The 57,671-nt window shown below is 32.3% G+C and carries 57 protein-coding genes, 1 pseudogene and 1 riboswitch (2 of these 59 cut by a window edge); of the genes and pseudogenes, 20 read left to right on the forward strand and 38 right to left on the reverse strand.

Annotation, left to right across the window (positions count from 1 at the left end):
- Both L987_RS06775 and L987_RS06780 read left to right on the forward strand, forming a co-directional pair.
- Positions 1 to 277, forward strand: partial view of an aminoacyltransferase gene (locus L987_RS06775; protein WP_002483340.1) — the final stretch only. The gene continues 986 nt to the left of window position 1, outside the view; 277 of the gene's 1,263 nt are visible here — the last part of the coding sequence; the start codon falls outside the window, past its left edge; it ends in the stop codon at positions 275 to 277.
- A gap of 27 nt (positions 278 to 304) precedes the next feature.
- A complete protein-coding gene (locus L987_RS06780; protein ID WP_011303147.1) occupies positions 305 to 1,564 on the forward strand; it encodes an aminoacyltransferase in 1,260 nt (419 codons plus the stop codon).
- Between the two features lie 367 nt (positions 1,565 to 1,931).
- Here L987_RS06780 and L987_RS06785 read toward each other — a convergent pair whose 3' ends face one another.
- Complete coding sequence (locus L987_RS06785) at positions 1,932 to 2,453, reverse strand: HdeD family acid-resistance protein (protein WP_041080531.1); 522 nt, start codon at positions 2,451 to 2,453, stop codon at positions 1,932 to 1,934.
- Positions 2,454 to 3,363: 910 nt separating this feature from the next.
- On the opposite strand from L987_RS06785, the gene L987_RS06790 reads away from it, so the two are divergent.
- Entirely contained in the window at positions 3,364 to 4,371 is a 1,008-nt protein-coding gene (locus tag L987_RS06790; RefSeq protein WP_047503737.1) for a siderophore ABC transporter substrate-binding protein, read from the forward strand.
- 76 nt (positions 4,372 to 4,447) lie between these two features.
- On the opposite strand, the gene L987_RS06795 is transcribed toward L987_RS06790, so the two are convergent.
- Positions 4,448 to 4,798 (reverse strand): membrane protein, encoded by a 351-nt coding sequence (locus tag L987_RS06795; protein ID WP_011303144.1) that lies wholly within the window; start codon positions 4,796 to 4,798, stop codon positions 4,448 to 4,450.
- A 254-nt stretch (positions 4,799 to 5,052) separates the two neighbouring features.
- Here L987_RS06795 and pepF point away from each other — a divergent pair, with 254 nt between their 5' ends.
- Positions 5,053 to 6,864: an oligoendopeptidase F gene (gene pepF / locus L987_RS06800; RefSeq protein WP_047503740.1), complete on the forward strand. Its 1,812-nt coding sequence runs from the start codon at positions 5,053 to 5,055 to the stop codon at positions 6,862 to 6,864.
- 54 nt (positions 6,865 to 6,918) lie between these two features.
- Here the strand turns inward: pepF and phoU are convergent, their stop codons facing one another.
- From phoU to cvfB, 6 genes are all read right to left on the reverse strand, one after another.
- Positions 6,919 to 7,569 carry a phosphate signaling complex protein PhoU gene (gene phoU, locus L987_RS06805; RefSeq protein WP_011303142.1) on the reverse strand — a complete coding sequence of 217 codons (651 nt, stop codon included), beginning with the start codon at positions 7,567 to 7,569 and terminating at the stop codon, positions 6,919 to 6,921.
- 7 nt (positions 7,570 to 7,576) lie between these two features.
- Complete coding sequence (pstB, locus tag L987_RS06810) at positions 7,577 to 8,452, reverse strand: phosphate ABC transporter ATP-binding protein PstB (RefSeq protein WP_011303141.1); 876 nt, start codon at positions 8,450 to 8,452, stop codon at positions 7,577 to 7,579.
- A gap of 108 nt (positions 8,453 to 8,560) precedes the next feature.
- Positions 8,561 to 9,478, reverse strand: a complete 918-nt coding sequence (gene pstA / locus L987_RS06815; protein WP_011303140.1) for a phosphate ABC transporter permease PstA — start codon at positions 9,476 to 9,478, stop codon at positions 8,561 to 8,563.
- Position 9,479: 1 nt separating this feature from the next.
- Positions 9,480 to 10,409 carry a phosphate ABC transporter permease subunit PstC gene (gene pstC, locus L987_RS06820; RefSeq protein ID WP_011303139.1) on the reverse strand — a complete coding sequence of 310 codons (930 nt, stop codon included), beginning with the start codon at positions 10,407 to 10,409 and terminating at the stop codon, positions 9,480 to 9,482.
- A 127-nt stretch (positions 10,410 to 10,536) separates the two neighbouring features.
- On the reverse strand, positions 10,537 to 11,496 hold the full coding sequence (locus L987_RS06825) for a PstS family phosphate ABC transporter substrate-binding protein (RefSeq protein ID WP_002483330.1): 960 nt from the start codon (positions 11,494 to 11,496) through the stop codon (positions 10,537 to 10,539).
- Between the two features lie 417 nt (positions 11,497 to 11,913).
- Complete coding sequence (gene cvfB / locus L987_RS06830; protein WP_002483329.1) at positions 11,914 to 12,813, reverse strand: RNA-binding virulence regulatory protein CvfB; 900 nt, start codon at positions 12,811 to 12,813, stop codon at positions 11,914 to 11,916.
- 144 nt (positions 12,814 to 12,957) lie between these two features.
- Here cvfB and L987_RS06835 point away from each other — a divergent pair, with 144 nt between their 5' ends.
- The 10 genes from L987_RS06835 to lysA all read left to right on the forward strand — a co-directional run bounded on the left by L987_RS06835 (position 12,958) and on the right by lysA (position 24,434).
- The gene (locus L987_RS06835) at positions 12,958 to 14,562 is read left to right on the forward strand and encodes an ABC-F family ATP-binding cassette domain-containing protein (protein WP_002483328.1); all 1,605 of its coding nucleotides are present in this window, start codon (positions 12,958 to 12,960) and stop codon (positions 14,560 to 14,562) included.
- Between the two features lie 216 nt (positions 14,563 to 14,778).
- Positions 14,779 to 15,609, forward strand: coding sequence for an aldo/keto reductase (locus L987_RS06840; RefSeq protein WP_011303137.1), 831 nt, complete (start codon positions 14,779 to 14,781; stop codon positions 15,607 to 15,609).
- A gap of 179 nt (positions 15,610 to 15,788) precedes the next feature.
- Positions 15,789 to 15,967: riboswitch (Lysine riboswitch) on the forward strand.
- A gap of 82 nt (positions 15,968 to 16,049) precedes the next feature.
- Positions 16,050 to 17,258, forward strand: coding sequence for an aspartate kinase (locus tag L987_RS06845; protein WP_011303136.1), 1,209 nt, complete (start codon positions 16,050 to 16,052; stop codon positions 17,256 to 17,258).
- 50 nt (positions 17,259 to 17,308) lie between these two features.
- Positions 17,309 to 18,298, forward strand: coding sequence for an aspartate-semialdehyde dehydrogenase (locus tag L987_RS06850; RefSeq protein WP_011303135.1), 990 nt, complete (start codon positions 17,309 to 17,311; stop codon positions 18,296 to 18,298).
- A gap of 1 nt (position 18,299) precedes the next feature.
- Complete coding sequence (dapA, locus tag L987_RS06855; protein ID WP_011303134.1) at positions 18,300 to 19,187, forward strand: 4-hydroxy-tetrahydrodipicolinate synthase; 888 nt, start codon at positions 18,300 to 18,302, stop codon at positions 19,185 to 19,187.
- Positions 19,184 to 19,906: a 4-hydroxy-tetrahydrodipicolinate reductase gene (dapB, locus tag L987_RS06860; protein WP_002483323.1), complete on the forward strand. Its 723-nt coding sequence runs from the start codon at positions 19,184 to 19,186 to the stop codon at positions 19,904 to 19,906. Before dapA ends, dapB begins: the two co-directional genes overlap by 4 nt.
- Positions 19,907 to 19,928: 22 nt before the next feature.
- The gene (dapD, locus tag L987_RS06865; RefSeq protein ID WP_047503746.1) at positions 19,929 to 20,648 is read left to right on the forward strand and encodes a 2,3,4,5-tetrahydropyridine-2,6-dicarboxylate N-acetyltransferase; all 720 of its coding nucleotides are present in this window, start codon (positions 19,929 to 19,931) and stop codon (positions 20,646 to 20,648) included.
- 289 nt (positions 20,649 to 20,937) lie between these two features.
- Positions 20,938 to 22,095, forward strand: a complete 1,158-nt coding sequence (locus L987_RS06870) for a M20 metallopeptidase family protein (protein WP_047503749.1) — start codon at positions 20,938 to 20,940, stop codon at positions 22,093 to 22,095.
- A complete protein-coding gene (locus L987_RS06875; protein ID WP_011303130.1) occupies positions 22,092 to 23,165 on the forward strand; it encodes an alanine racemase in 1,074 nt (357 codons plus the stop codon). Before L987_RS06870 ends, L987_RS06875 begins: the two co-directional genes overlap by 4 nt.
- A gap of 3 nt (positions 23,166 to 23,168) precedes the next feature.
- Positions 23,169 to 24,434, forward strand: coding sequence for a diaminopimelate decarboxylase (gene lysA / locus L987_RS06880; RefSeq protein WP_047503752.1), 1,266 nt, complete (start codon positions 23,169 to 23,171; stop codon positions 24,432 to 24,434).
- A 275-nt stretch (positions 24,435 to 24,709) separates the two neighbouring features.
- Here lysA and cspA read toward each other — a convergent pair whose 3' ends face one another.
- Complete coding sequence (gene cspA, locus L987_RS06885) at positions 24,710 to 24,910, reverse strand: cold shock protein CspA (RefSeq protein ID WP_001831260.1); 201 nt, start codon at positions 24,908 to 24,910, stop codon at positions 24,710 to 24,712.
- Between the two features lie 187 nt (positions 24,911 to 25,097).
- On the reverse strand, positions 25,098 to 25,406 hold the full coding sequence (gene msaA / locus L987_RS06890) for a regulatory protein MsaA (RefSeq protein ID WP_011303128.1): 309 nt from the start codon (positions 25,404 to 25,406) through the stop codon (positions 25,098 to 25,100).
- A 346-nt stretch (positions 25,407 to 25,752) separates the two neighbouring features.
- On the opposite strand from msaA, the gene L987_RS06895 reads away from it, so the two are divergent.
- The 3 genes from L987_RS06895 to L987_RS06905 are packed head-to-tail and all read left to right on the forward strand — an operon-like array spanning position 25,753 to position 27,824.
- The gene (locus L987_RS06895; protein WP_011303127.1) at positions 25,753 to 26,022 is read left to right on the forward strand and encodes an acylphosphatase; all 270 of its coding nucleotides are present in this window, start codon (positions 25,753 to 25,755) and stop codon (positions 26,020 to 26,022) included.
- Positions 26,023 to 26,035: 13 nt separating this feature from the next.
- Positions 26,036 to 26,656, forward strand: coding sequence for a 5-bromo-4-chloroindolyl phosphate hydrolysis family protein (locus L987_RS06900; RefSeq protein ID WP_047503755.1), 621 nt, complete (start codon positions 26,036 to 26,038; stop codon positions 26,654 to 26,656).
- A 34-nt stretch (positions 26,657 to 26,690) separates the two neighbouring features.
- Entirely contained in the window at positions 26,691 to 27,824 is a 1,134-nt protein-coding gene (locus L987_RS06905) for a toxic anion resistance protein (RefSeq protein ID WP_047503758.1), read from the forward strand.
- Between the two features lie 49 nt (positions 27,825 to 27,873).
- On the opposite strand, the gene L987_RS06910 is transcribed toward L987_RS06905, so the two are convergent.
- The 6 genes from L987_RS06910 to L987_RS06935 form a co-directional block, all read right to left on the reverse strand.
- Entirely contained in the window at positions 27,874 to 29,505 is a 1,632-nt protein-coding gene (locus L987_RS06910) for a BCCT family transporter (RefSeq protein ID WP_011303124.1), read from the reverse strand.
- A gap of 228 nt (positions 29,506 to 29,733) precedes the next feature.
- Positions 29,734 to 31,077, reverse strand: a complete 1,344-nt coding sequence (gene brnQ3 / locus L987_RS06915) for a branched-chain amino acid-like transporter carrier protein BrnQ3 (RefSeq protein WP_047503762.1) — start codon at positions 31,075 to 31,077, stop codon at positions 29,734 to 29,736.
- 122 nt (positions 31,078 to 31,199) lie between these two features.
- Positions 31,200 to 33,092: a vWA domain-containing protein gene (locus L987_RS06920; protein ID WP_047503765.1), complete on the reverse strand. Its 1,893-nt coding sequence runs from the start codon at positions 33,090 to 33,092 to the stop codon at positions 31,200 to 31,202.
- A gap of 12 nt (positions 33,093 to 33,104) precedes the next feature.
- On the reverse strand, positions 33,105 to 33,896 hold the full coding sequence (locus L987_RS06925; protein WP_002483311.1) for an ATP-binding protein: 792 nt from the start codon (positions 33,894 to 33,896) through the stop codon (positions 33,105 to 33,107).
- Positions 33,897 to 34,049: 153 nt separating this feature from the next.
- Positions 34,050 to 34,253, reverse strand: coding sequence for a DUF6501 family protein (locus tag L987_RS06930; RefSeq protein WP_047503768.1), 204 nt, complete (start codon positions 34,251 to 34,253; stop codon positions 34,050 to 34,052).
- A gap of 14 nt (positions 34,254 to 34,267) precedes the next feature.
- Positions 34,268 to 35,080, reverse strand: coding sequence for a lactoylglutathione lyase (locus tag L987_RS06935; RefSeq protein ID WP_047503771.1), 813 nt, complete (start codon positions 35,078 to 35,080; stop codon positions 34,268 to 34,270).
- A gap of 217 nt (positions 35,081 to 35,297) precedes the next feature.
- On the opposite strand from L987_RS06935, the gene L987_RS06940 reads away from it, so the two are divergent.
- Positions 35,298 to 35,498 carry a hypothetical protein gene (locus L987_RS06940; RefSeq protein WP_047503774.1) on the forward strand — a complete coding sequence of 67 codons (201 nt, stop codon included), beginning with the start codon at positions 35,298 to 35,300 and terminating at the stop codon, positions 35,496 to 35,498.
- Positions 35,499 to 36,312: 814 nt separating this feature from the next.
- On the opposite strand, the gene L987_RS06950 is transcribed toward L987_RS06940, so the two are convergent.
- The 7 genes and pseudogenes from L987_RS06950 to L987_RS06975 all read right to left on the reverse strand — a co-directional run bounded on the left by L987_RS06950 (position 36,313) and on the right by L987_RS06975 (position 41,902).
- On the reverse strand, positions 36,313 to 37,128 hold the full coding sequence (locus L987_RS06950) for an ATP-binding cassette domain-containing protein (RefSeq protein WP_048787360.1): 816 nt from the start codon (positions 37,126 to 37,128) through the stop codon (positions 36,313 to 36,315).
- A gap of 11 nt (positions 37,129 to 37,139) precedes the next feature.
- Positions 37,140 to 37,697: a dihydrofolate reductase family protein gene (locus L987_RS06955; RefSeq protein WP_047503777.1), complete on the reverse strand. Its 558-nt coding sequence runs from the start codon at positions 37,695 to 37,697 to the stop codon at positions 37,140 to 37,142.
- A gap of 176 nt (positions 37,698 to 37,873) precedes the next feature.
- Positions 37,874 to 38,059 carry a Gfo/Idh/MocA family oxidoreductase gene (locus L987_RS14350; RefSeq protein ID WP_312573205.1) on the reverse strand — a complete coding sequence of 62 codons (186 nt, stop codon included), beginning with the start codon at positions 38,057 to 38,059 and terminating at the stop codon, positions 37,874 to 37,876.
- Positions 38,056 to 38,880 (reverse strand): Gfo/Idh/MocA family protein, encoded by an 825-nt coding sequence (locus L987_RS06960; protein ID WP_331454256.1) that lies wholly within the window; start codon positions 38,878 to 38,880, stop codon positions 38,056 to 38,058. Before L987_RS06960 ends, L987_RS14350 begins: the two co-directional genes overlap by 4 nt.
- A gap of 34 nt (positions 38,881 to 38,914) precedes the next feature.
- A pseudogene (locus L987_RS06965) lies at positions 38,915 to 40,056 on the reverse strand (Gfo/Idh/MocA family protein).
- Positions 40,057 to 40,187: 131 nt separating this feature from the next.
- A complete protein-coding gene (locus L987_RS06970; RefSeq protein WP_231558585.1) occupies positions 40,188 to 40,946 on the reverse strand; it encodes a sugar phosphate isomerase/epimerase family protein in 759 nt (252 codons plus the stop codon).
- 89 nt (positions 40,947 to 41,035) lie between these two features.
- A complete protein-coding gene (locus tag L987_RS06975) occupies positions 41,036 to 41,902 on the reverse strand; it encodes a sugar phosphate isomerase/epimerase family protein (RefSeq protein ID WP_047503780.1) in 867 nt (288 codons plus the stop codon).
- Positions 41,903 to 42,177: 275 nt separating this feature from the next.
- On the opposite strand from L987_RS06975, the gene L987_RS06980 reads away from it, so the two are divergent.
- Complete coding sequence (locus L987_RS06980; protein WP_225791492.1) at positions 42,178 to 42,897, forward strand: AraC family transcriptional regulator; 720 nt, start codon at positions 42,178 to 42,180, stop codon at positions 42,895 to 42,897.
- A 159-nt stretch (positions 42,898 to 43,056) separates the two neighbouring features.
- Here the strand turns inward: L987_RS06980 and L987_RS06985 are convergent, their stop codons facing one another.
- Entirely contained in the window at positions 43,057 to 43,572 is a 516-nt protein-coding gene (locus L987_RS06985) for a LysE family translocator (RefSeq protein ID WP_225310427.1), read from the reverse strand.
- Between the two features lie 183 nt (positions 43,573 to 43,755).
- On the opposite strand from L987_RS06985, the gene L987_RS06990 reads away from it, so the two are divergent.
- Positions 43,756 to 44,304 carry a helix-turn-helix domain-containing protein gene (locus tag L987_RS06990; RefSeq protein ID WP_011303108.1) on the forward strand — a complete coding sequence of 183 codons (549 nt, stop codon included), beginning with the start codon at positions 43,756 to 43,758 and terminating at the stop codon, positions 44,302 to 44,304.
- A 149-nt stretch (positions 44,305 to 44,453) separates the two neighbouring features.
- Here L987_RS06990 and L987_RS06995 read toward each other — a convergent pair whose 3' ends face one another.
- The 14 genes from L987_RS06995 to L987_RS07060 all read right to left on the reverse strand — a co-directional run.
- Positions 44,454 to 44,615, reverse strand: a complete 162-nt coding sequence (locus L987_RS06995) for a hypothetical protein (protein ID WP_231097695.1) — start codon at positions 44,613 to 44,615, stop codon at positions 44,454 to 44,456.
- Between the two features lie 294 nt (positions 44,616 to 44,909).
- Complete coding sequence (gene sucB / locus L987_RS07000; protein WP_011303107.1) at positions 44,910 to 46,184, reverse strand: dihydrolipoyllysine-residue succinyltransferase; 1,275 nt, start codon at positions 46,182 to 46,184, stop codon at positions 44,910 to 44,912.
- A gap of 13 nt (positions 46,185 to 46,197) precedes the next feature.
- A complete protein-coding gene (locus tag L987_RS07005) occupies positions 46,198 to 48,999 on the reverse strand; it encodes a 2-oxoglutarate dehydrogenase E1 component (RefSeq protein WP_047503787.1) in 2,802 nt (933 codons plus the stop codon).
- Between the two features lie 200 nt (positions 49,000 to 49,199).
- A complete protein-coding gene (locus L987_RS07010) occupies positions 49,200 to 50,555 on the reverse strand; it encodes a HAMP domain-containing sensor histidine kinase (RefSeq protein WP_011303105.1) in 1,356 nt (451 codons plus the stop codon).
- Positions 50,552 to 51,214 (reverse strand): response regulator transcription factor, encoded by a 663-nt coding sequence (locus L987_RS07015; protein ID WP_002483297.1) that lies wholly within the window; start codon positions 51,212 to 51,214, stop codon positions 50,552 to 50,554. Before L987_RS07015 ends, L987_RS07010 begins: the two co-directional genes overlap by 4 nt.
- Positions 51,215 to 51,699: 485 nt before the next feature.
- Positions 51,700 to 52,314, reverse strand: a complete 615-nt coding sequence (locus L987_RS07020) for a phosphatase PAP2 family protein (RefSeq protein WP_041080675.1) — start codon at positions 52,312 to 52,314, stop codon at positions 51,700 to 51,702.
- A 12-nt stretch (positions 52,315 to 52,326) separates the two neighbouring features.
- Positions 52,327 to 53,403 (reverse strand): undecaprenyldiphospho-muramoylpentapeptide beta-N-acetylglucosaminyltransferase, encoded by a 1,077-nt coding sequence (locus L987_RS07025; protein ID WP_011303102.1) that lies wholly within the window; start codon positions 53,401 to 53,403, stop codon positions 52,327 to 52,329.
- A 10-nt stretch (positions 53,404 to 53,413) separates the two neighbouring features.
- Positions 53,414 to 53,941, reverse strand: a complete 528-nt coding sequence (locus L987_RS07030; RefSeq protein ID WP_047503792.1) for a GNAT family N-acetyltransferase — start codon at positions 53,939 to 53,941, stop codon at positions 53,414 to 53,416.
- Between the two features lie 21 nt (positions 53,942 to 53,962).
- On the reverse strand, positions 53,963 to 55,438 hold the full coding sequence (locus L987_RS07035) for a S41 family peptidase (protein WP_047503795.1): 1,476 nt from the start codon (positions 55,436 to 55,438) through the stop codon (positions 53,963 to 53,965).
- A gap of 139 nt (positions 55,439 to 55,577) precedes the next feature.
- Positions 55,578 to 55,799: a YozE family protein gene (locus L987_RS07040; protein WP_002483292.1), complete on the reverse strand. Its 222-nt coding sequence runs from the start codon at positions 55,797 to 55,799 to the stop codon at positions 55,578 to 55,580.
- Positions 55,799 to 56,299, reverse strand: a complete 501-nt coding sequence (locus L987_RS07045) for a PTS sugar transporter subunit IIA (protein WP_047503798.1) — start codon at positions 56,297 to 56,299, stop codon at positions 55,799 to 55,801. Before L987_RS07045 ends, L987_RS07040 begins: the two co-directional genes overlap by 1 nt.
- 14 nt (positions 56,300 to 56,313) lie before the next feature.
- Complete coding sequence (msrB, locus tag L987_RS07050) at positions 56,314 to 56,742, reverse strand: peptide-methionine (R)-S-oxide reductase MsrB (RefSeq protein WP_002483290.1); 429 nt, start codon at positions 56,740 to 56,742, stop codon at positions 56,314 to 56,316.
- Positions 56,735 to 57,262 carry a peptide-methionine (S)-S-oxide reductase MsrA gene (gene msrA, locus L987_RS07055; RefSeq protein WP_002483289.1) on the reverse strand — a complete coding sequence of 176 codons (528 nt, stop codon included), beginning with the start codon at positions 57,260 to 57,262 and terminating at the stop codon, positions 56,735 to 56,737. The genes msrB and msrA overlap by 8 nt, the downstream gene beginning before the upstream one ends.
- Before the next feature lie 130 nt (positions 57,263 to 57,392).
- Positions 57,393 to 57,671, reverse strand: partial view of a DegV family protein gene (locus L987_RS07060; RefSeq protein WP_047503801.1) — the 3' end only. The gene runs 561 nt beyond the window's last position; the window shows 279 of its 840 coding nt (coding positions 562-840); the start codon falls outside the window, past its right edge; the stop codon is at positions 57,393 to 57,395.

The raw sequence follows: 57,671 nt of genomic DNA on the forward strand, positions 1-57,671 counted from the left end.
AGGTGGTACATCTAATGAATTTAGACATTTTGCTGGTAGTTATGCAATACAATGGAAGATGATTAATTATGCTATAGATCATAATATAGATAGATATAATTTTTATGGTATTAGTGGTCATTTTACTGAAGATGCAGAAGATGCAGGTGTTGTTAAATTTAAAAAAGGTTTTAATGCAGATGTAGTAGAATATGTTGGTGATTTTATTAAACCGATTAATAAGCCAATGTACAAAATTTATACGACATTGAAAAAAATTAAGGATAAAAAGAAATAAACATAAATAGAAGGGAACTAAGCTAGAATGAAATTTACAGAGTTAACTGTCAAAGAATATGACAATTTTGTACAGAATCCAGCATTAGAGAGTCATTATTTTCAAGTGAAAGAAAATATTGCGACAAGGGAAGAAGATGGATTTCAAGTTGTATTATTAGGCTTAAAAGATGACGATAATCAAGTTATTGCTGCTAGTCTTTTCTCTAAAATTCCTACAATGGGAAGCTATGTTTATTATTCAAATCGCGGTCCAGTTATGGATTATAATGATTTGGGGTTAGTAGATTTCTATTTACGTGAGTTAGACACTTATTTGCAACAGCATAATTGTTTATATGTCAAAATGGATCCATATTGGATTTATCAAATATATGATAAGGATATTAATCCATTACCTAATCATGATAAGAATGATGCACTCGTTAATTTATTCAAATCTCATCGTTATATACATCACGGATTTACAACATCGTATGATACATCTAGTCAAGTTAGATGGATGGGCGTATTAAACCTTGATGGTGAAACACCAGCTTCATTAAAAAAACAATTTGATAGCCAAAGAAAACGTAATATTAACAAGGCAATTAATTTTGGCGTGAAGGTAAGGTTACTAACAAGAGATGAATTTGATATATTCTTAGAATTGTATCGTGAAACAGAAGAACGTACAGGTTTTGTTTCTAAAACGGATGAATACTTTTATAACTTTATAGATAATTACGGTGATAAAGCATTAATCCCATTGGCCTACATTGATTTGGATGAATATATTAATCATACTCAAGAAAGCATTAATGAAAAAGAATCACGCCGCGATCAAATGATGCAAAATGAGAATAAATCTGATAAGCAGTTGAAGAAAATTGCAGAGCTAGACAAACAGATTGAACATGATAAAAAAGAATTACTTCATGCGAGTGAGTTAAGATTAACTGACGGTGCTATTTTAAACTTAGCCGCGGGTGTTTATTTTGCAAATGCATATGAAGTGAATTATTTCTCAGGTGGTTCATCAGAAAAATATAATCAATATATGGGACCCTATATGATGCACTGGTATATGATGAATTATTGCTTTGATCATGGCTATGGTCGTTATAATTTCTATGGTCTATCAGGTGACTTTACTGAAAATAGCGAAGATTACGGTGTATATCGCTTTAAACGAGGCTTTAACGTACAAATTGAGGAATTGATTGGTGATTTCTATAAACCAATTAAGAAATCGAAATATTGGTTATTTAATACGTTGAATAATGTTAGAAAGAAAATTAAAAAATAATATTAAAAAGAAAGCATACTGGTTGTAAGCGTATATCAGTATGCTTTCTTTTGTTTAGGACTCGTTATAAAAGGATGGCTTTCCAATATAACGGTAATCTAGTATGTGGCATATTCTATGAGGTTGATTCTAGTTGTTAGCCACATTTTTTATTATAGCATAAAATTATATAATATCAATATAACAATAGCATAATGATTCAAAAAAAGTAAATATAAAAAATGTATATATTTACTCGGTGTAAGTAATAGAATAGGTTAAAAAAACCATGTTGTAATTCGACAAATCACAACATGGTTTTTATGGTTTTTGATTTTTATTATTAAGCGCCCTAGTTAAAATATAAAATTTAATTTGCTATATTAAATTAATTCAAAGCATCAATAATATATGTGATACCTATGATAAAGAATACAATACACATAAATATAGCAATAATTACCGCAGCGATTAACGGGTTGAATAATAAAATAATACCAAAAACAATTTCAATTACATTTAGTAAAATTGAAAAAGTATGGAAAGCTTTATTCGACTTTTCAGCTGGTGTTACGGTGAATATATTGAAAATAGCATTAATAATAAACCAAATAGCAAATAAATAAATAATAAAGGTTGTACTCGTTACGACATTAAATAGGATTAACAAACCGATGATTATATTAATTATACCAAGTATAATCAGTAATTTGGAGCCCCTTTGTGTCGCTTTTTTCATTATACGACGGATGAAAATTTCTATAAAACCATTAATAATAAATAAAAGACCAATTAACCAAGTTATAGCAAATAAGTTTTCTTCTGGAAAACTAACGATAAATACGCCAATAACTAAGAAAATAACACCAATGATCAAACTTGACCATTTAATACCTGAAGATCGTTGCATAAATTTCACTCCTAAAATATTCTCTAAACAGTATATACCCAAAAAAAGAAAAGGAACACTAAAAGATTTTAAGATTATCATATTTATATTATGTAAACCTATAATGTAGTTTGAACTTAATAAAAACCATTTTTTAAGGATTACTGAGATTGTGATAGCGATTGGATATCTTATTTAGTAATTATTTTAGTAAGCGTTAAACATAGGCGCTGAGATTTGCATTTCTGAGCATTTTAAAATGATATTGTGGGTACTTGTTCATGTGATTGCAAATAAGTATCTTAAAATGAAATGGCCATTTGTAGTCATAACAATAAGTGTTGAAATTATCTATAACAAAGAAATGATTTACAAATAGATAACTTAAGTGAGAATCAAATTTAAAATCATGTGTATTATACGTAACATTAAACAGAACAATTAAGTATAAAAATCAGGTAATTCATTATAGTTACTAAGTTAAGGTTAAATGCTATGAAAGCATAATAATTTTCCAGTAAAAATATTATGCTGTATTTTAGTTTACATAATATATATTATAGGAAGTTATGTATATCGAGATATTTTCCAATTTCGGAACCCTTTTTCTTAGTACATGCTTGTACTATCTATATAATTTCTATGCTAATATGAATACATTACATATGCTTCACATTGTTTTAGCTTGATTATAATTTGCTAAATCATTATTGCTCGTTGACTTTCTTTAATATGATAATTATACGTATATTGATAACCTCATATGTGTTATTTCCTGTAGACTTAATCATTAGACTTAATCATTGCATTGGTATGTTAATTCGAAATTGCTATGAACTTCACACAATCATTTAGTATTTCTAAAATCTCTAATTGATAATGATTTTCAATTAATATATAATTAACTTTTATATTAAAGGAGAGATTGTATATGAATAAGTTTATATGTATTGCATTAACCGCCCTTTGCTTTTTATTTTTAGGTGCTTGTAGTCATACCCAAAGTAATAAAGCATCTAAAGAAACAATTAAAATTGAAACTTCTTATGAGTTTAAAGATAAAAATCAAGATCATAATAAAGGCGAAATTAAGCATGAAGTTGTAGAGGTTCCGGTTAATCCTAAACGCGTTGCAGTAATGGATTACGGTGTGTTAGATGTGATGCAACAATTAAAATTGCAAGACCATATCGTTGCTATTGCTAAGGGCCAAGGTGCTCCATTTTTACCAGACAGCCTAAAAGCATTTAAAAGCAGCCAATACAACAATATTGGCAACCCCGGTCAACCTAATTACGATGAATTAGCAAAATCTAAACCAGATGTTGTTGTTGCTTCTTTCAGGCAAGCACATACTAAAACTTTAGAAGAAATGAAAAAAGCTGTACCAAATGCTAAAATTGTTTTTATTAGTCCTCAAAACGATGATTACATAGCTTCAATTAAGAAAAATACTGAAAATATAGGTAAAATTTTTGAAAAACAAAAAGAAACAAAGGCATTAATTACAGAACTGGATAATAAGGTTGCTGAAACTAAAAAAAGAATTGAAAATGAATCTGTATTATTTCTAAATGTAGATGATAAAGGTATAAAAACCTATGGTGCTACTGGTAGATTCGGTGGTTTTTTAAATGAAGATTTAGGCATTAAACATGCTGATAAAAAAATGAAACCGAACTCAAGTGGTATACTTATTTCAAATGAATATTTAAATGAAATGAATCCAGACAAATTATTTGTTATTGATCGAACTAAACATGGAAATGTAAAAAGTGAAAGTATGCCGCAAGCGTTACAGAATGATGTTATAAAAAATTCAAAGGCAATTAAAAATAATGGCGTTACATTATTTGAAGCAAACAGTTGGTTTTTCGGTGAAGGTGGTATCAAATTAACCATCGACCAACTTGAACAAATACAGAAAGCATTTAAATAATCTTCCCCACTAACCTATTTAGTGGCAATAATAAAAGGCATTGTAATGTAACCCACTACAATGGCTTTTATTATATCTATCTTTTTTCTCGATAGTTCTCAATTTCATCTTTAGGAATACCGCCACGTTTACGAATTTCTTTTTTCGCTTTTTTCTCGCGACGGCTTCGTCTCCAATTGCGTGTGAAATACCAAATTAAGAAACTAATAATTAAACTGATTACAGCCATAAATGCCGCAAATCCTAATAATGGTTCATATGTAATATCTTCAAAATTAGGAATCAAGAAAGCAGCTATTCCTAATACGACGATTGTTAATACAGCTGGGACAAACCATTTATTTAAAGCTAGATTACAGAAAATAGTTACTAATATCACAGCAACTACTGAAATCCATAAATAATTAGGCATATCAAATATTGTCATGTGTTGCACTCCTTACATATCTTTTGTTTATAATTTTAACTTAATGATTAAGATTATACTACAATTTACCACAATCTTATTCGGACTATAGTAGTATGTAGTAATCTTTTGTTTTAAAGACAAAAGATTCCATACATTACATTTCATCTAATTATCTTCCCTGCTTCAATGATAATTAAACTTGCAATTGTGCTTTGTTATCGTCTTTCATGTATAATCAATATGAAACCTAAATTACGTGAAGGAGTGATTAAATGACTGGAACATTACCGTTTAGAAGTGATGTCCCTAAAGACGAAACTTGGGATATTACTGAATTATTTAGTTCTGATGAAGCATTTTATCAAGTGTTAGATGAAACTTTAGAAGCAGCCAAAGCATTTAATAAACAATATACAGAACGTTTGAATCATGCTGAAATGATTGAAGTTGCACTCAATGCATATTCTGATATATTAATTCAATTGGATAGAATGGCAAATTATGCCGAATTGAATTTAAGTGTCGATACGGCTAATGAACAAGCACAAACATTGAGCGCTAAATTTTCAACTTCCTATGGAAAGATAGCAAGTGAATTATCATTTGTTGTTTCAGAGATTATCGAACTTTCAGATACGACATTAGATGAATTAATTAAAACATCACAATATCCACATTTTTTAACAAAAATTAAAGCTAAAAAAGCATATAAATTATCTCCAGAAGTTGAAAAAGTTTTAGCTAGTTTATCCCCTACTTTTGACGGTGCTTTTGATTTATATGGAACAACTAAAATGCTAGATATTGACTTTGAATCATTTGAGCACAATAATCAAAATTATCCTTTAGATTATGCAACATTTGAAAATGAATATGAAGATAATCCGGATAGAGGTTTTAGAGAAACAAGCTTTAAATATTTTAGTGATGCGCTACGTAAATATCAGCATACAACAGCAGCAACTTATAATTTACAAGTTCAACAAGAAAAAATTGAAGCTGATTTAAGGGGCTACGAGTCGGTTATTGATTACTTATTACAAGACCAAGAAGTTACACGTGATATGTTTGATCGACAAATTGATGTAATTATGAGTGATTTAGCGCCTATTATGCAAAAATATGCTAAGTTAATCAAACGCGTGCACGGTCTTGATGTTATGGGCTTTGAAGATTTAAAAGTATCTATTGATCCAAATTATGAACCAGAGATTTCTATAGAGGACTCAAAACAATATATCTATGGTGCATTAGATGTACTTGGACAAGATTATTTGAAGATGGTCGAAGCTGCATATGAAGAAAGATGGATTGATTTTGCACAAAACAAAGGTAAAGATACAGGCGCTTATTGTGCAAGTCCTTATGCTTCTCATTCTTATGTATTTATTTCTTGGACAGGTAAAATGACTGAAACATTTGTCTTAGCGCATGAGTTGGGTCATGCTGGCCATTTTACATTAGCGCAAAAACACCAAAATTATTTGGAATCAGAAGCGTCAATGTATTTTGTTGAAGCACCTTCTACAATGAATGAGATGTTGATGTCTAACTATTTATTTAAAAATAGTGATGATCCGAAGTTTAAACGTTGGGTAATTGGTTCAATTATTTCTAGAACGTATTATCATAATATGGTTACACATTTACTAGAAGCAGCTTATCAAAGAGAAGTTTACACAAAAGTCGACAATGGTGAGTCGTTAACAGCACCTGTGTTAAATCAAATTATGTTAGATGTTTATAGTCAGTTTTTTGGAGATAGTGTGAAATTAACTGAAGGTACAGAATTGACTTGGATGAGACAACCACACTATTATATGGGGTTATATTCTTATACTTATTCTGCAGGATTAACTATTGGTACAGTTATGTCACAACGTATTCAAACTGAAGGTCAACCTGCCGTCGATGCATGGTTAGAAACATTAAAAGCTGGTGGCAGTAAATCACCAGTTGAATTAGCTGACATTGCAGGTATTGATATTCGAACAGATGCGCCATTGAAATCAACCATTGGTTATATTGGCAAGCTTGTTGACGAATTAGAAATGCTGACAGACGAAATTGAAGCAGAACAATAAAAGAAAAGCGCAGTGAGTAGAAAATCAATTTCACACTCACTGCGCTTTTCTTTGTTATTTATTGTAAGATTCGTAACGATTACCAGTAATAAAGAAATATATATTTTCAGCAATATTCGTAATGTGATCTCCGATGCGTTCTAAATGACGTGCTGCTAGATGCGCTTGTCCGGCAACAAAAGGATCATTATCAATGAGATAGGTAGTGTTAACAATATTTTTATATAGATCATCAATATCCTTATCGCGTTCAATGATTTCTTTAATAAGTGTGATATCATTGTTTCTAACCGCATCATTTAAATCTTTTAACATTAACAATGCTAATTTACCCATTGTGTTGAGCCTTGTTAGCACATATTTATCTATAATCTTTGCTCTTAATCTAATTTCAGCAATATTAGCAGCGTTATCTCCTATACGTTCAAAATCAGAAGCAATTTTTAATGCTGCCATCATCAATCTTAAATCAGTAGCAATTGGTTGCTGTTTAGTAATCAGCATAATAACTTTTTCATTAATTTCAGTTTCAAGTTCATTAATATTTTTATCTTTTGCAATAGATTCTCTTGCATAGTTTCTATCTTCTTCACTTAACGACATTAATGCAAATTCAATATTATGATATACATGAAGACCAAGCCGACGCAGATCTTTCATTAAATCATCGAGTTGGCCTTCGTATTTTTGTCTGATTATAGCCATAGATTAATCAACCGAAACGACCTGAGATATAATCTTCAGTTTGTTTATCAGAAGGATTAGAGAAGATTTTATCTGTATCATCGTATTCGTTTACATAGCCGTTAAGGAAGAATGCTGTTTTATCTGATACACGTGCTGCTTGTTGCATGTTATGTGTAACGATAATAATTGAATATTTTTCTTTTAATTCTTGTACTAATTCTTCAACTTTTAATGTTGAAATTGGATCTAATGCAGATGTTGGCTCATCCATTAAAATAACATCTGGTTCAATTGCTAATGTACGTGCAATACATACACGTTGTTGTTGACCACCTGATAAGCTATAGGCATTTGTATCTAAGCGGTCTTTTAACTCATCCCAAATTGCAGCGCCACGTAAAGATTTTTCAACAATTTCATCTAAAACTTTTTTGTTTTTAATGCCATGGATTTTTGGACCATACGTAATATTATCGTAAATTGATTTAGGGAATGGATTTGGTTGTTGGAATACCATACCTACATTTGTTCTTAATTTTTCTACTGAATGTTTGTCGTCAAAAATATTTTTATCACGATATAAAATTTTACCTGCAGTTTTAACAGATGGTACAAGTTCTACCATACGGTTTAAAGCCTTGATATATGTTGATTTACCACAACCTGATGGTCCTATAATAGCAGTGACATTATTTTCTAGAATGTCTAGGTTAATATTTTTAAGTGCGTGATTCTCGCCATACCATAAGTCTAAATTTTTTGTAGAATAGACAATTTTCTTTTCACTATCTGGAATTTTGTTCTCTTTATGATTCGATTCAATTGTTGCAATAGGTTTATCATTGCGATCTGTATGTGCTTGTAAGTCATCATTTTTATCAATTATTTGTTTATTAGCCATAATTAAAACTCCTTTTTTATATAAGGCTAGCCAGACTATAGATTTAATATCCATAGTATATTCCCAGTAGACTAGCCTTGGTTAAATACACTTTATATTTGAGTACGATTAGAATTTTTTACTGTATTTGTTTCTTAAGAAAATAGCAATTGCGTTCATCAATAATAAGATGACGAGCAATACGATAATGCCTGCTGAAGCGACGTTTTGGAATTCTGCTTGTGGTAATTTCGCCCAGTTGTATATAGCCATTGGTAAAGCTTGGAACTGATCAAAGATACTTGATGGTAATTGTAATAATACTGTCGGGATACCAATTAGAATCAAAGGTGCCGTTTCACCTAACGCACGTGATAGTGCCAAGATAAATCCAGTTAAAATACCAGGGATTGCAGCTGGTAAGACTACACGGCGTATTGTTTGCCATTTATTACCGCCTAATCCATATGATGCTTCTCTTACTGAATTAGGTACTGCTCTGATTGCTTCCTGACTCGCAACAATAATTACTGGTAAGATAAGCAGTGACATCGTGAGTGCGGCAGCTAATATGGAATTACCTAGTGCTAATGATTCGATACCCATACCTCTTACAAAAATTGTTAAGCCTAGTAAACCGAATACGACTGATGGTACACCAGCTAAATTCGAGATACTTACTTTTATGAAACTTGTGAATGCATTATCTTTTGCATATTCTTCCAAATAAATTGCTGTACCTACGCCTAAAATAATAGAAATAGGAATAATTGTAATCATCAACCATACAGTACCAATCAAGGCGCCTTTGATGCCGGCCATTGACGGTGTTGAAGATGAGAAGCTCGTAAAGAATGAAGGAGTTAAATGTCCAACACCTTTAATTAAAGTATCAATAATTAATGCCGCTAAGACGAGTAAGCCGATCATTGTACATGCAAAGAATGCCCACTTATTAAGTTTATTTATCGACAATCTCCCAGAGAGTTTCTTTTCAACGGTGTTTTGATCGACAAGTGCTTTACTATTGTTGTTAACTTCAGCCATTTTAATACTCCTCTCTGAAACGTTTCGTAATCCAATGTGAAATTAAGTTCATAATTAATGTGAATAAGAATAATGTAAAACCTACTGCATAAATACTGTAATAAATATCTGAACCGAATGTCGCATCACCTGTTGCTACTTGCACGATATAACCAGTCATTGTTTGAATAGATCCTGTTAAATCTAATGATGCAGACGGTGTACTACCTGCAGCTAATGATACAATCATCGTTTCACCGATTGCACGAGAAATTGCTAATACAATTGAAGCCATGATACCTGATGTTGCAGCAGGTAAAACAACCTTAGTTGCAACTTCAAATTTAGTAGCGCCTAAGCCTAAAGCACCCTCGCGCATTTTATTTGGTACAGATGACATAGCATCCTCACTCATACTTGAAATTAAAGGTATAATCATGACACCTACTACAATTCCGGGACTGATAGAGTTGAAACTACCTAGTTCTGGAAAGACAGAACGTAGTATAGGCGTTACGAATGTAAGTGCAAAGAAACCAAATACAATTGTTGGAATACCTGATAAGATTTCTAGTATAGGTTTGATAATGCTTCTTGCTCTACTTGAAGCATATTCACTTAAGTAAAGTGCAGCACCTAAACCAATTGGTACAGCTACAATAGTCGCGATAACTGTAATTTTCAATGTACCTAGAATCAATGCCCAAATACCATATTTAGGTGTTGATGAAAATGGATTCCAGTCCATTGTTAGGAAAAAGTCTGCAAATGAAACTCGTGTAAAGAATGTAATTGTTTCAGTTAAAAGTGTCACGATAATTCCGATAGTTGCTAAAATAGAAAAAACTGCAATGATTCCTAAAATGATCGGTGCAATTTTATCGCTTGTACCATTCTTTTTAGCGTTGTTTTTTTCAATCATTTCACTTACGGAGAGATTATTATTCGCCATGTGAATTCCTTCCTTCTTGTAAACTCCCAATTATTTAAAAAAGTTGGGTCTGGAAAAATGACAAAGTAGCGTACGAATCTAACTTTGCCCCATTCCAGAATCCCAACCCTAAACGATCTTACTATAATTATTTACTGTCTTTGTCGTCGTCTTTTTTACTATCTTTACCAATGATGTCATCTAATTTAGATTGTTGTTCTGTGTAGTCTTTCTTAGGTAATGCAACAAATCCTGCATCTTCAGCTGATTTACCTTTGTCTTCAAGAACAAATTTCATGAAGTCTTGGAATCCTTTGTTATCTTTTAATTTTTTCTCGTTAGTGTAGATATACAATGGTCTACTCAATGCATATGAACCATCTTGGATAGTTTTCTTAGTTGGTTCAGTTGTTTTACCTGAATCATCTTTAACTTTAACTTCTTTTAATTTATCTTTATTTTGTTCATAGAAGTTATAACCGAAGTAACCAATACCTTGTTCATTTTTTTGAACAGATTGTACAATTACATTTGTATCAGCATTTTTCTCTGCTTTGATATCCCCTTTGTCCATAACTTCTTCAGTGAAGAAATCGTAAGTACCATGTGATTGGTCAGGTGAGTAAGCTTTGATCTCTTTAGATGGCCATTTTGGATTTACATCTTTCCAAGTTTTAGCTTTACCTGAGTAAATTTCTTTAAGTTGTTCTTTAGTAAGTTCGTCAACGAAATCATTATCTTTATTGACTGTGATTGTTACACCGTCTTGAGCAATTTTGAATTCATCGTATTTAATACCTTTGTCATCCAATTTTTTCTTTTCTTCATCTTTTATTGGTCTAGATGCATTTGAAAAATCAGTGCTACCTGAGATGAATTTTTCAAATCCCCCACCTGTACCTGAAGTACCTGATGATACTGTTACATCTTTATTATCTTTAGCAAATTTTTCGTTAAGTTTTTCAATGATTGGACCTACTGTTGATGAGCCATCGCCTTTAACTTCTCCTTCGCCTTTACCTGAATCAGCGTTACCTCCGCCGCCACAAGCACCTAATAAAAGTGAAGCACCGATTGCTGTAGTACCAAATAATTGCCATTTTTTCATTGAAACATCCTCCTAATAAGTGAATAACCCAAAAGTTATATGTATTTCTTACATTCTCTATACTACACACCTTTTATTAAATACAAATATAGATAATGTAAATGTTTTGTTAAGGAATTATTGTTGTTGTTTACAATATTTATATTTGTAATGTGAGGTGATCACTTTGGTTCAAAAATCGCTTTAAATCAACGTTCTACTCCTCTTTTAATATTACAGAAGTTTTGAATTTGTAATATTAAAATACAAAAAAACCTAAAAATAACTACAAAAAAGTAGTATTTTTAGGTTTTAATATTGATTACTGTATGATGTTTTACTGAATCAATGAATAGCAATTGTAATAAAGTGCTTAAATAATGAAGTGTGATTTAAATATCATTAATTCAATCGTTCACTGCTTTATAATAGAAGAAACTATTTTTCGATTCTTCCCCAACCTTTTTGGGTTAAGGCAATTTTACCACTTTCGATCGTGATAATTTTATTTTTATAAAGATGGCCTATTGCTCTCTTGAATGAGCCTTTACTCATATTAAATATTTCTTTGATTGCTTCTGGACTAGATTTGTCTGAAAAAGGTAACTCCCCATCATATTCAACTAATAAGTCAAATATATGTTGGCCATCATCATCTAATCGCTCATGTGCTAAGGGTAAGAATGAGCCATTTAGTTCCCCTTTTTCATTATGACCAATGATACGAACGCTAACATTTTCACCTAATCGAGGTTCTTCTTTACGTTCTGTTTCATGAACGAATATTTTATAACCATCTTTAGATAGTAAGAAACTGCCAATTCTTAGTAAACGATAAGGTCTTGCTTCTATCACTTGGTTTTGCTTCTCGTCATCGAACACAGGTGTATACATTTGTTCAACGATTGTTTCTGTCGCTAATCGAGCAAACATGTTGTTATCTCTGTCGATACGTAAAGTAACAAATAGTTCATCACCTTGTACTGGCCAAACATCTTTAACTTTCGGAAGATCTTCCCAAGGAATCAGTACTTCTCGTGGTAACCCAACATCTACGTGTGCACCATCTCTATCAGTTTTTAAAACTTTTACAAAATCATATTTATTCGTAGTAATGTCAGGCATATTTTGAGTAGCGAATAATGCACCTGATCTATTAGGATATACAAAAAAGCTATATTCTTCACCTATTTGTAGTTCATCTTCATCATTAATTTCAGATTGGTTTAATTTAACTTCTTCACCATTGGGTCCTTTTAATTTGTAAGTGGAACCTTCTAAACCTACAACTTCAAGGAATTCTATTGAACCTACAATATCTTTTTCATCTTGGGCCATACTTTTCTCCTTCGTTCATAAAATTTATTCTTCTATATTATAACATGCTATAGGAAAACAAGCATTAGTCTAGCGCGAAAGGTCGAAAGTGCAAGATAAGTGTGTTATAATTTGTGCGGTAGATTAACGAAAAGGAGTAAATGCATGTTACAAGTTACTGATGTAAGTTTACGATTTGGCGATCGTAAGCTATTTGAAGATGTAAATATTAAATTTACAGATGGCAATTGCTATGGTTTGATAGGTGCAAATGGTGCAGGTAAATCAACGTTCTTGAAAATTTTATCTGGAGAATTAGATGCACAAACTGGTCATGTTTCAATGGGGAAAAATGAACGTTTAGCAGTATTAAAACAAGATCATTTTGCATTTGAAGATGAACGTGTTATAGATGTTGTTATTAAAGGTCACGAACGTTTGTATGCTGTTATGAAAGAAAAAGATGAGATCTATATGAAACCTGATTTCAGCGATGAAGATGGTATTAGAGCAGCAGAATTAGAAGGCGAATTTGCAGAAATGGATGGATGGAATGCAGAAGCAGATGCTGGTTCCCTACTATCTGGTCTTGGTATAAAAGCAGATTTACAAGATAAAACAATGTCAGAATTAGAAAATAATCAAAAAGTTAAAGTCTTATTGGCTCAAAGTCTTTTTGGTAAACCAGACGTATTGCTACTAGATGAGCCTACCAATGGTTTAGATATCCCTGCAATTAGTTGGTTAGAAGATTTCTTAATTAATTTTGAAAATACAGTTATTGTAGTTTCTCATGACAGACACTTTTTAAATAACGTATGTACTCACATTGCCGATTTAGATTATGGGAAAATTAAAGTTTACGTTGGTAACTATGATTTTTGGTATCAATCTAGTGAATTAGCAATGAAAATGGCACAAGATCAAAATAAGAAAAAAGAAGAAAAAATCAAAGAATTACAAGATTTCGTTGCGCGTTTCTCTGCAAATGCTTCAAAATCAAAACAAGCAACAAGTCGTAAGAAACAACTTGAAAAAATCGAACTCGATGATATTCAACCTTCATCGCGTCGTTACCCATTTGTTAAATTCACTCCAGAACGTGAAATTGGGAATGACTTATTGTTTGTAGAAAACCTTTCAAAAACAATTGATGGTGTTAAAGTTCTAGACAATATTTCATTTACAATGGATCCTAATGATAAAGCTGTATTAATTGGAGATAGTGAATTTGCTAAATCAACATTATTGAAAATCTTAGCTGGTGAGATGGAACCAGATGAAGGTTCAGTAAGATGGGGTGTCACAACTTCACGTAGTTACTTCCCTAAAGATAACTCTGACTACTTTGAAGGTGTAGACATGAATCTAGTAGATTGGTTACGTCAGTATGCACCGGAAGACGAACAAACTGAAACATTCTTACGTGGCTTCTTAGGACGTATGCTATTTAGTGGTGAAGAAGTTAAGAAAAAAGCAAGTGTGCTTTCAGGTGGAGAAAAAGTACGTTGTATGCTAAGTAAAATGATGCTATCAAGTGCAAACGTGCTATTGTTAGACGAACCGACAAACCATTTAGATTTAGAAAGTATTACTGCGGTAAATGATGGATTAAAGAACTTCAAAGGTTCAATCATCTTTACGTCATATGATTTTGAATTTATTAACACAATCGCGAACCGTGTTATTGATTTAAATCCTGCTGGTGCAGTTTCAAAAGAGATTTCTTATGAAGCCTATTTAGAAGAAACTGGTGTATTAGCTAAATAATTGTAATCATATTTAAGCGTCTAAGACATAAATGTTTTAGACGCTTTTTTCATATCATCACCTAATTATTGTAGTTATGACATCACATTTTTGAAAATAGACTTGTGTCACGTTTTTTCATTCCCCTACTTTAAAAAGAGGTATAGGCCGATTGCTTTAAAAAGCATTTTCACAATTATATAATCATAATTAATTAACTGTAGGAGGAATGTTTAAATGAAAAATTTAAATATGATTGACGGTCAAGTATTACCTCAAATTGGATTTGGTACATATAAGCTTAATGGTGCGCATGGTGCACACGCAATAACGAATGCATTAAATCAAGGATATCGCTTGTTAGATACAGCATATAATTATGAAAACGAAGGTACTGTGGGCAAAGCGATTGACAATAGTCATGTGACAAGAGATCAAGTTATCATTACTTCAAAATTACCAGGTCGTTATCAAGATTATGATGCAGCTATGGTTGCAATCCAAGAATCAATCTACCGTCTAGGTGTTGAGTATTTAGATTTATACTTAATCCACTGGCCTAATCCTAAACAAGGCAAGTATGTAGAAGCATGGCAAGCAATGATAGATGCACAAAAAGCTGGCTTGATAAAATCTATTGGTGTTTGTAATTTCTTACCAGAACATATTGAAACTTTAGAAAAAGAAACAGGCGTGTTGCCTGTAGTAAATCAAATTGAACTGCACCCCTATTTTAATCAGCAGGACATGATTGAATATCATAATCAAAAAGGCATCATTACACAAGCCTGGAGTCCTTTAGGTCGTGCATCTGAGGTGATTAAGGATAAAGATGTTGCTGTTATAGCAGAAAAATATAATAAAACAATCCCTCAAATCATTTTAAAATGGCATGTACAAAATGGTGTTGTCCCTATTCCTAAATCAACATCGATTGCGCGACAAATTCAAAATAAAGATATATTTGATTTTACTTTAGAACAACAAGATATTGATAAAATTAATAGTCTGACACAGCAAGATGGCCGACTAAAAGGTCAAGATCCGGCATCGTACGAGGAATTTTAAAAGAATCATCATTTTGTGTTTTAAAAAAGCAATACCTCGAAAAGATATCATTTTACACTCTTGAGGTAAAAAACACTCCTTAAATGTCATATTTTTCAGTAAATTTAAAAAATTAAAGAAAAGCGGTTTACAGTACATGTAAGCCTATGTATAATGTAAAACATAAACAAAATTTAATAAGGTTTTGATGAGGCGCATCAATCATTAGTAAAGATTAGAAGAATCTGACTGCTAGCAGCTAATTTTGAAAGGGTGAGATGCCGAAACGGTTATAATAGCAGCTTATAACATGTTGGACTTTATGGTTAAGAGCTAAGAGTCTGTCATTATTTTAAGATAATGGAGTGCATCACTTGTATATATAATATAGAACAGGTTCGCATTTCGGACTTGTTCTTTTTTTATATAACTGTGATTCTCCCCTATTCAACGAGGAGGATATGAATTTGGAAAGAAGTGTTTTGAAATTTGGTGGTTCTTCAGTTAGTGATTTTACTAAAATTAAAAATATAGCTGAGATGTTAAGTTTGAGAATTGCACAAGGAGAACAACTTATTGTCGTAGTAAGTGCTATGGGTAAAACGACCGATGAGTTAATGGCAAATGTATCTACATTAACCACTAGTCCAAAGGATCAAGAATTAGCGCTATTACTCACAACTGGTGAACAACAAACCGTTTCATACTTATCGATGGTTTTGAATGACATTGGCGTTCGAGCTAAAGCTATGACAGGTTATCAAGCTGGTATCAAAACGGTTGGGCACCATTTGAAAAGTCGTATAGCTGAAATTAATCCTGAAACATTTGAACAAGCATTTGAAGAAAATGACGTGCTTGTTGTGGCTGGTTTCCAAGGTATTAATGATGATTTAGAAGTAACGACTTTAGGACGTGGAGGTTCTGATACGACTGCTGTTGCATTAGCTGCGAGTAATCATACGCCTTGTGAAATTTATACAGATGTGGATGGTGTTTATGCTACAGATCCTCGCCTATATAAAGATGCGAAGCGACTCGATTATGTATCGTATGAAGAAATGATGGAAATGAGTGCTTTAGGTGCAGGCGTATTAGAAACAAGAAGTGTTGAATTAGCAAATAATTATAACATTCCCCTATATTTAGGTAGAACTTTATCAAATGTGAAAGGAACATGGATTATGCCACAAACAGAAATTTTAGAAAAGAAAGCCGTCACAGGCGTTGCATTAGATACACATATGATGCATGTTACAATTAGTTACCCCTTACCAGATAATAAATTACTCACAAAATTATTCAGTCAATTAGAAGATGGTTCTGTAAATGTAGATATGATATCTCAAATTGTTAATTTAGAAGGCTTACAAATGTCTTTTACAATTAAAGATACGGATGTTGCACAAATTTCATCTATACTGGAAACTTTAAAAGAAGACTTTAGTGCCTTGGACTTCAGAATTAATGAAGAATACGTTAAAATTTCTTTAATAGGTTCAGGTATGAGAGATATGTCTGGTGTAGCTTCAAAAGCATTTATTACTTTAATTGAAAATGATATCTCATTTTATCAAACGACAACATCGGAAATTAGTATTTCATGTGTCATCGATGCTGAAAACGGTGAACGTGCTGTACAGACTTTATATCAAGCTTTTGATATCTGAATTTTCAAAACTTTTTAAAATCAACTAATAAAAAATGGAGTGTTTTGTATATGACTAGATTAGCTATTGCAGGTGCAACAGGATTAGTAGGAAGAAAAATGTTAGAAACAGTAGATAGAAAAGGCATTGTCTTTGATGAATTAGTATTATTCTCTTCAGCGCGATCAGCGGGAGAACAAATTGAATTTCAAGGTAAAACATACACAGTACGTGAATTGACTGATGAAGCAGCTAGTGAACCTTTTGATTATGTATTAATGAGTGCGGGTGGTAGTACAAGTGAACATTATTCTCCTATTTTCGAACAAGCAGGAGCTATCGTGATTGACAACTCTAGTCAATGGAGAATGACTGAAGGTATTGATTTAATAGTACCAGAAGTGAATGAACCTAAATTAGATAGAAAAATCATTGCCAATCCAAACTGTTCTACGATTCAATCTGTCGTGCCACTTAAACCATTACAAGAAGCATTTGGATTAAAACGTGTTGCATATACAACTTATCAAGCAGTATCTGGTTCAGGAGTGAAAGGTAAACAAGATTTAGCTGAAGGAGCAAATGGTAAAGCGCCAGAGGCATACCCTCACTCTATTTATAATAATGTGTTACCACATATAGATACTTTTCTCGAAGATGGGTATACAAAAGAAGAACAAAAAATGATTGATGAAACACGTAAAATTTTACAAGATGATCATTTAAAAGTAACAGCTACTTGCGTCCGTGTACCTGTACAAGACAGTCATAGTGTACACATGAGTGTAACATTAGAAAAAGAAGCAACAGTTTCAGCCATTCAAGAGTTATTTGAAAAAGATGATCGTGTTGTACTTGTAGATAATCCTCAAAACAATGAATATCCATTAGCAATTCATTCAACTGGTAGAGATGAAATCTTTGTTGGACGCATTCGTCGTGACGATAGCTTAGACAATACTTTCCATGTATGGTGTACTTCTGACAACTTATTAAAAGGTGCAGCATTAAATGCAGTACAAATACTTGAACAAGTTATGAGCTTGAAAGGAGTAAAATAATATGGGACATATATTTGAAGGTGTAGGTGTTGCACTAGCAACGCCATTTACACACAATGAAGTTGACTTTGATGCATTGAGAAGACATGTGAAATATTTACTAGATAATAATGCAAAATCAATCGTAGTCAATGGAACTACAGCTGAGAATCCAACATTAACTGATGAAGAGAAGGATCAAATTTTAGAAGTCGTTGTCAATGTTGTGGATGGTCGTGTGCCTGTCATTGCAGGTACTGGTACGAATAATACTCAAAAGTCTATTCAAGCTTCTGTGCGTGCAAGAGAAATTGGTGCTGATGCGATTATGCTTATTACACCATACTATAACAAGACAAATCAAAGAGGTTTAATTGCCCACTTTACAACAATTGCAGATGCAGTGAAATTGCCGGTTGTATTATATAATGTACCGTCACGTACTAATATGACAATCGATGCAGAAACAGTGGAAACTTTAAGTGAAAATGAGTATATCGTTGCATTAAAAGATGCGACAAATGATTTTGATTACTTAGAAGACTTAAAACAACGCCTTAATTTAGATGAGTTTGCTTTATATAGTGGCAACGACGATAATATTGTTGATTATTTCAATCAAGGTGGTCACGGTGTTATCTCGGTGGTTGCCAATGTTATTCCAAATGCTTTCCAATCTTTATATGATGCAAAACAAAATGACGAAAACATACAGTCTCAATTCCAGCCTATTCAAACGTTATTAGATGCGTTAGCAGTAGATGTTAACCCTATTCCTGTAAAAGCATTAACAGCAGTTGAAGGATTTGGTAACTATGAAGTACGCTTACCACTTGTTACACTTGAAGACAGTGATCGCCAAAAATTAGAACAAGCTTACGAACAATTTAAAGTAGGTGGAAATTCATGAAGATTTTATTAATTGGATATGGTGCTATGAATCAACGCGTAGCAAGGTTAGCAGAAGAGAAAAATCACGAAATCGTTGGGGTTATTGTGAGAAACAGTGAAAAGCACTATCCCTACCCTACTTTTGAACATATTTCAGAGGCTACAGAAGCGGATGTTGCTATTGACTTTTCAAATCCTGAACTACTCTTACCATTATTAGAAGAAGACTTTAATTTACCAGTTGTCATTGCTACAACGGGTGAGAAAGAACAAATCATAGATAAATTAAAAGCGTTGAGTACAGATATGCCAGTGTTTTTCAGTGCGAATATGAGTTATGGTGTACATGCACTTACAAAAATCTTAGAAGCAGCTGTACCGCTCTTGCAAGATTTTGATATTGAACTTACAGAAGCACATCATAATAAAAAAGTTGATGCACCGAGTGGTACATTAGTGAAATTATATGATGTTATTGAGTCTTTACGTGAGACTACAACGCCTGTATATGATAGACATGAAACGACTGAAAAACGTACCCAAGATGAAATAGGTATTCATTCTATTCGTGGCGGCACGATTGTTGGAGAACATGATGTGCTTTTTGCAGGTACGGATGAAACAATTGAAATTACACACCGCGCACAATCTAAAGATATATTTGCCAACGGTGCGATTGGCGCAGCAGAAAAACTAGTTCAAAATAAAAATGGTTATTATACATTTGATAACTTATAAACCCTAAGGAGCGAATTTAATTATGGTACAACATTTAACGGCAGAAGAAATTATTCAATATATAAGTGATGCAAAAAAATCTACACCATTAAAAGTCTACATCAATGGTGATTTTGAAAACATTACTTTCCCAAGTGATTTTAAAGTATTTGGTTCATCTGATTCCAAAGTTATTTTTTGTGAAGCAGATGATTGGAAACCATTTTATGAGTCTAATCAATCAGTTATTGATGAAATTGAAGTTGAAATGGATCGACGCAACTCAGCTATTCCATTGAAAGATTTAACAAATACGAATGCACGTATTGAACCTGGTGCATTTATTCGTGAACAAGCCATTATTGAAGATGGTGCTGTAATCATGATGGGCGCAACAATTAATATCGGTGCTGTTGTTGGAGAAGGCACAATGGTTGATATGAATGCTACATTAGGCGGACGTGCTACAACAGGTAAAAATGTACATGTCGGTGCTGGTTCAGTTTTAGCTGGTGTTATCGAACCACCAAGTGCTTCACCTGTTGTTATTGAAGATGACGTACTTATTGGTGCTAATGCAGTCATTCTTGAAGGTGTGTGTGTCGGTGCCGGTGCCATTGTCGCTGCTGGTGCCATTGTTACTCAAGATGTACCCGCAGGCGCAGTTGTAGCTGGTACGCCAGCAAAAGTGATTAAACAAACAACTGAAGTCGAAGATTCAAAACGTGAAATCGTTTCGGCACTAAGAAAATTAAACGACTAGAGTACTAAGTATATAAACTTATACAAGTTATATATTACCGTATGTATTTTACACAAAATGATACGGAATTATTTTGTTGAATATAGGAGGTTTAGACGAGACAATATCTATTTTACTATGATGTCTCCCCTTATCTATTGCTAAGTGTTAAACTACGCTTTGTTTCGATAAGTTTGTCTATCCTCCTATTTTTATAAATTCAAAACAAACTTTATACATAATACATAGCAAACTAGCAATTATGCTTATTTAGTGTAATTAATATAATAATTTAAAGGATTTGATATCGATGACTGAGTTGGAATTTGTAACAGAACATAGACGTTATTTACATAAGCATCCAGAATTAAGTTTACATGAATATGAAACAACAAAGTATATTGCGCATTTTTTAGATGATTTAGGTGTGCCATATGAACGTCCCTTAGATACAGGCGTTATCGCCTATTTATCTGGAAATAGTACACATACGATTGCATATCGTGCTGATATAGATGCATTACCGATTTACGAAGAAAATAACGTATCCTACCGAAGTGAAGTAGATCATGTTATGCATGCTTGTGGACATGATGGCCATACAACTGCCCTTATGCTATTTGTTAAACGATGTAAAAATTTAGCTGATAAGGGCGAACTTCCTCAAAATATCGTCTTCATATTTCAACCTGCAGAAGAAACTGGAGGTGGCGCGAATCGTTTAATACGTGCTGGTGCATTTGAAAAATATCCTATTGAAGCAGTTTTTGGTATACATGTCATGCCATTTGAAAATGAAGGCCGTGTTGTGATTAGAGATGAAGAAATTACAGCAAGTGCTACAGAGTATAGATTCTATTTGCATGGTCTTTCAAGTCATGTTGCTGATAAAGAGCAAGGGCATTCATGCGGTGAGGCATTACAACATGTATTGACTCAAGTAGGACAGATACAGCAATATCATTTAAATGGATTGAAACGAAACATTGTCCATGTGGGACATTTTGAAGCTGGTGAAGCCATAAATACGGTTCCAAGTAACGGCTATTTAGAAGGTACTATTAGAACATATGATGTGAAAGATTTAGAGATTGTAAAACAGCAAATGACGAAAATTAGCGAAAGCGTTAAATTATTATTTAATGTCGAGTGTGAAGTGAAATTTGAAGAAGGTTACCCTCCTACTTTTAATGATCCTCAATTACGCAAACATGTTGAAAATGGATTAGTAAATGCTGAGTTTGAAGTGATTGATAAACCTACGCCTTACTTATTTGGTGAAGACTTTAGTTTCTATAGTCAAATTGCACCAAGCTATTTTGTATTTGTTGGAGTTCGAGATGAACCAAAAGGATACGTGACTGGTTTACACACTTCTCATTTAAACTTTAATGAATCTATATTAATACGTATTGCAGATTACTATGAACAAATACTCAAATCTTATAGTGAGGTGCAATCGCAATGACAGCCACATGGTCAGTAAACCGACAATTATTTAAAGAAAACGCTAAAAATGTTAAACAAGATAACCAAATAATGGCAGTAGTAAAAAATAATGCGTACCATTATGGACTTGAATTTGCAGTAGAACAGTTTTTAGATATAGGGATAAATACATTTAGTACCACATCACTTAAAGAAGCAATTCGAATTCGCAAATTAGCGCCAAATGCTACTATATTTTTGATGAATGCAGTTTATGAATTTGATAAGATACGTGAGAATCAGATTCAAATGACTTTGCCTTCCCTTTCTTTTTATTATGAAAATATTAACGACTTATATGACATACAAGTTCACTTGGAATATGAAAATTTATTACATCGTTCAGGTTTAAAGACACTTGATGAAATTAAAGAAGTCATTCACCATCATAATCAGAATAAAAATGAACATAAAATGCACATTAGTGGTTTGTGGACGCATTTTGGATACGCAGATGAATTTGATGTTCCAGATTATAATATAGAGCGCGCCGCGTGGTTAGAGATTGTAGATACGCTACTTGATGAAGGATATGAATTTGAGATGATACATGCACAGAATAGTGCAAGCTACTATCGTGAGCAAGGTGTATTACCTAACCATACGCATGCGCGTATTGGTATTGCATTGTATGGTTCTAGACCCTATAGTACAATCAATGAATCGGACATACAGCAATCGCTAACAGTTAAAGGTAATGTCATACAAGTGCGTGAAGTCAATGCGGGAGAATTTTGTGGTTACAGTTTTGCTTTTGAAGCGACAAAAAATAACACAAAATTGGCAGTCGTTGATGTTGGTTATGGTGATGGTATACTCAAAGCAAGAGCACAACATGAGGCTTTGATAAATCATAAGCGCTACCCTATTCGTGCGCTTATGATGAGTCATATGTTTGTAGAAGTTGATGACAGTGTCAATGCACAAGATGAAGTGATACTATATAATAACCATATACGTGTCGATGAATTTACTTTTAAAGGCGTTGGCGCTAATTCAGAACAATTAAGTGCAATGAATCATGACTCATTAATAAAGGAGTATAGATAAATTATGGTAGTAGAATATAATAGCAATGGCGAACTTACAATGGGAGGCACAAGTCTAAAAACGATAGCGCAAAGTTTTGGGACCCCTACTTTTGTATATGATGAAGTACAAATTAGAAACCAAATGAGACGTTATCATGAAGCGTTCAAACAAAGTGGATTAGCATACAATATTTCATATGCATCAAAAGCATTCACATGTTTACAAATGGTTAAATTAGTACAAGAAGAAGGACTTGAATTAGATGTAGTGTCTGAAGGAGAATTATATACAGCATTAGAAGCTGGTTTCGATCCAAAACATATTCATTTTCACGGTAACAACAAAACAAAACATGAAATTCAATATGCTTTAGAAAGCAAAGTTGGTTACATTGTTATTGATTCATTAGAGGAAATCGATCTGATTGAGCGATATGCAAGTGAAGAAATTGATGTTGTTTTAAGATTGAATCCTGGCGTTGAAGCCCATACGCATGAATTTATACAAACAGGCCAAGAAGATAGTAAATTTGGCTTATCAATTAAGCACGGCTTAGCTATTCAAGGTATTGAAAAAGTGCGAGATACTCAAAAATTAAACCTCAAAGGTGTTCATTTCCATGTTGGATCTCAAATTGAAGGCACAGAGGCTATGATTGAAACTGCTAATATTGTGATTAATTGGTTGAAAGCAAATGATATCAAAGTTGATTTAATTAACTTAGGCGGTGGCTTTAGCATTAAATATGTTGAGGGTGATGTAAGTTTCCCTATCGAAGAAGGTATCGCAGAGATTACTGCTGCTATTAAATCAATTGCCGAAGATGCAGATTATCCGGTACCAGAGATTGGTATCGAACCAGGTCGTTCAATTGTCGGTGAAGCAGGTATTACTTTATATGAAGTTGGAACAATCAAGGAAATTCCTCAGGTCAATAAGTATGTTTCCATTGATGGCGGTATGAGCGATCATATTAGAACAGCGCTTTATGATGCAAAATACGAGGCCTTATTAGTTAATAGAAATGATCCTAAAGACGAAACAGTAACAATCGCTGGTAAGTTATGTGAATCTGGCGATATTATCATAAAAGATGCCCAATTACCAAGCACAGTGAAGCGTGGCGATTATCTAGCGATACTTTCAACTGGTGCATACCATTATTCTATGGCATCTAATTATAATCAAATGCAGAAACCGTCTGTGTTTTTCTTAAAAGATGGTAAAGCAAGAGAAGTTATTAAACGTCAATCATTACGTCAATTAATTATCAATGATACTAAATAATCCAAAGGTGGCTGTGTCTCTGAAAAGGAGCTCAGTCACCTTTTATTGTCCTATAGTGTAGATACATGCATTAAGATATTAGATAAAGTATATAGTGGTATACATACGGTTTCGCATGTATTAAGCGCCCCTTATCTCATAAAGAGATAAGGGTATAATGGTATACATGCGGTTTCGCATGCATTAAGAGCCCCTAATCTCATAAAGAGATAAGGGGCTCTATAAAAAAAGAACCTTTAACAAGGTTCTTTAGATAAGTCAATATTGCATCTATATTATAGTTTTACAACGTTTGCAGCTTGAGGACCGCGGTCGCCTTCAACTACTTCAAATTCAACTGATTGACCTTCTTCTAATGATTTATAACCTTCTTGGTTAATTGCTGAGAAGTGTACGAATACGTCGTTTTCTCCTTCAACTTCGATAAAACCAAAACCTTTTTCAGCGTTAAACCATTTTACTGTACCTTGTTTCATAAATGTGAAACCTCCAAGACTAATATTCATTCAATATGCGTTATTCGCATATTACAAAAAATACAATGACACAGTATTATAAAAAATTACTCGTACAATATTCTTTGCAATATGGAATAAAACAATTGCTTGACTAAAATTATAAAGCATTTTTTAGTAAATTGCAAGACTAATATGAATAAACTGTTTATTCAATGTTAGGTAAATTATAATAAACTTCATTATTATTTAAAACAATATAACTATAGAATATTTGTAAATCTTCATCACAATCTTCACAAAATCCTAATTCACAATTATTATAAAATGCATGTATATTGTATTTGCCGACTAAGTAATTATCATAGTGGCGTTTACTTTTTAAAATTAAAGCATTATAAAAAGCCATCATTGCATCATAAGTCTCGAAATTGTGCTGTTCCACGATTTGATCAGTCCAGTCACTAAATAACCACCAGCCTTCATAATCAGCTCGAATTTTTGCAACTGTCCACATTTTATTTCACCCTTTCACAATTAGTCTAAAATGAATTTTTGGTATTATAATGCATACCTTTTAGACTTATAGTGCAAATTGGATATACATATGTATGTTGTATGATACATTCACTCTAAATAAAAATCCCCATGTTTATAAATAGAATATGAATAAAACTAAATATAGGATTCATTATTTAAATTCAGAGACGTACAATTTTTGCCTATGTGTAATATTCTAACGAGTTAAGCGACAAAATCAAGTTATCTGTCTCATACTTTTGGCCTATATACAACTGGATTATAAACGTAAATATTAGTTTTGTAGAGTGAAATTTCGTATAATGTTATTAAGAGGTGATTTTATGCAACGTAAACATATTAAAGTATTTGGAATGGTACAAGGCGTAGGTTTTCGTTATTATACAGAAAAAATAGCACAAAAACACAATATAGTTGGTACTGTTGAAAATATTGATAATTATGTTGATATTTATGCTCAAGGGGATGAGCCATCCTTAACTGAATTTATTAACGCTGTTACAGAAGGTGCCTCTCCAGCATCACATGTTGAAGATTACACAATAGAAGCATTAGATTATGATCAATCATTGAAAAAATTTAGAACGATATAAAGGAAGATGAATTTTGAGATATAATATTTCTCGTATTTTTGGGACAATTATTGCTTTACCAGCAGCAGTTATTGCTTGGTTTGCTAGTATCTTTGCATTAGATATATATTTTATTTTCGATGTATTAGTAGCTGCTGCAACATTTATTGTATTTTACTTTCCTACCCAACGTTTAACTTCTAGAAAGTATCTAAGAGAAATTGGTTTGTCTCGTCGAGATTATCATTTTGTAAATGGTCAATTAAATAATGCTCAGGATAAAATTAGAAGAATATTTAAAACATTTGTGAATGTTAGATCGATTAAAGATTTTAAACAAGTCAACGAGATATATCGTATATCCCGTGCAATATATTTTGCTGTTAAACAGCGACCAGGGTCATTTTTCAAGGTGGAGAGTTTCTTTTACTCTCATATAGATAATGCTTTAAATTTAATTGAAGCTTATACGAGATTATCTAAATCACCTAAAAAATCTAAAGAAGAAAAACAAAAATTAGAACAAACGCGCATCACATTAGATGAAGTGAAACGAACTTTGGTTGCTGATTTAAGAAGGATTAATGACGAAGATTATAGCCAGCTAGATATTGAAATGGAATTGAATAAAATTGAGCAGAAACGCAACAAATAAATAGACAATTAAAGGCAGAATGGAGTGGAATTTTATGGCTAGAGAGCAAGACTCGATTAATTCGCATCCATTGGATAAGTATATTGATGAAAATTCAGCAAATGAGTCTGAAATTATAAAAAGTTCAAGTCAGTTTTCTCATGAAGATCAACAAAAAATTGATAAATTGAGTAAACAAATTAAACCAATGGATAATGATGGTTTGTTAAATTATGGTACGGAAGCGCAATCAAATATGTCACAATTCTCACACCGAATTTTAAATGAAGTCAAAACTACAGATGTGGGACCTGTAGGTGACTCATTAAACGGATTAATGAGTAAATTAAAATCGGTCAATCCAGAAGAATTAAATCCGGAAAACCAATCCAAGTTGAAGCGTATTTTTAAACGAACAAAGGCATCAGTTAATGAGATATTTTCAAAAATGCAATCTGTCGGTTCACAAATTGATCGTATCTCAATTGAACTAGATAAACATAAAAACAATTTAAAAAAAGATATAGATATGTTGGATGAATTGTATGATATGAATAAAGACTATTTTGATGAGTTATCAATATATATAGAAGCTGCTAAACACAAGCAATACGTTTTGCAACAAGATGAAATCCCTAAATTGAGAGAACAAGCGAAATCTACGGGAAATCAAATGGATGTGCAAGCTGCTTCTGATATGGAACAATTTGTTGATCGTTTAGATAAGCGTATTTATGATTTACAACTATCAAGACAAATTGCTATACAAACTGCCCCACAAATACGAATGATACAAAATGTGAATCAAGCACTTGCAGAAAAAATTCAAAGTTCAATATTAACGAGTATTCCATTATGGAAGAATCAAATGTCTATCGCACTGACATTAATGAGACAACGTAATGCGGTTTCTGCTCAAAAAGCAGTTACGGATACTACAAATGATTTATTACTAAAAAATTCCGAGCTGTTGAAACAAAATGCTCTAGCAACTACTACTGAAAATGAGCGCGGAGTTGTGGATATTGAAACATTGAAAACAACGCAAAAAGATATCATTGAAACGATTGAACAAACGTTACAAATTCAAGAACATGGCCGTACGAAACGTAAACAGGCTGAATCAGAATTAAATGAACTTGAAACAGAATTACAAAATCAATTGTTAGATATGAAAGAAAATAAATAATTAAGTATATAAAAACACGGAATTACTGTGATAAGTAATTCCGTGTTTTTTAGTGCTTATTATCTGAAGATCTTTCTTCTAAAATGTTATCTTTAGTATGATCTTGTTTATTTTCAGTAGTGATTTTTTGTTCAACAGCTAATTTATGAGCAATTTTTGGTGCTGTCCATATAGCCGGTAACATAATGATTGATATAGGAACGGCGGTGATGATGATAAATGATTGAATAGCGTTAATACTACCCTCACCAATATTTATCAAGATAATTGAAATAACACCCATAATAACTACCCAGAAGAGCCTAATCATTTTAGGTGGATCTCCCTCTCCAGTTACTGACATAGATATTGAGAATGACATCGTATCCGCAGTTGTGATTACGAAAATTAAAGTTAGTAATAATAATACAATGACCAGTGCAGTACCTAATGGTAGATGTGATGCGATTGATATAACTGCTGCTGGCAGTCCATTATCAGCTAATGGGTTACTAATCGCCCCACTATCTTTAGTTTCGTAAAAGAGGCCACTACCACCAAGTATGGAGAACCATAAGTGCGACACAACAGCAGCTACTATAGAAACGAGTAAGAATATCTCTCTGATTGTACGCCCTTTTGAAACACGTGCAACTAACATGCCCATTAATGGCCCGTAACCAATAAACCAGCCGAAAAAGAATAACATCCATGCTCCAGCCCATTTGTCATCTCCTCTGAATGTACTAATTTCTAAAAAGTGAGTAAGATATACGCCGTAAGAAGAAATGAATGTATCAATAATAAAACGGCCAGGCCCTATTAATAAAATAAATACGGCAAGTGCTAAAGCAAGCCATACATTAAGTTTACTTAAAAACTGTATCCCTTTATCAATACCTGTCGTGGCAGAAATTGTAACAACGACCATTAAACCAACTACAGATAAAATTTGGGTGATAATATTATCTGGGATACCAAATATACTATGTAACCAATAACTAAATTGGAAACCAAAGAAGCCGATTGTGCCAATTGTACCTGCAACTGCACCTAAAATACAAAATACATCGATCATCCATCCAATTTTATTCTTTTCAATTTTACTTCCAAAGATTGGATACAACAGCGTACGTGGACGCATTTTCATATTTTTATTGTAGTGTGCATACATAATAATAATGCCACTGACTGCACCATAAACTGCCCATGCTGTGAATCCCCAGGATGTAAAGCTTTGTGCCATGGCAGCCGGAATGGCTTGAGTACTGCTATTTTTAATATTTGGATCCATTGTTGGCGGTACATCTATAAAATAATACATTGGTTCCGCTGCTGCCCAAAAAATCGCACCAGCTCCTAAACCAGATGTTATTACAATAGCAGCCCATCTGAAATAACCCATTTCAGGTTTAGAGGCATTACCTAATCTTACGCGTCCGTATTTGGAAAAAGCTAAAAATGCTCCAACAGCAAAAGTAGCTAGCAGTAAAACTTGCCAAAAAGCACCAAAATATGTAATTGAAAGCTGAAATCCTTTTTGAACTAATGTTGATGTTGTCTTAGTGAATATTGATGACATCAGTACAAATAAGACAAGTATGCCCCCGCTTATTAAAAATACTGGCCAATCTAGTTTTTCTTTCCATTGAGAATATTTAATATTATTCGACTCCTCTATGTTACGTGTTTTCTTTTTCAAACGATTTACATTGCTTTAGACCAAAATGTTAAAAAGTTTAATTATGACGAAACACTTGAAGTAAAGAGTATAGCTTACTTTTGAAAAGTAATCAATTGGGCATTTAAAATAATTTGATTCTATAATTATAAAAATATTTAAAAACAGCTTTATAATAGTAAAAGAAGATTCCAAAAATAATTGGAATCTTCTTTGAAAATTTATATTTTGTTTTAGAGATGATTATAGTTATTCTTTTTCATACACAATCGGTTTTTGTTTTTTAACCATTGCCGCTACAATATATCCAATAATTGTAGTTACAATCGCGATTGGGAACCATTCTAATGAATATGATTTTAACGGTAAACTATCAATGAAGCTTAATTTTATCCAACCTTGTGTATGGATCACACTGAGTATTGATACAATAGAAACGATAGCGACTGGTATTTGTTGTGCAATGGGTTTTGTTGGTACAAAACGAGCTAATAAAATAAGTAGTACGGATGTAATCGCAATAGGATAAACAATACTCAATACAGGTACAGACATTGTAATGACAGAGTTTAAGCCTTGATTAGCTAAGATAAAACTAATTAATGTGAAAATAATTACGTAAATTTTGTATGAAATTCTTGGGAAAATTCTATGGAAATACTCTGATACTGCTACGACTAAACCACAAGCTGTAGTTAAACAAGCAAGAGCAACAATAATGCCTAACAAATATTTACCAAAAGTTCCAAATCCAACACTTGCCATTGTAGTTAATAAATAGGTACCGATATTTTGATCATTTGCAGTCAAACTCGCGATTTTTTCTTGAGAAACTGCCATATGATTGCCGATGTAGCCTAATGATATGTAAATAAACATAAGTGCTACGGCAGCAATAATACCAGCCATCAATGTTTGTTTGAATATTTTATTTGCATGTGTGACGCCCGTTGCTTTTACTGCATTTACAACAATCATTGAAAAAGCAATCGCAGCAATCGCATCCATTGTTAAATATCCGTTCGTAAATCCTTGTGAAAAACCACTGAAGTTTGATGTGAAAGCATCAGTTGCTTGGCTATGTGAATTACTACCGTAATCAACGAATCCTTTAACAATCATTGCTAAGATAGTGATCAATAGTAAGGGTGTTAATAATGATCCAATTCGATCAACCATTCTGCTAGGATTAATACATAAATATAAAACAATTAAGAAATAAATAACTGTGAAAATAAATAGTGCTAAATTACTATTCGTATTTGCTATTGGCGTAACTGTCATTTCGAATGAAGTAGATGCAGTACGTGGAATTGCAAATAGTGGTCCGATTGTAAGATATATAATAATTAAGAATATGATTGAAAATTTAGGTGAAATTTTATTTAATGAACCAATGTAACCTTGTTTATCCAATGCACCTACAATAACACCTAACAGAGGTAATCCAATACCTGTTAATGCAAATGCGAGTATGGATGGCCAGAAATATTGCCCACTTTCTAAGCCTAAGTTTGGTGGAAAAATGAGGTTCCCTGCACCAAAGAACATTGCAAATAGTGTGAAACCTATAATCCATGTATTTTTATTCATATGTCGTTCTCCTTCTAACCAATAAAATAATATTATCCATTCTATCATGTTTGTTTAGATAACGTCTATATAAATTTCAGAATATTTAAAAATATAAAAGCCATTTATAACTATTTGTTTTATTAAAAAGACTTTAACAACAGTTTTTTTAATAATGGTGACAATTGTGCAGGTAAATTTTCAACACCTTCAACAAATAAAGCATATTGACCATAGATATTATGGATTGTTTGTTCAATGTCTTCTGTAATAGGTTCTTGACTAAGGAAGACATTAAACACTTCGATACCCATTTTACGAGACATCTCAACAGCTTCATAAGTATCTAAGATACCATCTTGACTATAATTATAGGCAGACGGTTCACCATCTGAAAATACAATTAAAAATCTTTGATTATGTGAGCGACGCATTAGACGCTCACTTCCAACTCTAATAGCGACACCGTCCCTATTATCATCTTGGGGTTCAAGCGCCATAATTCTTGGGCCATCTTTTTCTAATGTTGAATGATCATAAGAAATGATTTCATCAATAATATTTGGTTGGTTAGCATCGTCAGCATCAAAGGCATCTTCATTAAAGGCTAGAATCTCGTGTTTGACATTTAAAGATTTTAAGGTTTCATGAAAAAGGACAACCCCTTTGATTGTTTCTTCCATTTTATCTTGCATACTTGCTGAAGCATCAATAAGTAGCGTGAAAGTAGCATCGAAAGATTGACTTAAGTCTTGTTTTTTATAGAATAATTTGTATTGGTCATCAATGAACCAATTTAATAAATTCTTTTGCAGTCTGCCTTTAGTTAAATTATGTCGCTCATCAACATGTTCTCTGTCTATGGTCTTCTGGATGATTTGTATTAAATCTTTTATTTCAAATTGAACATCTGATTCAACGTTTTTGTATGCTTGTACATATTGTGGTTCAATATCTGGTATATTCCATTTAATTTCAACTCGCTCATTGATGCCTTTTAATGCAAAAGCTTGATTATGTCCGACTGAACCGCCCTCATCGTCATCGATTTGATTATTGGTTAGGCCGTTCCCTTTTTTGGTTTGCATGTCAGTCATGTCATCGCTTGCATCACCTTCGCGTGCGTTATCATTGTCCCCCATGACTTCACTATTTTCACCTTCATGTAATTCCATTTCTAAATAGGCACCACCTTGAGAAGCACTATCTTGATGGTTAGATTCCATGTCTTCACTAACTGTATTGTCATCACTTTGCTCTTCTGATTTGCCATCTGAATTACTGGCATCAGTTCTTGTTAAGTCTTCGAATTTGAGTGCCTCAATCGCTTCGTAGACTTTTTTAGGTAAGTGATAATACTCATTTAACATATCTTCTTTTAATATGTCATCAATTTGATACATGATTCTTTCTGCTAAATACATATTGTCTTCAGACGATTGATTATAGAAAAAATTATGCAAATACATATACATATTGTTTAAAATATCGTCAATATGTGGATGGATTTGAGGAATATCATAAAAATTTTCAGTTATAAAAGATGCTTCTAAATGTAAAAATAGTAAGTCAGTGAAAGTGGTTTTAGTTTTATATACTTTAATTTGTGTTTTCGTATAATTTAACCGTACCTCTTTACGCATTTGAATAGCGGGTTGAATCGATGGACGTTGTCTTGCAATGGCATTTAAAATACGTTGATCTTCAAGTAATTTGAATAGTTGCTGGAAAAATTTTGGATGTTGAAATGTTGTATTATGAATCACTTCATTAACGATTTGTTCATCCATCATTTGATAACCATAAGCAGCAAGCATGACATCGGTCTTCAATCCTGTAGTTTCTATTGCTATATCTCTATGTGACCAAAATGAACTTGTAATTAGGGTATTGTTTATTGGATCATAATATGGAAATTTTTGTATTTTTACTTGTGTTTGATCATTTTTTAATAAAAGTCGGGCTAAATCTTGAAGCATCATGACTTGCTTAGCGTCTAATTGTTCATCATTAAATTTTATAAAACGATCACTCATGATTATCCCTCACTAAAAATTTAATTCTACTGCATTTAAAATAGCTTGTTGCTCACGTTCATCTTCTAGTTTGTCTATAATTGTACGTTGTATTGCACGTTCGATAGGCATAATCGTAGCTAAATCACTTAGATCTATTAATGCTCTTATACTTGCCGCTTCTTCAGAAATTTGACCTTGTTTTGTCATTGTACGCAAATCTTCATTGAATTTAATGATTTTTTGAATCATTATGTCATCACTGAGTTGGCTTTGTTGTTTGATTACATCACTCAAAATATCTCCATCAATATAATCTACTTGAATAACAACGAAACGGTTTTTTAATGCTTCATTCATTGGTAATGTACCAATATAACCTACGTTGATAGCTGCGATTACATTAAATCCAGGTGCTGCATTAACGACTTCACCTGTAAATGGATTAGTTAATTTTCTACGATAATCTAATACACCATTTAATATAGGTAACGTTTCGGGTTTGGCCATATTAATTTCATCTATATAAAGAATATGACCTTCCTTCATAGCTTTTATGACGGGCCCATCAATAAATACTATTTCTTGTGACCCATTTTCGTTTGTTTGTATTGTTTTAAACCCGAGAAGACTTTCTGCATCTAAATCAACGGAACAATTAATTTGGTGCATAGGTCTATTCATTGTCTCACTTAATGTTTCAGCTAATTTTGTTTTTCCTGATCCAGTCGGTCCTTTTAGTAATATATTTTTATTAAGTTGCATTAATGATTGCGCATCATTGAATACAGTTTCATCTCTATTAATATAATTGGTATTTGCCATCACTTTATAATCTCCTTTTAAAATGGATAAAATAATTAGTTTTTCAATCACTAAAAATAGACTGGGGCATGAATCGTTAATCGTTCGTTTGCCCCAGTCTTATTAGAAAAATATTATAAATACGCAAACAGTGTTCTGCATACAGTGCTCAGTTTAAACTTCTTTAAAATAATCTTTATAATAACCACCGACAAGTCCAGAGTTATCTACAATTTGATAATATTCTTCAGTTTCATTGATAACATCATACTGCTTATCAATTGTTAACATATCAGAAACAGTAAATTTTTGTGCATCTGTATGTACGACTTCTACTTTCTTTATAGGTGTATTATTTTTCCATGTTTCATGTAACATAATATATACCTCGCTTATTCTTTGATTTCTAATGTTAATATGAAAGTGATACCACTTTTTTCACTAATTCTAAGAGATTTTTCGCCATCTTGATCTAATGATTGATAAGGAATGCCTATAGATTCTAGTTGTTGTAATGCATTCTGGAACTGTGCCTTAGACTCTGTAGCGAATTCAATTTGTTCAAGGATACCATGTTCAGGCATTTTAATCTCTTCGGAGGAAGCATATAAATGCAATTCTCCACCTAAACCACCTTTTCCTATACGAAATACTTGTACTTTATAATCCGCATCTGGATGTGGTGCATATTCAGCAAAGTGTGTTAAACCGAATACTTTATCTAAAATAGATTGAGTTAATAATAATTCATTGACCTTAAGTAAAACAGGACCTAACCCTTGAATTTGATGTAGTGGGTTGACAGTGCTATCAAATGTAGGCACACCTAAAGGCGCACCTATATTATGTTCATTTGAATAAATATTAAAAGACTGATTATTTTGATCTTGAAATTCAAAATACTTATGTCCATTCAAATCTGTTACTTCACTATGCTCAATATGATGCTGATCTAATATAGTTTTATACTCATCTAGACCTTCATCACTTGGAATTCTCAAACCAATATTTTCAATATGATTATCATCATTTTGATATTTTGGAATTTCTACAAAATGAATACGTGTCCCAGAATTGAGTTCAGCGTCTCCAAAACGTAAAGCATTGCCTTTATCAGCAACATTTAATCCAAGTATGTCTTTAAATAAAGTTTTAGTTTTTTCTAAATTATCTGTCCCGGTTGTTACACTTCTTAGACCATTCATTATATTAACCCCTTTATTTATCACTTTTCAATTTATTATAACGTATTTTTAATGTGATTAATATGATGATGTTTGTTAGTAAAGAACGTTTTATGAATTTTTAAGATTATACATTGGACGTTTTTAAAATATGTATTAATATAGATATATAACGTATTTAAAATTTTTAATGAAAGATTAAAAAATAGATGGAATATGATATATAGGAGGTAGAAATATGACTAGTGTATGGATTGTTTTTGCAATAACGGTACTTATTGCTGTTTATTCTGGCATCACTTTCTTTTCTAATTTAAATAGTAAAGCGAAACAAAAAAATGCCAATGCTAAAAGTGTTAAGAAGAATAATATATATGGCATAGTATTCTTGATCTTTTTAATTATTGCCATTATAGAATTATTTGTTTATATAGCGTAAATACTTTAATTTCATATTGTTAAATTAAGGTTTAACTTTATGAAAATGATTAAGCATGAAAATAGCCCATCGATTACTTGTTTAAGTGAGCGATGGGCTATTTTCATTCTAGTATTTCTTTTTATATAAATATATTAAGGGGCAAAAAGCAATAAATTGGTAAGCAAATGAAATTAACACTAGTACAAGAAAGTTAAGGTCATATATTTGTATTGAATCCTCTGTTAAATAAGATAATAAATTATTGATCGGTGGTAGTATCCATAATATCCATTTTGTAAAAGGAAGGTTATTAACTATTATTATTTTGATTAATGACACAATAATGAAAAATACAGTAATCAGCCACCAGTAAGGTTTAAAAATAATATTTGTATTTGTTATGTAAGTACCTAACAAAATACCAAAACCTCCCATAAGTATGTGGATGATTAATCCTATGAAAAATAAATTGAGTGTCATTGATTTATCAAAATTACCAAGTAATATTGGATAAAATAGAGATATGATGTTTAGCGTAAATACTATAAGAAATATGTAAGTCATTTTAAAAATTAAATACTTGAGTTTTGAAGATAATTGAATATAAAATACATACCGTTCATTAATAGAATCAGTTTTGAAATTAGTTATAGTCAGCCAAGTTGAAATGATATATAGGCCTACTGAAGTCGATCCATAACTAGATAAAATAGGAATGTCCGTGTATATATAAATACCAACGACCCAGATTAAATATAAAAATATAGGTGCAATGAATTGAAATGATTTAATAAATTTAATATTTTCATATTTTAAAAATGTTAGTAACATACTACTCGTCCTTCACTTCTAGTATTTTATAATTATGCTTGATTAAGTTATTCAAAATAATATTTGTATCATTTCTATCTATGTATATTTTTATTGAATTATTATTAATATTAATTTGATTATGTATTTTCTGAGCTAATACTTGAGGAAAACTGATAGATGCATTTTTAGAAGTCAAAAATGTAATAGCTTTAAATTTAGGGTTTGTATTTATTGTCTTAAATTTGCCGTTATGCAAATTTAATTCATGTGTTGCAAATGATTGAACGATATTGCTTTCATGAGAAGTCAAAATAATTGTTTTTGTTTTTGACAGTTTTTTTAATAAAGAAATAAAGTTACTCTCTGTTTTTTTATCCAAGCCATTAAATGGTTCATCAAAAATAAGTATTTCTCCATTTGATAACAATGCTTGTATGATATTTATTTTTTGCAATGTCCCTTTTGAAATTTGGTTTAATTTATCTTTTTCAAATGAAGATAAATTAAATGATTTACTATAATATTTCCAATTATGGTCATAGTTATTATTTAAGTTTTGTATCGTTTCTAAAAATGTATGGACTTTTATTTTTAAATTATTTGGAAATTTATCAGGCGCATAGGCAATACGACCGTTAGTCTGAATCTTACCTTTTGTTGGTCGTATTAATTGTGCTATTAATTTTAATGTAACACTTTTTCCTATACCATTGTCGCCCTTGATTAACGTAATGGAACCTTTTGGTATTTCAAAAGAAATATTAGAAACAATATATTTATTATTAAGCTTTAAGGAAACATTTTTCGCATTGACTGCTACATTCAAACTTATCATTCCTTTTTATATTAATCTTTACTATATATCAATTGAACAACACCACTTTTAAATGTGTTTGTTTGTACGTGGGATAGATTAAGTTGTTTATGGATATTTTCAAATAGTGGTTTACCTGTCCCTAGTACAACGGGATGGATGGATAGCCGATATTCATCTATGAGGTCGTGTTTAATAAATGACGTAATGAGCTCCGAACCACCATACAACCATATATCTTTTTGTTGTTGTGATTTGATGTCATTCACTGTTGTATACATGTCCTTAGGTTTAATAAATTGTGTTTGGTCATGGTTGGAACGTGTTTGGTTGGTAAATACATATTTATTTTTGCTATGAATTAATTGCCACATCAATTGGTCATCGTTTTCTTGTTCATCATCAGGCGTATACAATCCCCATAAGTCATAGCTTTTACGACCATAAATGATAGCGTCAATTTGATTTAAAAATGCAGTGAAATTCATCTCAGGCTCCATGATACACCAATCAATTTCTCCATTTGGTCCTTCAATAAAACCATCTAAAGTAACAGCTAAATCTAATATGATTTTGGAGTTGTTATTCATGTAAATAGCCTCATTTCGATAAGATTATATCAAGTGTAATGGAAGTGCTGTTCAAATATCAATTAAAGTGTGTACATTTAATTGCAACGTTTTAAATATATTAAACCAACATCGATGAATAAAAAATGGTAGCATCGTCACGTAAGGACGATACTACCATAGAAAATTTTGAGGTATTAAATACTGTCGAATTGTACTGTTTTAAGTGATTCTGATGATTTCTGTATGGCATCAATCATAGCGATAGAAGTTAATGCATCCTTTGGATGAACGTAGTTATTACTATCATTATTGATGCAGTCATAAAAGGCATTAATTAATTTTCCGTGACTTGGCTCGTAATACGTTTTGTTACCGGTCATTTTTCATCTTCACCAATTTTTATCTTTTCGCCCGCTTCATTAAAACGAGTAAGTATATTATCTTTGATTGTAAATTTTTCATTTTCAAAGATAATCTGTAATTCAACACTTGAATTTCCGAAATTCGCATTTGTAACAAAGAACATACCATTTGCTTTGTTTTCAAACTTGATATGTGCAGAGGCAGTATCTTCCACTTCAATATCGTAGTCCAGTAACTGAGAAACAGTGCCTTTGATTGATGCAATTTTTCCACATAAAAGTTGCATTAAATCTAATGTATCAATGGATTGGTTAATAAGCACACCACCACCTGCAGTAGCCATTTGACCACGCCATGGTTTGTCTGTGTAGTATGATTCAGGTCTAAACCACGTAACTAATCCCTTTACACCAATCACCTCTCCATACGTTTTACTTTCAACAATTTCTTGTAATGCTTGGAAAGTAGCATTATATCTATTTTGGAAACATATACCAATTTTAATATTCGGATACTTTCGTTGAAGCTTTACGAGCTCGAGTCCTTCTTTAGCATTTACCGCTAATGGTTTCTCCTGTAGCACATTAATTCCATTTTCTACGCATGTTGTTGTAGTCGAAACATGCAAATAATGTGGTAAACAAATATGAACACAGTCCAACGTTTCAGAATCTATCATGGTTTGTAAATCATTATAATAATTTACATGTGGTACTTGTTGACTCAATTTTTCATTTTCATCACAAACAGCGACTAATTGTGCTTTAGTACTATTTTGTATCGCGTGGATATGGACATGAGAAATATCTCCAAGACCAACAACAGCTACTTTAAGCATCTGACCATCTCCATTGATTATAAGTTATGACAAATTATTTCTCTGAATTGATTTTTTTTTGTAATGCATTTTCAAACTCATTTGGATCCACTGGTAGTGAAACTTCCTTGCCTAACCAGCTAGACAAGTACATGGCGTTTACAAAGTTTACACATTGATACCATCACTACCTGGTGCGATTAAAGGTGTCCCGTCTAAGATGTTTGCTGTAAAGTTTTCTAAAACACTTATATGCTGTTGGCCCCACACACTTTCAAATTCAAATGTTTCTTCTTTATAAATATCGCCCATACCATTGCCTTTGAAAAGCTCTGCCACTTCTTCCCAAGTCATGTCTTGGTTCATTTGTGTTTCTGATTGATTCAAGCTCTTCAATGTGATTTTTTTGCTATCTTCTACTAAAATTTTACCTTTATCACCAGTGATTTCTAAACGGTCAGTACCGATAATGTCATGCGTCCATGTGATGAATACACCCGTTGCCCCATTACCGTAATCTAATACGGTTGTTACATCATCATCTACATTTAAATCTCTTTGATAGCCGTATTTTACATTAGCGTAAACTTTTTTAGGTAAACCACATAGCCATTGTAATAAATCAATCTGGTGCGGTGCTTGGTTTACTAGTACACCGCCACCTTCACTTGACCATGTTGCTCTCCATGAACTTTGGTCATAATAAGCTTGTGGACGCCACCATGTCGTAATAATACAATTGGTACGACGAATTTCACCAATTTCCCCGTTATCAATTAAAGATTTTACTTTTTGATAAAGTGGATTTGTTCTTTGGTTGAAAAAGATTCCAAATGTTAAATTTGGCTTTGAAGCGGCTAAATCACTTATTTCTTTTACTTTTTCTGCATAGATATCACCAGGTTTTTCTAGTAATGCATGAATATCTCGAGATAATGCCTCTTTTCCAATTTTCGTATGCAAGTATTGAGGCACTGTTGTTACAATTGCATCCACATCCCCACTTTCTAACATATCAATATAATTGTCTTAGAAAGGTACGTTGGGATATTTTTCTGCAGCGACTGTTCTTTTCTCTGGATTAATATCACATATTGCGCCGAGTTCTAAATTGGCTATTTTATTATCATTGATAAAACCTGCATATGTTCCACCTTGTGCACCTAATCCTATAATACCTAAACGAACTTTATTCATTATGCATTCTCCTTATATTCAATATTTTTTAAAATATCTAAAAGTGCTTCGTATTGCATTTGATAACCTTCCGCACCATCTTTTGCTGCAGTATTTTGAATAGTCTCTGTAGAATGTTCTAATGCTAAATCTTAAATCGCATCAAAAACGACAAGATGCGGTTCTAAAGTTAAGAATCCTTGATAACCACCGTCGATGGCTTGTTTTAGAATAGATGCTATTTGACCATCACCAGTACCACATACCACATTGATACTATCTTCATAAACAGCGTCTTTTATGTGTATGTACTCGATATGATTTGATAAGAGATCATAACATGCTTGTGTATCTTCGCCACATTGTACAAAATTAGCAAAATCAAAAATAGCTTTAAAATGAGCTGAACCTACTTTATCAAGGATGACTTTACAACGACGTGCAATATCACCAAAGATGTCTTTTTCATTTTCGTGCAATAAAATAATGTTGTACTGTTCAGCTATTGTTGCAAATTGTTTTAATTTAGAAATGACATCTGATTCGTAATCATCAAAATTGTCCTCTTTTGGAATATAAAAACTGAAAATTGGTATATATTTACATTCAAGTTCATTTGCAATTTCACACATTGTTTTTAATATGGATAGTTGTTCTTGAAAAGCTGCATCATCTTGAATATAAATTTTACCTATAGGCGAACCTATAGATGATACACCAATATTCCATTTTTTTAATTTGGGTAAAACCGTTGTTCGAATTTTATCAACTGTAAATTTACCGATATTTTCGCCATCAATACCACGTAATGAAATATAGTTCATGCCTAATTCATTAACTTTTTGTAATTGTGTTTCGAAGTCAGACGATATTTCATCAGAAAATCCGGATATTGCGATATTTTTTAACATAAGAATGAATCCCCCTTTAATCAAAAGTTTGTAATCGCTTTCAAAATAATGTATAAATTGATTTTATTTTTATTAATATATAGCCCTGATTAGAACCAGTTTTTATATCCCAATTCTAATAAATGATCTCGACTGGTAATTAGGCAATCGTATGGATCAGCACCATATAACTCGTCTTGTTCAACGAAGAAATACTCACTGCCACTTTCACGACCTACTTCGATAATTTCTTTCAAAGGTAAAGTACCTTCGCCAAGCTCAGCAAACTGTGTAATCATATGTAGCATATAATAAAGTTTTTCTTGACCCTCACCTGGATATTGAGCCATATCAATTTCACCAACGCGATAGTCTTTTAAATGAATTGCACGAATTCTATTTGCGTAATTTGGTATAACTTCAATTGGGTTTAGACCTGCACGCCAAATCCAATGCACATCTAATTCAAAACCTAAGTATTGTGTATGATCACGCATTAAATCAAGCATAAATTGTCCATCGTAACGTACAAATTCTATATTATGTGCATGATAATATAAATCAATGCCTTCTTCTTTTAAACGTGTTGCATATTCATCACAGATTTTAGCAAAATTTAAAGTACTTTCTTTTGATCCCATATAGTTCATGGGTAACATGCCAATTCTTAATATTGTACAATCCACAGCTTTACAGGCAGCAACAATTTTATCGAAATCATTCTGCAAAGTGTCACCCGGATATTTTTGATCTTCTGATATATCTTCGACTCCACAAGACATGGAAGCAATATTGATGTCATAATCTTTAATTGCGCGTTGCATTTCAGAAATATTATGCGCTGTCATTTCAATTTGTGATACTTCAACTGCATTGTAGCCAAGCTCACTTAATTTTTGTAAGACTGTATAAATGCCTTCTTCTTCAACCTTTTGCTTAAGCATCATCATTTGTACACCAATTTGAGGTTTAGTCAATTTAGTTCATCCTCTCATAATTAAATACCTTTAAGTGTTATAATGTTATTATAAATTATGTGAAAATTAGCAACATTGTAAAAACGTGAAAAAAGATTGTTTTTTGAGAGGAGGACTTAAATGATTGGAGATAAGGCAATAAAATTTCAATTTGATTCAATCTCATTGCCATAAGAAGGTGAATATGCAGCATGACATAAAATCAGAGATGGCCATTTTGGGAATGAACTGCATTATCATGATCATTATGAAATATTTTTTCATTATCTGGGAACTTGCTTTACACAATTGAAGGTAGAAAATACAAATTAGACGTTGGCTCAATGCTTATCATTACACCTTATGAATTTCATCAATTAAACGAACAAATGGATGGGCATGCGGAACGTATTGGTTTGCGTTTTGATTCCCAATTATTAGAAAGACTGTCTAATGAATCTGTGGATTTAACTCAATGTTTTGATACACAATCATCTCAATTTAAAAATTTACTACAATTAAATGAGTCACAAAAAAGAGAGTTATATTATTTATTACAGGGATTAATTAATGAACAAGATAATCAAAAATTTGGAAAATCACTGGCAGAAGAAGCAATATTAACGCAATTTTTTATACTATTAAATAGAATTTTCATAGAGAACGAATCATCAACGCATAATGATGATCCAGAAGCACAACTTGTTCGACAAGTATTAGACTATATGGAATTACACTATGCAGATCAGATTTCGTTAGAAGATATTGAAAAGAAATTTTTAGTTAGTCGTTATAAAATAACACAACATTTTACGCGTTTAGTTGGCTACCCGCCTTATCGCTATTTATTAAATAAACGACTTCAAAATGCACAACGTATGTTAAAAAATGGTCATAGTCCACAACAAGTTGCAATACAGTGTGGTTTCAGTGATTATTCTAATTTCTACAGAAGATTTAAAACATCTTATGGTTGTAGTCCAAGAAAATATTATCAGCAACATTTAACGTCATGATGCATAAAAGCATATGAGGTTATCAGTCGCCTGTAATTAGAATGGTATTTATTGTGTTGATTATTGAACAAAATTAAGCAGTAGCTATGATGATAAAAGACCAACAATTTAAGGAGATGTGATGAAAGTAAATGCATTACACTACTCAGCTTCCGTAAATTAATGTAGAACAATGCTAAAAGCTACATAAATTAACAGGCATGACATAATAATATTAAATAGTAATTCATGTTTGGTAATCCATTCTTTTAAGAGCGTACCTATAGCAGCCCAACTCAAAGTACCTAGAAAGCCAATAAAAGCCAATAAAATTACTAAATTCAATTGCACTATCCAATTGGAATAATTAAGTGTCACAAAAGTTGAGATAACTGTTAATGCATAAATTACACCTTTTGGATTAATAAATTGAAGTATCATTGCATATTTTATATTACTATATTTTTCATCAAAGGATTTTTTTGGGCCACCGATTGAACTTATTAATACTTTATAAGCTAAATATAAAAGATAAATAAAAGCAAAAATTTTCATGTATATTTCAATTTTAGGAAAAACTGTATTGAGTGATTCATTAAAAATGTTGGATAAACATAGTAAAGCTAAAAAAACCAATCCAACACCTAATGAAAAACGAAATGCTTTTTTAAAGGTTAAATTTTGCGAGAAAAACAAGGCATAATATTGTTTGGACCTGGTGTAAAGCTTGCTACAACAGCATAAACCAGCATGTTGAGTAGTAACAACGCACTCCCCCCCTATCGTGAAAAACGTTATAAAGTTTTTAAATGCGTTATAACGTTTGTACTTTAAAGTATACTTTATGTGCGTTATATTGTAAATAGAGGTGTTTAAAGAATGAAAGAAATTAATGATATTATTGCTGAAAATTTAAAACTCTATAGAAAACAAAATGGATATTCACTGGAACATTTATCGTATCTTACTGAAGTAAGTAAAACGATGCTAGGACAAATTGAACGTAAAGAATCTATACCATCTATTACGACACTTTGGAAAATAGCTAATGGTCTAAAAGTTTCATTTACTGAGCTTACTCAAGAAAATGATGAAATCATTAGAAAGATCACTTTGAATGATATTCAACCTTTAGCATCAGAAGATAATAAATATCAAATTTATCCGTATTTTAAATTTGATATTGAGAAAAAATTCGAAAGCTATATGGTGCTTATTGAGCCTGGAGGGACTATGAGCGGTGAACCACATGGATCTGGCACTATGGAATACATAACCGTATTTGATGGCACATTGACGCTTATATTAGCAGATGAGCAATTTATCATTAAAGAAAATGAATCAATAAAGTTTAATGCGAATATGTTTCACAATTATGCTAATAACCATGATACAACGATTCGTATAAATATGGTTATACATTATTAACAATAAAGGCATCGACACCACTAAAATGTGGAATCGATGCCTTTGTTTTATAGTATATAGAAACAGTCTATTAGGATTAACGATTATCATATTGACTTGTTTATAATGCCGCTATTTAATTTATTAAACGATTAAAAATCATTTCTTTTTTATTGATAACCCCAATTAGTACCTTGAAACACGTAATTACCAGCGGCAATTTTTACAGATTTTATATTTATATAAACACCTTTACTTATGTCTAGGGATGAACTAGCCATAGCACGTAGGAGACTACCAATAGAAACACTTAAAGGATCGCTTGTAGCCAAAGTTGCGAATAATAATTTTTTCAAAATCATTCCATCTTCTCTACTTAATTATTTATATCAAATATATTATATCATTTTATAATGTAAGCGATTTATTTTTTGCTGAGTGTTTGATTTTATTTCATAACTGTTGTAATATGCCTGTTTTTTGTCACAAAATACAAGCTAGTAAATCAAAGGACTCATAATTTAGGAAAGATTCCGTGTGTATTTCAAAAATGCATAAATACATAAAAAATACAACGACGTTAAACGCCGTTGTATTAGGGTTAGTAAACTATTTTGTGTTGTGGATTAAGATTCTAATAGTAAATCTTCTGGGTTTTCAATTAATTCTTTGATTGTTTTTAAGAATCCTACTGCTTCTTTACCATCGATAATTCTATGATCATAGCTTAATGCAATATACATCATTGGGCGATTTTCAATTGTATCTGCATCGATAGCAATTGGACGCGTAATAATTGAGTGCATACCTAGAATTGCAGCTTGGCTACCATTGATAATTGGTGTAGACATCATTGAACCAAAGATACCGCCGTTGGTAATCGTGAATGATCCATTAACCATGTCGTCTAAACCAAGTTTTTTGTCGCGTGCTTTCTTCGCTAAGTTGCCAATTTCATCTTCGATTTCAGCAAAGTTTTTCTTATCGCAATCTCTGACGAAAGGTACAAGTAAACCATCTTCTGTAGATACGGCAACTCCAATATCATAATATTGTTTAGTAATCATATCGTCTCCATCAATTTCAGCATTGACTTCAGGATATTTCTTCAATGCAGCAACTGCAGCTTTTGTGAAGAATGACATGAAACCAAGTTTAGTACCGTCGTGATCTTTAATAAATTGTTCTTTTTTACGTTTACGTAAATCCATAACATTTGTCATGTCAATTTCATTAAATGTAGTTAACATAGCTGTGTTATTAGAAACTTCTAATAATTTTTTCGCTGCTGTTTTCTTACGACGAGACATTTTTTCTCTGATTACAGGTTTTGATGGATTTTGTTGTGTTAGTTTTTTCGTTTCTTCTTTAGCAGCCGGTTGTGCTTGTTGTTGGGTGCTTGTTTGAGTTTGGCTTTGATCAACATGTTCTTTTCTAACTACATCATTTGAAGCTGCAGCTATTTCAGATAAATCAATACCTTTTTCGCGTGCGTATTTACGTGCAGATGGTGTTGCATTAACGCGTTGGTTATTATCTTGTGATTTATCATCTGTATCATTGCTAGTTGCTTCAGCTGGTTGCGCTGATTTGTCGTCTGTAGATGTTTCAGTTTCTTGTTTAGGTGCTTCTTGTTTCGCAGGTGCTTCTGAAGTGTTATTACCACTGCCTTCACCTACAACTGCAATAGCTTGGCCTACTTCAACCGTATCGCCTTCATTTGCTAATAATTCTTGAAGTACACCAGCTTCTTCTGAAACGACTTCAACGTTAACTTTGTCCGTTTCTAATTCAACGATAGCTTCGCCTTTATCAACGCTATCACCGACTTGTTTTAACCATTCTGCAATGGTACCTTCTGTTATGGATTCTGCTAATTCTGGAACTTTTACCTCTGGCATGCTTAACTTCCCCCTAGTTAATGTTTGTACTTTGTTCTATTATCATATTTTGTACGAGTTTGTGAATTTCACCGTCACCTTCAGCTGGCGCTGAACGTTGTATACGACCATGATAACTCAAATCGTATTTGTCTGTTGTTAACTCTTTTAGATAAGGATATACGAATGACCAAGCCCCTTGATTTTTAGGTTCTTCTTGTACCCAAGCTACATGTTCTAAATTAGGTAACTCGCTTAACAATGCATCGATTTCATCTGCAGGGAAAGGATACAATCTCTCTACTGCTACAAGTAAAATTGACTTATTTGGATTTTTTGTCAGATACTCTTTTAAATCAATAAACATTTTTCCTGAAGCTAAAATAACTTTTTTAACAGATGCTTTATCATGTGCTTCTGGTAAAATAGGTTCGAATTTACCTGAAGTGAATTTGCTGATAGGATCTGCAACTGTTTTATTACGTAATAAACTCTTAGGCGACATCACAACTAAAGGTCTCATAGATTGTGTACCTAAGTTAGCAGCTTGTGCACGTAATAAATGGAAATAGTTACTAGAGCTAGATAAATTAACAATTGTTGAATTATTTTCACCGGCAAGTTGTAAAAATCTCTCTAAACGTGCTGATGAGTGTTCAGGACCTTGTCCTTCAAATGAATGTGGTAAGAATAGTGTTAGCCCAGAACGTTCGCCCCATTTGGCACGAGAACTAAATAAGAAATTATCAAAAATCATTTGAGCCATATTTGAAAAGTCACCATATTGGGCTTCCCAAATTGTCATACATGATTTATTTTGAATATTATAACCATATTCAAAGCCCACTACTGCGGCTTCAGACAATGGTGAATTACGCACTTCAAACGTTGCTTTTTGGTCAGGCACATTGTGTAATGGAACATATTGTGCGCCTGTGTCAGGGTCATGTAATACAGCATGACGATGACTAAATGTACCACGTTCACTGTCTTGGCCAGTTAAGCGTATAGGTCTACCATTTTGAGTTATTGTAGCAAATGCTAATTGTTCTGCTTGAGCCCAATCAACTAATCCGTCTTCACTTTCAAATGGTTCTCTACGTTTTTCTAATACTTTGTTAAGTTTTTTCAGTACATTGAAATCTGATGGGTACGATAGCATTGCATCGTTGATTTCTTTGAGTTGTTCATAGCTTACTTCTTCATCTTTAGTTTGGATTGGTTCTGCCAGACTATCTGGTTTTTGCATATCTGGATTATCCATTTTATCGTTTTTATCGATTTTGTCATGAGCTGCACGTAATGTATTTTGAACATCATCAAAAATTTGATTCATTTGATTTTCAGAGATAATGTTTTCATTTACGAGTTGTTTACCGTATAGGATATCAACAGACTCATGCTTACGTATTTCATGATATTGTAGTGGGTTTGTGATGGATGGTTCGTCCATTTCATTATGACCGTAACGACGATAGCCGACTAAGTCAATCACGACGTCTTTGTTAAATTCTTTTCTAAATGCCATTGCAATTTCTATTGCTTCGATTGTAGCTTCAACGTTATCTGCATTGACATGCATGATTGGCACATCATAACCTTTAGCAACATCTGAAGAATATGTTGTTGAACGGCCATCTTCAGGTTCAGTCGTAAAACCAATGCGGTTATTAGTAATGATGTGAAGTGAACCACCTGTTGAATAACCTTCTAGATTACCTAAATTCATTGCTTCAAAGTTAATACCTTGACCTGGGTAGGCAGCATCACCATGTATTAAAATCGGCATTGATTTTTTAAATTCAGTAGTAACTGCACCTGGTTTATCTGTTGTATCTTGATTTGCACGAGTCTTACCTAATACTACTGGTGCGACGATTTCCAAATGACTTGGGTTATTTGCTAATGAAATGCGTTGTTCACTACCGTAAGATTGCGTAGTTTTAACACCACCAAGATGATATTTAACGTCTCCAGTCCATCCTGAAGTTAATTGTAGGCTACCGTCTTCAGGTAAGAATTTCATAGAATCTATGTGCATAAATTCAGAAATCATCATTTCATAAGGCTTTTCTAATACGTGGGTTAATACATTTAATCTACCACGGTGTGCCATACCTATTTGAATATTTTGTATGCCTTCATCGCTCGCAATTCTTAATGTCTGTTGAAGCATTGGTACTAAAGTATCTACACCTTCAATAGAAAAACGTTTTGCGCCTACGAAGTTTTTATGAAGATACTTTTCAAAACCTTCAACATGAGCTAAATTTTTAAATAATTCAATTTTTTGATTGTCATTCAATGTTGCTTTGTATGGAGTTTCAATTCTGCGTTTTAACCATACACGTTCACGATTATTATTGATGTGAGTATATTCAAAGGCGATAGGACCTTTGTAGCGTTTTTCCATACGCACAATCGCTTCATAAGCATTATCATATATGTCTTTAAAATGTTCAGACACAATACCTGCTGAAATAGATTCTAATGTTTCTTGATCTAAGTTGAAGTCTTCCATGTTTAATTTCGGTACGTTTTCTCTTTGAGGTCGGTTTACAGGATAAATATCTGCCAATAAATGCCCATATTGACGAATGTTATCGATTAGGCGCATAACACGTTTGATTGTGCTATCTCCTTTAGTCACATTTGATTGACCTTCTGTGTTTGTTGCGATGTTTGCTTCACCGTTTTTAATTGTACTAAATAGGACTTGTAAATCTTCTGGAACTGCACTAGGATCGTCTAGATATATGTCATATAAGTCTAAAACATATCCAAGATTTGCTCCGAAATTTACAGGTGCCTCGGAAACCTGACTTTCGTTGCTCATATTACACCCTCCACAAAATAGTTGAAACGCTTACAAATCAATAATAGCACTTATTATATACAAATTAAAGTACCAATAGCGCACTTATTACTAAAAAAGCAGAACCTTTTTTTACTTTGGTTCTGCTCATAAGTTTTATATATAATAGGGTAACATATATGTTGTTAGAAAAAACATTTTGCACCAATTAGTTTTGAATGTTAAAAAGTAATCTTAAACGTTGTATATTTATCAACTTCACTATCGACATGTATAGTACCATTATTTAGTTCTATGATTTTTTTAGCGATAGATAATCCCAATCCATTACCACCTAATTTGCGAGAACGTGATTTATCAACTCTATAAAATCTATCAAAAATAAATTCTATATCTTCTTTAGGTATACCCACACCGTGATCAGTAATTTCAATAGAAATTTGTTTGTTTCTCAACTTTGTTTGTATCTGAATGTATTTATTTATCTGATCATATTTCATAGCATTATCAATAAAGATGATCAACATTTGTTCAAATTGATAACGATCAATTTTTATGTTTAATGGTTTAGGAAACGCATCGAATTCAAATGTATAATCACTGTGCAATTGTGATAAAGATTTAATTCGAGATGCAATCTCTTGATTTATCTCAACATTTTCAATTTCACCGTCTCTACTGTTATTATTGTCTTTTGTAAGTAATAATAGTTCTTCTACAAGTTTTGTAATTCTTGTCATTTCTTCTAATGAAATATCTAAAGACTCTTCTAATATAGCAGCATCTTTTTTACCCCAGCGATTGATGAGATTAAGATGGCCTTGAATGATCTGTAAGGGAGTACGTAATTCATGTGACGCATCTTCGACAAATTGTCGCTGTTGATTAAAAGATTCTTCCAATTGGAGCATCATCTCATTAAATGTCACAATTAAGTTGTCTGTTTCTTCGTAATTTGTACTTAATTCTACTTTTTCTTGGAAACCATCTCTTCGAATTTGTTGCATCTTATTCGACATCAATATTAATGGTTTTGTAATTTGCGAAGAAAAGAAATAACTAATAATTGCAGTTATAAACGTTGCTATCACACCAAATATTAGAGCGATAAAATATAAAGAGTTTACAAGTGCTTTATAGTCTTCTAAAGAATGCACTATCACACTGTAACCATTAAATTTTGGTGACTCAATATGATCTGTGATGATGAGATAATCTTTTTTGTGATCACTTTTAACTGCTATACGATTTACATTTGTCGGTACAATATTCGGAGAAAACGTAATGGAGTTATCATTTGATGTTTCCATTAATTTGTGACCATCTTCATTAAATAACATGACTTTTTGAAAATTACCTAAGGATGCATTTAAATCAAGTGGTGTGACGTGTTCAATTTGTTTAGATTCAAATAATTTAACTATATCTTCCGAACTACGTTCAGCCTCATCTACTTCATTATGTCTTAATGAATTACTGAGGAAGAAAATGATTATGATGCTAAAAAGAAAAATGGTTAAAAACGTAATCGTCGTAGTAATCAACATCCATTTAGTTTTAAGTTTACGTTGTTTCATTGTCTTACCACGTACCCTACACCGCGTACTGTTTCGATACACTTATCTTTACCAAAGGGTTTTAATTTGTTTCTTAAATATCGAATGTAAACATCTACTACATTTGTTTCTACTTCTGTATCGTATCCCCATACGTCCGTAATGATTTGTTCCCTTTGCAGAACGTGGTTTCTGTTTTCAGCTAGTAAAAATAACAAATCATATTCTGTTTTTGTTAAATCAAGTGGTTGTCCATCCACAGTGACTTTAAAAGCATCTTTATCTATAATGATGCCTTTGATATCGATTAGATTCTTTTGTGGTTGTCTTCGTAACATAGCTCTGATTCTTGCTAATAATTCTTCTATATCAAACGGTTTAACGATATAATCATCCGCACCGTAATCCAAACCAGCCACCTTATCGTAAGTATCACTTTTAGCAGTGATGATAATGATAGGTGTAGTTTGATTTTGACGAATCTGACGACAAATTTCTAAACCATTTATATTTGGAAGCATTAAGTCTAAAAGAATTAAATCATAAGTATTTGATAATGCTTTTTCTAAACCAGGCTTCCCATCGTATTCAATATCTACGTCATAATTTTCATGTTCAAGTTCAAGCTCTATAAAACGCGCAAGGTTTTGCTCGTCTTCTACTATTAAGATTTTTGTCATATGTAGCACCTCAAATTATATATTATAATAAATGCTTGTTTGTAGAAAGTTATTGCATAAAAATTTCAAAATGTTTTTAAAATACTTCATGATTTTAATCACTTTTATTGTAATATATAGGTATTTCATAAAATTTGAAAAAATTATTCGAATTTAATTGACAATCATTCTCATTGTTGTATAATGTAATTGAAAATGATTATCAATACCGAAAATAAGACATTCCCCCCACACATATTTCGTTCTTATTTGGATTGATCATTTTCAAAAACATCCCCTTTTATATGCCCGTAAAAGACTAACGTTGCGAGACAACGTGAATATAAAAACCGGTTTTACATTGTGAAATCGGTTTTTATAATAAATTTTGACACATAAAAGCAGTTAGATGAATTTATTCACCTAACTGCTTTTTTACTGTGTTTTTAAATGAATTATAAGTTACATCAGACACTATGGATGCACATAAGTTGAATTGAATGGAATTATACTTGCAATTTATGGCGTAATATTAATGTTGATAATACGACACAGAATGCGCCACCAATAATACCTGCTATAATATCTGTAGGATAGTGTACACCAAGATAAACTCTTGATGACGATATCATAATGATAAATAAAGCTGAGAGACCAATCATAAAGGCTTTAGATTTACCCTTCATAACTCGATTGGCGATATATATCGTACTTCCAAAGAATGCTGTAGAACCCATCGCATGACCACTGGGGAAACTAAATCCTGAGATATCAATAAGTCGAAGTAGCGTTGGACGTTCTCTATCAAAGATATTTTTAAGTAATGGGTTTAATGTACTCGATAAACTCATTGCAATTGCGAAAAATAAAGCCTCAATATTTAAACGTTTTAACATTAAATAAGCAACGAGCAACAGAGATAAACAAACCATTGCCCAAACTTCTCCAACTTTGGTTACACCGAGAAATATCGTTGTGGTGATGAAACTTTCAGAAGAATAAATGAACTCATATACTTCATTATCAATCCACTTTCCCAGTCTTGATTCGTGGAAGAATGCAATGATGCCAAATATTAACGTAAAAATAATGAGTAATGATATTCTTTTCCAACGACTCATTGCATGTACCTCCTATTCGCTTAAAGCATCGTTTATTATCTTTTGGAATAAATCCTGACGCGTAAAGCTTTCTTTATATGTTTGCATTTGTTTAATGATATCATCGCGATTGGTTTCAATTTCTCTCAATTGTGTTTTTAATTCATTTTCAGTTAATGTATCTTCGAGAATTGTTTTACCAAATCCTTTTGATTCAAAATGTTTAGCATTGTCAATTTGGTCGCCACGTGATTGATCTAAACCTAAAGGAATTAATAACATTGGAATGCGTAGCGCTAAAAATTCATAGATAGCGTTAGAACCAGCACGACTAATCACTGTATCTGTAATAGCAAGTAAATCCGTTAAATCATCTTTAACAAATTCAAATTGAATGTAATCTTTAGTGCCAACATATGAATTGTCTAATAGCCCTTTTCCAGTTAAATGAATGACTTGGTAAGTCTCTTGAAGTGTCTCGAGATTTTGTCTTATAATGTCATTCAATTTTTTACTGCCTAGACTGCCACCCATGACTAATAATACTTTTTTATCATTATTAAATTCTGTCAGTTGATAACCTCTATGTTTATCTCCAGTTTTTAAGTCTTCTCTCACTGTTGCACCAACAAAATCTGCTTTATCTTTAGGTAAATAATTTAATGTATCTTCAAAGGTAGTATATATTTTTTTAGCGAATTTTAATGAGATTTTATTTGCTAAACCAGGTGTTAAATCAGATTCATGTATAATCGTAGGGATTTTTAAAGATTTTGCAGCAATAACGACTGGTACTGAAACAAATCCCCCTTTAGAAAATAGTAAATCAGGCTTTTCTTTTTTTAGCACACTTCTAGCATCTAATACACCTTTTAACACCTTAAATATATCTTTAATATTATCCCAAGAAATATACCTTCTTAATTTACCACTAGATATAGAGTGGTATTTAATTGAAGGTAATTGAGATTCAATCATTTCACGTTCAATCCCATTTTTTGATCCGATATAAAAGGTATCGTATCCTTCTTCTATTGCAGTTGGAATCAAACTTAGGTTTACGGAAACATGTCCAACTGTACCTCCACCGGTAAATGCGATTTTCGTCATAATATAACCTCTATTCTTCTAAATTTTTATAATAGGCATAAAATGGTTCACCTTTATTAAAAGGATGATAATCAATTTTTGCTTCGCCTACTTTGCTAAAGCCAAATTTAGTAAACAGTCCTTGTGCGCGCTTATTTAAAGCAAATGTATCGGTTAATAACACATGAATATTATGATCCAGTGCTAAATTAACTGCAAAATCAAATAGTTGCGTTGCAGTACCTTTATATTCAGATGATCCTGCCAATCTATGAATAACATAGGCACCTTTTCTGTCAATTGGCCATTCTAATTCATCATACCATTCTAATTCATCATACCATTCTGATTGCTGTTGGTCGACAACTATAAAAGCATAAATAATAGAATTTTCTTCTAGAACAAAAAGTGTGTCTTTTTCAATATCTTCTTCAAAATGTTCTTCTAAAGGATAATGTTCATCCCATTGATTGTTGTTGTCTTGCTTCATAATAGTTTTAGCTTCTTCTACAATGTTTAAAATACTAGATAAATCATTTTTATTTGCTTTTCTAATCATAAACCGATGACTCCTCTTAAATTAATTTAGTTTTTTTAAAAGCTCATTTAATACCGTGTCTTCTTTGTTTGCTTTTTCAACAAGTTGCTGTGTGAATTTTTCATTCGTTGACTTGTTAAATGTGCCATTTACATCTAAATTATTTTTCTTTTGGAAGGATTTGAGTGCATCCTCTAGTTCGCTATCAAATTCAGTAGAATGATTATTAATATGATAGCCTAATGCATTCAATCCCACCTTCATTGTTTTAACATTTTTATCATCGTCACCCAACTGACATGTTTTATTGCTTGGGATAACATTTAATGATTGATATGCAGGTTCTTCTATTTTCTTATCAGGAGTAATGCCTTTTCCATGAATATAATGAGATTTTGGCGTTAACCATTTCATATTAGTGAATTTTAATAATGAACCATCTTCAAATTCTCGTGTAGTCTGCACAATGCCTTTACCAAATGTTTTTGAACCATAAACTTTGGCTTTATTATAATCTTTCATAGCACCTGTGAAAACTTCTGAAGCACTAGCTGAGCCTTTATTTACTAAAATAGAAACATCCATATCTTTGGCTTCTTTTGAGGCATCATTTGAAGCCTTAATTGCTTCTTTATGTTTGCCTTTTTCTAATTGAACAACTGTTTCATTTTTATCAATGAAAATGTTTGCCATTTTAACAGCTTCATCTAATAAGCCTCCAGGATTATTACGTAAATCCAATACAATTTTACGGATGCCATCTTTGTGTGCTTTAATGATGGAAGATTTTAATTCGCCTGATGTACTATTTTGGAATTTATTGATAGTAAAGACACCGACATCGCCATGTTTTTGGTATTCAACACTTTTGACATGAATTTTATCTCGTTTTATTGTGATGTCGTGAGCTTGCCCACCGCGTTCAATGGTTAGTGTTACTTTTGTACCTTGTTTTCCTCTAACTTTTTTAACAATTGCTTCTAAAGGCTGTCCTTTAATCGATTTACCATTCACTTTAGTAACCACATCTTTAGGCTGAATTCCGGCCTTTTCAGCAGGTGATTGTTTCATAGGGCTTGTAATTTGAATTTGATTCCCTTTCTTTTGCATTTCAGCCCCAATACCTACAAAATCACCTGATACATCTTCATTAAATGATTTAGTTTCTTTTTTGGTCATATAGTCTGAATAAGGGTCATCCAATTTTTTTACCATACCATCAATCGCTGCTGTCCCCAGCTCTTCTGAACTAGTATCTTTATAGTATTCATCATCTAGTGTTTGATAAACTTGCTCTACTTTTTTCATCTCATCACGTTGATCACTATTTAAACCACTTGTCCAATGACTGATGCCAATCGTTGCAAATACTGCAATCATAGCAGTTACAAGTATTGTAACTATTAATATAATAATAAAGTGACTACGTTTGAAATTTATTTGTTTCTTTGTTGATTGCGATGATGCTTTTTCATTTACTTCTTGATTCACTTCAGTTGTGTCTTTACTTTCTGACATTTAATCACTTCCAATACATATGTAAAAAATCATTACAAATAAAATGAGCTGGGATTGAATCATTTAGATTAATCCCAGCAACAAATGATACCTTATTATTTTAATATATTTTAATCGTGCTACTCAAATGTTAAAGTAATTAAAATTTTAACCATTCGGTATATTCCTCGTATAAATCATCAAAAACGGATAATGAAATAGTATAATGCCCTTGTGTTTCTATATAATCTGACAGTATATGAAAGTCTTTTTCATGTTTTGGAAAAGATAAATCATCAAATATTTCTTCTGCTAATTCACCTTTTTCATCTTTACGCCCACGTGCTGTAAGGGCAAAATGATAAAATGAATGGTCTTTCATTAGTTCATTGTCACATCAACAATTTTAGTTTCACCTTTAGTCAAAGTTGTTACATCAGCCACTGAAATAGATGCTGTGTTGTCAGAATTTGTGATAATAATTGGTGAAACAACTGATTTTGCATTTTCTTTTATATAGTCTAAATCAAATTTTAATAATGGGTCTCCAACGTTAACAACGTCGCCACTTTCAACTAGAATGTCAAAGCCTTCACCATCTAATTGCACGGTATCAAGACCAATATGAACAAGTAATTCTAGGCCATTTTCAGCTTTTAATCCAATAGCATGTTTCGTTGGGAAAACATTATCTACCTTACCATCGATTGGTGAAACAACTTCACCTTCTGTTGGATTTATACCAAAGCCTTCACCCATCATTTTTTGAGCAAATACTGGATCTGGTATATCTTCGATTTTTACATATTCCCCAGTGATTGGTGCATAAATCGCGCTTTCTTTATTGACCTCTTTGCCTTTACCAAATAATTTTTTAAACATAATATGTTCGCTCCTTATTTTTCAAAATGTGGTATTAAATCTCCATATCCTAGTTCTTCTAATTTTTCATATGGTATAAATTGTACAGCTGCTGAATTAATGCAATATCTCAGACCGCCGCTTTCTTTTGGTCCGTCATTGAATACGTGACCTAAATGGCTATTTGCATCTTCAGAACGTACTTCAGTGCGCACCATGCCAAATGTTTTGTCGACTAATTCAACGATTTCTTCATCGGCTAATGCCTTAGAAAAACTTGGCCAACCACAATCTGATTCGAATTTTTCTTCAGAAGTGAATAATGGTTTACCTGAAATTTTATCAACGTAAATACCTTTTTCAAAGTGGTTCCAGTATTCGTTTTGAAATGGCGGTTCTGTACCATTTTCTTGTGTAACTAAATACTCCATTTCATTTAAATCATTTTTATTCTTTTTAATCATTTTGTTTCCCCCAATGCTTTTCTATAAAATTTTTCCGACCTGATCCACGTTGATACTGTTCATAATGCAATGGATTCTTTTTATAGTAATCCTGATGATAGGTTTCAGCTGGATAAAAGTTTTTATATGGTTTAATGGGTGTAATGACAGGTTTGTTAAAGATACCTTGTTCATTTAATTGTTGAATTTTAGCTTCGGCTGCTTTTTTCTGATTTTCATCATGATAAAAAATAGCAGGCTCATAATGTTCTCCACGATCAAAAAATTGACCACCGTTATCAGTAGGATCAAACGTTTTGAAATAAACGTCTAATATATTTTCGAAGGAAGTAATTTCTGAGTTATAAGTAATTTGGACTGCCTCGACATGCCCAGTTTGATTTGTACTTACACTTTCATAAGTTGGGTTATCTGTATGTCCACCACTATAACCAGAAACAACGTTTTCGATACCAGGATATGAAGTGAATGGTTTAACTAAACACCAAAAACATCCTCCTGCTAATGTCGCATAAGCCATAATATACCTCCTATATCTATTTTGTCATAAAGTTACCATTATTTTAAGCGATTTGCTATGAAACTGTTTATATATTAAATAAGACCAATTTCATTTTGAGTATAGTCATAGCGCGCTTTGAAGTAGTACTTTATGATCGTAATACGACTAAACCGATAGCACCTTGTCCTGTATGTGTTGAAATGATAGGTGTTGTAACGTTCGTGTCGAATTTTGTAAAGTTGAACTCTTCTGAAAAATGTTTTTTTACTTTGTCTACGAATTCAATAATATTTGCATGTGCAATACCGATAGATTTTACATTTTTATCACCGATAAACGCGCTCACTTCTTTTTTGAGGAACTGAACACTTGCATTTTGTGTTCGAGAATTATGAATTAATTCAATCTTTCCGTCTTCGAGTGTTCC

Source organism: Staphylococcus sp. ZWU0021 (genome assembly GCF_000798895.1).
Lineage (GTDB): Bacteria > Bacillota > Bacilli > Staphylococcales > Staphylococcaceae > Staphylococcus > Staphylococcus saprophyticus.

What these genes read in the sequence shown, in the direction of transcription:
- L987_RS06780 (WP_011303147.1), top strand. Translation starts at nt 305, where the DNA reads ATGAAATTTACAGAGTTAACTGTCAAAGAATATGACAATTTTGTACAG.
- L987_RS06785 (WP_041080531.1), bottom strand. Translation starts at nt 2,453, where the DNA reads ATGCAACGATCTTCAGGTATTAAATGGTCAAGTTTGATCATTGGTGTT.
- L987_RS06790 (WP_047503737.1), top strand. Translation starts at nt 3,364, where the DNA reads ATGAATAAGTTTATATGTATTGCATTAACCGCCCTTTGCTTTTTATTT.
- L987_RS06795 (WP_011303144.1), bottom strand. Translation starts at nt 4,798, where the DNA reads ATGACAATATTTGATATGCCTAATTATTTATGGATTTCAGTAGTTGCT.
- pepF (WP_047503740.1), top strand. Translation starts at nt 5,053, where the DNA reads ATGACTGGAACATTACCGTTTAGAAGTGATGTCCCTAAAGACGAAACT.
- phoU (WP_011303142.1), bottom strand. Translation starts at nt 7,569, where the DNA reads ATGGCTATAATCAGACAAAAATACGAAGGCCAACTCGATGATTTAATG.
- pstB (WP_011303141.1), bottom strand. Translation starts at nt 8,452, where the DNA reads ATGGCTAATAAACAAATAATTGATAAAAATGATGACTTACAAGCACAT.
- pstA (WP_011303140.1), bottom strand. Translation starts at nt 9,478, where the DNA reads ATGGCTGAAGTTAACAACAATAGTAAAGCACTTGTCGATCAAAACACC.
- pstC (WP_011303139.1), bottom strand. Translation starts at nt 10,409, where the DNA reads ATGGCGAATAATAATCTCTCCGTAAGTGAAATGATTGAAAAAAACAAC.
- L987_RS06825 (WP_002483330.1), bottom strand. Translation starts at nt 11,496, where the DNA reads ATGAAAAAATGGCAATTATTTGGTACTACAGCAATCGGTGCTTCACTT.
- cvfB (WP_002483329.1), bottom strand. Translation starts at nt 12,813, where the DNA reads ATGGCCCAAGATGAAAAAGATATTGTAGGTTCAATAGAATTCCTTGAA.
- L987_RS06835 (WP_002483328.1), top strand. Translation starts at nt 12,958, where the DNA reads ATGTTACAAGTTACTGATGTAAGTTTACGATTTGGCGATCGTAAGCTA.
- L987_RS06840 (WP_011303137.1), top strand. Translation starts at nt 14,779, where the DNA reads ATGAAAAATTTAAATATGATTGACGGTCAAGTATTACCTCAAATTGGA.
- L987_RS06845 (WP_011303136.1), top strand. Translation starts at nt 16,050, where the DNA reads ATGAATTTGGAAAGAAGTGTTTTGAAATTTGGTGGTTCTTCAGTTAGT.
- L987_RS06850 (WP_011303135.1), top strand. Translation starts at nt 17,309, where the DNA reads ATGACTAGATTAGCTATTGCAGGTGCAACAGGATTAGTAGGAAGAAAA.
- dapA (WP_011303134.1), top strand. Translation starts at nt 18,300, where the DNA reads ATGGGACATATATTTGAAGGTGTAGGTGTTGCACTAGCAACGCCATTT.
- dapB (WP_002483323.1), top strand. Translation starts at nt 19,184, where the DNA reads ATGAAGATTTTATTAATTGGATATGGTGCTATGAATCAACGCGTAGCA.
- dapD (WP_047503746.1), top strand. Translation starts at nt 19,929, where the DNA reads ATGGTACAACATTTAACGGCAGAAGAAATTATTCAATATATAAGTGAT.
- L987_RS06870 (WP_047503749.1), top strand. Translation starts at nt 20,938, where the DNA reads ATGACTGAGTTGGAATTTGTAACAGAACATAGACGTTATTTACATAAG.
- L987_RS06875 (WP_011303130.1), top strand. Translation starts at nt 22,092, where the DNA reads ATGACAGCCACATGGTCAGTAAACCGACAATTATTTAAAGAAAACGCT.
- lysA (WP_047503752.1), top strand. Translation starts at nt 23,169, where the DNA reads ATGGTAGTAGAATATAATAGCAATGGCGAACTTACAATGGGAGGCACA.
- cspA (WP_001831260.1), bottom strand. Translation starts at nt 24,910, where the DNA reads ATGAAACAAGGTACAGTAAAATGGTTTAACGCTGAAAAAGGTTTTGGT.
- msaA (WP_011303128.1), bottom strand. Translation starts at nt 25,406, where the DNA reads ATGTGGACAGTTGCAAAAATTCGAGCTGATTATGAAGGCTGGTGGTTA.
- L987_RS06895 (WP_011303127.1), top strand. Translation starts at nt 25,753, where the DNA reads ATGCAACGTAAACATATTAAAGTATTTGGAATGGTACAAGGCGTAGGT.
- L987_RS06905 (WP_047503758.1), top strand. Translation starts at nt 26,691, where the DNA reads ATGGCTAGAGAGCAAGACTCGATTAATTCGCATCCATTGGATAAGTAT.
- brnQ3 (WP_047503762.1), bottom strand. Translation starts at nt 31,077, where the DNA reads ATGAATAAAAATACATGGATTATAGGTTTCACACTATTTGCAATGTTC.
- L987_RS06920 (WP_047503765.1), bottom strand. Translation starts at nt 33,092, where the DNA reads ATGAGTGATCGTTTTATAAAATTTAATGATGAACAATTAGACGCTAAG.
- L987_RS06925 (WP_002483311.1), bottom strand. Translation starts at nt 33,896, where the DNA reads ATGGCAAATACCAATTATATTAATAGAGATGAAACTGTATTCAATGAT.
- L987_RS06930 (WP_047503768.1), bottom strand. Translation starts at nt 34,253, where the DNA reads ATGTTACATGAAACATGGAAAAATAATACACCTATAAAGAAAGTAGAA.
- L987_RS06935 (WP_047503771.1), bottom strand. Translation starts at nt 35,080, where the DNA reads ATGAATGGTCTAAGAAGTGTAACAACCGGGACAGATAATTTAGAAAAA.
- L987_RS06940 (WP_047503774.1), top strand. Translation starts at nt 35,298, where the DNA reads ATGACTAGTGTATGGATTGTTTTTGCAATAACGGTACTTATTGCTGTT.
- L987_RS06950 (WP_048787360.1), bottom strand. Translation starts at nt 37,128, where the DNA reads ATGATAAGTTTGAATGTAGCAGTCAATGCGAAAAATGTTTCCTTAAAG.
- L987_RS06955 (WP_047503777.1), bottom strand. Translation starts at nt 37,697, where the DNA reads ATGAATAACAACTCCAAAATCATATTAGATTTAGCTGTTACTTTAGAT.
- L987_RS14350 (WP_312573205.1), bottom strand. Translation starts at nt 38,059, where the DNA reads ATGACCGGTAACAAAACGTATTACGAGCCAAGTCACGGAAAATTAATT.
- L987_RS06960 (WP_331454256.1), bottom strand. Translation starts at nt 38,880, where the DNA reads ATGCTTAAAGTAGCTGTTGTTGGTCTTGGAGATATTTCTCATGTCCAT.
- L987_RS06970 (WP_231558585.1), bottom strand. Translation starts at nt 40,946, where the DNA reads ATGTTAAAAAATATCGCAATATCCGGATTTTCTGATGAAATATCGTCT.
- L987_RS06990 (WP_011303108.1), top strand. Translation starts at nt 43,756, where the DNA reads ATGAAAGAAATTAATGATATTATTGCTGAAAATTTAAAACTCTATAGA.
- sucB (WP_011303107.1), bottom strand. Translation starts at nt 46,184, where the DNA reads ATGCCAGAGGTAAAAGTTCCAGAATTAGCAGAATCCATAACAGAAGGT.
- L987_RS07005 (WP_047503787.1), bottom strand. Translation starts at nt 48,999, where the DNA reads ATGAGCAACGAAAGTCAGGTTTCCGAGGCACCTGTAAATTTCGGAGCA.
- L987_RS07010 (WP_011303105.1), bottom strand. Translation starts at nt 50,555, where the DNA reads ATGAAACAACGTAAACTTAAAACTAAATGGATGTTGATTACTACGACG.
- L987_RS07015 (WP_002483297.1), bottom strand. Translation starts at nt 51,214, where the DNA reads ATGACAAAAATCTTAATAGTAGAAGACGAGCAAAACCTTGCGCGTTTT.
- L987_RS07020 (WP_041080675.1), bottom strand. Translation starts at nt 52,314, where the DNA reads ATGAGTCGTTGGAAAAGAATATCATTACTCATTATTTTTACGTTAATA.
- L987_RS07025 (WP_011303102.1), bottom strand. Translation starts at nt 53,403, where the DNA reads ATGACGAAAATCGCATTTACCGGTGGAGGTACAGTTGGACATGTTTCC.
- L987_RS07030 (WP_047503792.1), bottom strand. Translation starts at nt 53,941, where the DNA reads ATGATTAGAAAAGCAAATAAAAATGATTTATCTAGTATTTTAAACATT.
- L987_RS07035 (WP_047503795.1), bottom strand. Translation starts at nt 55,438, where the DNA reads ATGTCAGAAAGTAAAGACACAACTGAAGTGAATCAAGAAGTAAATGAA.
- L987_RS07040 (WP_002483292.1), bottom strand. Translation starts at nt 55,799, where the DNA reads ATGAAAGACCATTCATTTTATCATTTTGCCCTTACAGCACGTGGGCGT.
- L987_RS07045 (WP_047503798.1), bottom strand. Translation starts at nt 56,299, where the DNA reads ATGTTTAAAAAATTATTTGGTAAAGGCAAAGAGGTCAATAAAGAAAGC.
- msrB (WP_002483290.1), bottom strand. Translation starts at nt 56,742, where the DNA reads ATGATTAAAAAGAATAAAAATGATTTAAATGAAATGGAGTATTTAGTT.
- msrA (WP_002483289.1), bottom strand. Translation starts at nt 57,262, where the DNA reads ATGGCTTATGCGACATTAGCAGGAGGATGTTTTTGGTGTTTAGTTAAA.